Annotated in this window: 54 protein-coding genes, 1 tRNA gene and 1 pseudogene; 36 read left to right on the top strand and 20 right to left on the bottom strand. The window is 62.9% G+C overall.

Translation table 11 applies throughout. From position 1 onward, the window contains the following. Positions 1 to 89: 89 nt before the first annotated feature. The 25 genes and pseudogenes from fabD (at position 90) to cysE (ending at position 20936) form a co-directional block, all read left to right on the top strand. Positions 90 to 1019 (top strand): ACP S-malonyltransferase, encoded by a 930-nt coding sequence (gene fabD / locus CRO18_RS05275; protein ID WP_097081314.1) that lies wholly within the window; start codon positions 90 to 92, stop codon positions 1017 to 1019. An 81-nt stretch (positions 1020 to 1100) separates the two neighbouring features. Then, positions 1101 to 1838, top strand: coding sequence for a 3-oxoacyl-[acyl-carrier-protein] reductase (gene fabG / locus CRO18_RS05270; protein WP_097081313.1), 738 nt, complete (start codon positions 1101 to 1103; stop codon positions 1836 to 1838). A 192-nt stretch (positions 1839 to 2030) separates the two neighbouring features. Beyond that, on the top strand, positions 2031 to 2264 hold the full coding sequence (locus CRO18_RS05265) for an acyl carrier protein (protein ID WP_013067402.1): 234 nt from the start codon (positions 2031 to 2033) through the stop codon (positions 2262 to 2264). A 102-nt stretch (positions 2265 to 2366) separates the two neighbouring features. Beyond that, positions 2367 to 2906 carry a DNA starvation/stationary phase protection protein Dps gene (gene dps, locus CRO18_RS05260; protein WP_245826407.1) on the top strand — a complete coding sequence of 180 codons (540 nt, stop codon included), beginning with the start codon at positions 2367 to 2369 and terminating at the stop codon, positions 2904 to 2906. Positions 2907 to 2985: 79 nt separating this feature from the next. Beyond that, entirely contained in the window at positions 2986 to 3531 is a 546-nt protein-coding gene (thpR, locus tag CRO18_RS05255) for an RNA 2',3'-cyclic phosphodiesterase (protein ID WP_097081312.1), read from the top strand. A 119-nt stretch (positions 3532 to 3650) separates the two neighbouring features. Further along, positions 3651 to 4913, top strand: coding sequence for a beta-ketoacyl-ACP synthase II (gene fabF / locus CRO18_RS05250; protein WP_097081311.1), 1263 nt, complete (start codon positions 3651 to 3653; stop codon positions 4911 to 4913). 2 nt (positions 4914 to 4915) lie between these two features. Continuing rightward, entirely contained in the window at positions 4916 to 6064 is a 1149-nt protein-coding gene (gene mltG, locus CRO18_RS05245) for an endolytic transglycosylase MltG (RefSeq protein ID WP_170952584.1), read from the top strand. A 196-nt stretch (positions 6065 to 6260) separates the two neighbouring features. Further along, positions 6261 to 6617 carry a hypothetical protein gene (locus CRO18_RS05240; RefSeq protein ID WP_249275993.1) on the top strand — a complete coding sequence of 119 codons (357 nt, stop codon included), beginning with the start codon at positions 6261 to 6263 and terminating at the stop codon, positions 6615 to 6617. Continuing rightward, positions 6568 to 7914 carry a DNA-packaging protein gene (locus CRO18_RS05235; RefSeq protein WP_097081308.1) on the top strand — a complete coding sequence of 449 codons (1347 nt, stop codon included), beginning with the start codon at positions 6568 to 6570 and terminating at the stop codon, positions 7912 to 7914. The genes CRO18_RS05240 and CRO18_RS05235 overlap by 50 nt, the downstream gene beginning before the upstream one ends. Positions 7915 to 8056: 142 nt before the next feature. Next, a pseudogene (locus tag CRO18_RS05230) lies at positions 8057 to 8773 on the top strand (phage portal protein); the annotation flags it as partial. A gap of 39 nt (positions 8774 to 8812) precedes the next feature. Continuing rightward, entirely contained in the window at positions 8813 to 9046 is a 234-nt protein-coding gene (locus CRO18_RS05225; RefSeq protein ID WP_097081307.1) for a hypothetical protein, read from the top strand. A gap of 10 nt (positions 9047 to 9056) precedes the next feature. Beyond that, on the top strand, positions 9057 to 9617 hold the full coding sequence (locus CRO18_RS05220; protein WP_394341442.1) for an HK97 family phage prohead protease: 561 nt from the start codon (positions 9057 to 9059) through the stop codon (positions 9615 to 9617). Positions 9618 to 9644: 27 nt separating this feature from the next. Further along, positions 9645 to 10835 carry a phage major capsid protein gene (locus CRO18_RS05215; RefSeq protein ID WP_097081559.1) on the top strand — a complete coding sequence of 397 codons (1191 nt, stop codon included), beginning with the start codon at positions 9645 to 9647 and terminating at the stop codon, positions 10833 to 10835. A gap of 62 nt (positions 10836 to 10897) precedes the next feature. After that, complete coding sequence (locus CRO18_RS05210) at positions 10898 to 11494, top strand: hypothetical protein (RefSeq protein ID WP_097081306.1); 597 nt, start codon at positions 10898 to 10900, stop codon at positions 11492 to 11494. Next, positions 11491 to 11829 carry a head-tail adaptor protein gene (locus CRO18_RS05205; protein ID WP_097081305.1) on the top strand — a complete coding sequence of 113 codons (339 nt, stop codon included), beginning with the start codon at positions 11491 to 11493 and terminating at the stop codon, positions 11827 to 11829. Before CRO18_RS05210 ends, CRO18_RS05205 begins: the two co-directional genes overlap by 4 nt. Further along, positions 11826 to 12233: a DUF3168 domain-containing protein gene (locus CRO18_RS05200; RefSeq protein WP_097081304.1), complete on the top strand. Its 408-nt coding sequence runs from the start codon at positions 11826 to 11828 to the stop codon at positions 12231 to 12233. Before CRO18_RS05205 ends, CRO18_RS05200 begins: the two co-directional genes overlap by 4 nt. 27 nt (positions 12234 to 12260) lie before the next feature. Continuing rightward, complete coding sequence (locus CRO18_RS05195; RefSeq protein WP_097081303.1) at positions 12261 to 12674, top strand: phage major tail protein, TP901-1 family; 414 nt, start codon at positions 12261 to 12263, stop codon at positions 12672 to 12674. A gap of 1 nt (position 12675) precedes the next feature. Next, positions 12676 to 12999 carry a gene transfer agent family protein gene (locus CRO18_RS05190; RefSeq protein ID WP_097081302.1) on the top strand — a complete coding sequence of 108 codons (324 nt, stop codon included), beginning with the start codon at positions 12676 to 12678 and terminating at the stop codon, positions 12997 to 12999. 1 nt (position 13000) lies between these two features. Further along, positions 13001 to 13216 carry a rcc01693 family protein gene (locus tag CRO18_RS05185; protein ID WP_097081301.1) on the top strand — a complete coding sequence of 72 codons (216 nt, stop codon included), beginning with the start codon at positions 13001 to 13003 and terminating at the stop codon, positions 13214 to 13216. Next, positions 13212 to 13862, top strand: a complete 651-nt coding sequence (locus tag CRO18_RS05180) for a phage tail tape measure protein (protein WP_394341443.1) — start codon at positions 13212 to 13214, stop codon at positions 13860 to 13862. Before CRO18_RS05185 ends, CRO18_RS05180 begins: the two co-directional genes overlap by 5 nt. A gap of 9 nt (positions 13863 to 13871) precedes the next feature. Then, positions 13872 to 14504 carry a DUF2460 domain-containing protein gene (locus tag CRO18_RS05175; protein WP_097081299.1) on the top strand — a complete coding sequence of 211 codons (633 nt, stop codon included), beginning with the start codon at positions 13872 to 13874 and terminating at the stop codon, positions 14502 to 14504. After that, positions 14504 to 15391: a DUF2163 domain-containing protein gene (locus CRO18_RS05170; RefSeq protein WP_097081298.1), complete on the top strand. Its 888-nt coding sequence runs from the start codon at positions 14504 to 14506 to the stop codon at positions 15389 to 15391. The genes CRO18_RS05175 and CRO18_RS05170 overlap by 1 nt, the downstream gene beginning before the upstream one ends. Beyond that, complete coding sequence (locus CRO18_RS05165) at positions 15388 to 15834, top strand: peptidase (protein WP_097081297.1); 447 nt, start codon at positions 15388 to 15390, stop codon at positions 15832 to 15834. Before CRO18_RS05170 ends, CRO18_RS05165 begins: the two co-directional genes overlap by 4 nt. Before the next feature lie 3 nt (positions 15835 to 15837). Continuing rightward, on the top strand, positions 15838 to 19761 hold the full coding sequence (locus CRO18_RS05160; protein WP_097081296.1) for a glycoside hydrolase TIM-barrel-like domain-containing protein: 3924 nt from the start codon (positions 15838 to 15840) through the stop codon (positions 19759 to 19761). Between the two features lie 356 nt (positions 19762 to 20117). Beyond that, a complete protein-coding gene (gene cysE, locus CRO18_RS05155; protein ID WP_076483583.1) occupies positions 20118 to 20936 on the top strand; it encodes a serine O-acetyltransferase in 819 nt (272 codons plus the stop codon). Positions 20937 to 20998: 62 nt separating this feature from the next. Here the strand turns inward: cysE and CRO18_RS05150 are convergent, their stop codons facing one another. The 6 genes from CRO18_RS05150 to speB all read right to left on the bottom strand — a co-directional run bounded on the left by CRO18_RS05150 (position 20999) and on the right by speB (position 26772). Next, complete coding sequence (locus tag CRO18_RS05150) at positions 20999 to 21334, bottom strand: carboxymuconolactone decarboxylase family protein (RefSeq protein ID WP_076483344.1); 336 nt, start codon at positions 21332 to 21334, stop codon at positions 20999 to 21001. Between the two features lie 137 nt (positions 21335 to 21471). Then, positions 21472 to 22779 (bottom strand): pyruvate dehydrogenase complex dihydrolipoamide acetyltransferase, encoded by a 1308-nt coding sequence (locus tag CRO18_RS05145; RefSeq protein WP_097081295.1) that lies wholly within the window; start codon positions 22777 to 22779, stop codon positions 21472 to 21474. 11 nt (positions 22780 to 22790) lie between these two features. Then, positions 22791 to 24164: a pyruvate dehydrogenase complex E1 component subunit beta gene (locus CRO18_RS05140; protein WP_097081294.1), complete on the bottom strand. Its 1374-nt coding sequence runs from the start codon at positions 24162 to 24164 to the stop codon at positions 22791 to 22793. 10 nt (positions 24165 to 24174) lie between these two features. Beyond that, positions 24175 to 25179, bottom strand: coding sequence for a pyruvate dehydrogenase (acetyl-transferring) E1 component subunit alpha (gene pdhA / locus CRO18_RS05135; RefSeq protein WP_076483347.1), 1005 nt, complete (start codon positions 25177 to 25179; stop codon positions 24175 to 24177). Between the two features lie 131 nt (positions 25180 to 25310). Further along, a complete protein-coding gene (locus tag CRO18_RS05130; RefSeq protein WP_076483348.1) occupies positions 25311 to 25607 on the bottom strand; it encodes a septum formation initiator family protein in 297 nt (98 codons plus the stop codon). Between the two features lie 199 nt (positions 25608 to 25806). Beyond that, on the bottom strand, positions 25807 to 26772 hold the full coding sequence (gene speB / locus CRO18_RS05125; protein ID WP_097081293.1) for an agmatinase: 966 nt from the start codon (positions 26770 to 26772) through the stop codon (positions 25807 to 25809). Positions 26773 to 26866: 94 nt separating this feature from the next. On the opposite strand from speB, the gene CRO18_RS05120 reads away from it, so the two are divergent. Further along, complete coding sequence (locus CRO18_RS05120) at positions 26867 to 27847, top strand: tellurium resistance protein (RefSeq protein ID WP_249275992.1); 981 nt, start codon at positions 26867 to 26869, stop codon at positions 27845 to 27847. Positions 27848 to 27915: 68 nt separating this feature from the next. Continuing rightward, entirely contained in the window at positions 27916 to 29364 is a 1449-nt protein-coding gene (gene guaB, locus CRO18_RS05115) for an IMP dehydrogenase (protein ID WP_097081557.1), read from the top strand. A 60-nt stretch (positions 29365 to 29424) separates the two neighbouring features. Here guaB and CRO18_RS05110 read toward each other — a convergent pair whose 3' ends face one another. The 9 genes from CRO18_RS05110 to CRO18_RS05070 all read right to left on the bottom strand — a co-directional run bounded on the left by CRO18_RS05110 (position 29425) and on the right by CRO18_RS05070 (position 38637). Further along, positions 29425 to 29982: an ester cyclase gene (locus tag CRO18_RS05110; RefSeq protein ID WP_097081292.1), complete on the bottom strand. Its 558-nt coding sequence runs from the start codon at positions 29980 to 29982 to the stop codon at positions 29425 to 29427. Between the two features lie 362 nt (positions 29983 to 30344). After that, positions 30345 to 31421 carry a 2'-deoxycytidine 5'-triphosphate deaminase gene (locus CRO18_RS05105; RefSeq protein WP_097081291.1) on the bottom strand — a complete coding sequence of 359 codons (1077 nt, stop codon included), beginning with the start codon at positions 31419 to 31421 and terminating at the stop codon, positions 30345 to 30347. Between the two features lie 71 nt (positions 31422 to 31492). Continuing rightward, positions 31493 to 31570, bottom strand: a tRNA-Pro gene (locus CRO18_RS05100). Positions 31571 to 31661: 91 nt separating this feature from the next. Continuing rightward, a complete protein-coding gene (locus CRO18_RS19070) occupies positions 31662 to 34949 on the bottom strand; it encodes a MerR family transcriptional regulator (protein WP_097081290.1) in 3288 nt (1095 codons plus the stop codon). A gap of 74 nt (positions 34950 to 35023) precedes the next feature. Then, positions 35024 to 35326, bottom strand: coding sequence for an integration host factor subunit alpha (gene ihfA, locus CRO18_RS05090; RefSeq protein ID WP_076483354.1), 303 nt, complete (start codon positions 35324 to 35326; stop codon positions 35024 to 35026). 159 nt (positions 35327 to 35485) lie between these two features. Beyond that, positions 35486 to 36460, bottom strand: a complete 975-nt coding sequence (locus CRO18_RS05085; protein WP_097081289.1) for a beta-ketoacyl-ACP synthase III — start codon at positions 36458 to 36460, stop codon at positions 35486 to 35488. Next, the gene (gene plsX / locus CRO18_RS05080; protein WP_349290217.1) at positions 36457 to 37515 is read right to left on the bottom strand and encodes a phosphate acyltransferase PlsX; all 1059 of its coding nucleotides are present in this window, start codon (positions 37513 to 37515) and stop codon (positions 36457 to 36459) included. Before plsX ends, CRO18_RS05085 begins: the two co-directional genes overlap by 4 nt. Before the next feature lie 149 nt (positions 37516 to 37664). Further along, a complete protein-coding gene (gene rpmF, locus CRO18_RS05075; protein ID WP_076483356.1) occupies positions 37665 to 37871 on the bottom strand; it encodes a 50S ribosomal protein L32 in 207 nt (68 codons plus the stop codon). Between the two features lie 187 nt (positions 37872 to 38058). Next, a complete protein-coding gene (locus tag CRO18_RS05070) occupies positions 38059 to 38637 on the bottom strand; it encodes a DUF177 domain-containing protein (RefSeq protein WP_097081288.1) in 579 nt (192 codons plus the stop codon). Between the two features lie 143 nt (positions 38638 to 38780). Between CRO18_RS05070 and CRO18_RS05065 the strand changes: the two genes are divergently transcribed. From CRO18_RS05065 to CRO18_RS05055, 3 genes are all read left to right on the top strand, one after another. Further along, positions 38781 to 39257, top strand: a complete 477-nt coding sequence (locus CRO18_RS05065; protein WP_245826409.1) for an outer membrane protein assembly factor BamE — start codon at positions 38781 to 38783, stop codon at positions 39255 to 39257. A 118-nt stretch (positions 39258 to 39375) separates the two neighbouring features. Beyond that, positions 39376 to 40149 (top strand): GNAT family N-acetyltransferase, encoded by a 774-nt coding sequence (locus CRO18_RS05060; RefSeq protein ID WP_076483359.1) that lies wholly within the window; start codon positions 39376 to 39378, stop codon positions 40147 to 40149. Positions 40150 to 40208: 59 nt separating this feature from the next. Then, entirely contained in the window at positions 40209 to 42029 is a 1821-nt protein-coding gene (locus tag CRO18_RS05055) for an ABC-F family ATP-binding cassette domain-containing protein (protein WP_097081287.1), read from the top strand. A gap of 107 nt (positions 42030 to 42136) precedes the next feature. On the opposite strand, the gene CRO18_RS05050 is transcribed toward CRO18_RS05055, so the two are convergent. The 5 genes from CRO18_RS05050 to CRO18_RS05030 form a co-directional block, all read right to left on the bottom strand. Continuing rightward, the gene (locus CRO18_RS05050) at positions 42137 to 42535 is read right to left on the bottom strand and encodes a hypothetical protein (protein WP_097081286.1); all 399 of its coding nucleotides are present in this window, start codon (positions 42533 to 42535) and stop codon (positions 42137 to 42139) included. A gap of 185 nt (positions 42536 to 42720) precedes the next feature. Then, positions 42721 to 44079 (bottom strand): sodium:alanine symporter family protein, encoded by a 1359-nt coding sequence (locus CRO18_RS05045; protein ID WP_076483362.1) that lies wholly within the window; start codon positions 44077 to 44079, stop codon positions 42721 to 42723. 278 nt (positions 44080 to 44357) lie between these two features. Beyond that, positions 44358 to 44885 carry a polymer-forming cytoskeletal protein gene (locus tag CRO18_RS05040; RefSeq protein WP_076483363.1) on the bottom strand — a complete coding sequence of 176 codons (528 nt, stop codon included), beginning with the start codon at positions 44883 to 44885 and terminating at the stop codon, positions 44358 to 44360. Continuing rightward, entirely contained in the window at positions 44875 to 46191 is a 1317-nt protein-coding gene (locus CRO18_RS05035; protein WP_083951854.1) for a M23 family metallopeptidase, read from the bottom strand. The genes CRO18_RS05040 and CRO18_RS05035 overlap by 11 nt, the downstream gene beginning before the upstream one ends. A gap of 259 nt (positions 46192 to 46450) precedes the next feature. Further along, on the bottom strand, positions 46451 to 46927 hold the full coding sequence (locus CRO18_RS05030) for a peroxiredoxin (protein ID WP_097081285.1): 477 nt from the start codon (positions 46925 to 46927) through the stop codon (positions 46451 to 46453). A 90-nt stretch (positions 46928 to 47017) separates the two neighbouring features. On the opposite strand from CRO18_RS05030, the gene CRO18_RS05025 reads away from it, so the two are divergent. The 6 genes from CRO18_RS05025 (at position 47018) to CRO18_RS05000 (ending at position 56092) form a co-directional block, all read left to right on the top strand. Then, positions 47018 to 50347: an AsmA-like C-terminal region-containing protein gene (locus tag CRO18_RS05025; protein ID WP_097081284.1), complete on the top strand. Its 3330-nt coding sequence runs from the start codon at positions 47018 to 47020 to the stop codon at positions 50345 to 50347. A 5-nt stretch (positions 50348 to 50352) separates the two neighbouring features. Then, positions 50353 to 51420, top strand: coding sequence for a tRNA preQ1(34) S-adenosylmethionine ribosyltransferase-isomerase QueA (gene queA / locus CRO18_RS05020; RefSeq protein WP_097081283.1), 1068 nt, complete (start codon positions 50353 to 50355; stop codon positions 51418 to 51420). 61 nt (positions 51421 to 51481) lie between these two features. Next, the gene (locus CRO18_RS05015) at positions 51482 to 52843 is read left to right on the top strand and encodes an MFS transporter (protein ID WP_097081282.1); all 1362 of its coding nucleotides are present in this window, start codon (positions 51482 to 51484) and stop codon (positions 52841 to 52843) included. 145 nt (positions 52844 to 52988) lie between these two features. Continuing rightward, on the top strand, positions 52989 to 53555 hold the full coding sequence (locus CRO18_RS05010) for a DUF924 family protein (RefSeq protein ID WP_097081281.1): 567 nt from the start codon (positions 52989 to 52991) through the stop codon (positions 53553 to 53555). Positions 53556 to 53673: 118 nt separating this feature from the next. Next, on the top strand, positions 53674 to 55068 hold the full coding sequence (gene lpdA / locus CRO18_RS05005; RefSeq protein WP_097081280.1) for a dihydrolipoyl dehydrogenase: 1395 nt from the start codon (positions 53674 to 53676) through the stop codon (positions 55066 to 55068). A gap of 295 nt (positions 55069 to 55363) precedes the next feature. Beyond that, positions 55364 to 56092, top strand: coding sequence for a Hint domain-containing protein (locus CRO18_RS05000; protein WP_097081279.1), 729 nt, complete (start codon positions 55364 to 55366; stop codon positions 56090 to 56092). The last annotated feature ends 57 nt before the right edge of the window (positions 56093 to 56149 follow it).

The raw sequence follows: 56149 nt of genomic DNA, 5'->3' as shown, positions 1-56149 counted from the left end.
TTGCTTTGGCGCTTTATGCCGCTGAGCGCGGCTGTTGAACCGAACGCTACGTCAGGCTAGGAAAGCGCAGGTTTACCAAGGAGACAGGCATGAGCGTGGCATGGGTGTTCCCCGGTCAGGGGGCGCAAATGATCGGGATGGGCAAGGCATTGGCCGAGGCATACCCGGCAGCGAAAGCGGTCTTTGATGAGGTTGATGCGGCACTGGGCGAAAAGCTGAGCGCGCTCATTTGGGAGGGCGATATTGCCGATCTGACGCTGACCGCCAATGCCCAGCCCGCGCTGATGGCGACCTCGCTTGCCGCCGTGAAGGCGCTGGGAGCCGAGGGCTTCAAGATCACCGACGCGGCTTATGTGGCGGGCCATTCGCTTGGCGAATATTCCGCGCTTTGTGCGGCGGGGGCGTTGAGCCTTTCGGATACCGCGAAGCTTTTGCGCATCCGGGGCGAGGCGATGCAATCGGCGGTGCCGGTGGGCGTGGGCGCGATGGCCGCGCTTCTGGGCCTTGATTTCGCGACCGCGACGGAAGTGGCGCAAGAGGCCGCCGAGGGCGAGATTTGCCAAGCCGCGAATGACAATGATCCGGGGCAGGTGGTTGTTTCGGGCCACAAAGCCGCCGTGGAACGCGCGGTGGAGATCGCCAAGGGCAAGGGCGCGAAACGCGCGGTGATGCTGCCGGTCTCCGCCCCCTTCCACTGCGCGCTGATGCAACCCGCCGCCGACCGCATGGCCGAGGCGCTGGCTGGGGTGGCGATTTCGGCCCCCGTGGTGCCGGTGGTGGCGAACGTGCGCGCCGAAGCGGTCAGTAGCCCCGATCTGATCCGCGATCTGCTGGTACAGCAGGTCACGGGGTCGGTGCGCTGGCGCGAGTCGGTGGAATGGATGGTGGCGCAAGGTGTCACCGAGGCGTGGGAAATCGGTGCGGGCAAGGCGCTCTCGGGCATGATCAAGCGCATCGCGAAAGAAACCGCGCTCAAAAACGTGGGCACGCCCGAAGATCTGGCGAAGCTCAAGGGCTGATCTGGGGGCGCCGGGGGCCCTGCCTCCGGTCCCTCCATAGGTATTTACGCCAGTAAGAATTGGCGAAGGAAAGGCTTGCAGATGTTTGATCTGACTGGGAAATGCGCGCTGGTGACCGGCGCTTCGGGTGGCATTGGCGGCGAGATTGCCAAAGCCCTTCATGCGGCGGGCGCGAAAGTGGCGCTGTCGGGCACGCGGGTCGAACCGCTTGAGACGTTGGCCGCAGAACTGGGCGAGGGCGCGTTTGTTTGCCCCGCGAACCTGTCGGACCCGGATTCGGTTGAAGCGCTGCCGAAAGCGGCTGCGGCGGCGATGGGCTCGGTCGATATTTTGGTCAACAATGCGGGCATCACCCGCGACAACCTTTTTATGCGCATGTCAGATGACGAATGGCAGGCGGTGATGGATGTGAACCTCACCTCCTCCTTCCGTCTGATGCGCGGCGTGCTGCGCGGCATGATGAAGGCGCGCTGGGGCCGGATTGTGACCATCACCTCGGTCGTCGGCCAAACCGGCAACCCGGGGCAGGGCAACTATGCCGCCGCCAAAGCGGGGCTCGTCGGCATGTCGAAATCGCTCGCTTACGAAGTGGCGAGCCGTGGCATCACCGTGAACTGTGTCGCGCCGGGCTTCATTGCCACCGCAATGACCGACAAGCTCAATGATGAGCAGAAGGGCAAGATTTTGTCGCAGATCCCGTCGGGCCGCATGGGCGCGCCCGAAGAAATCGCGGCGGCGGTGCTGTATTTGTCCAGCCCCGAAGCAGGTTACGTCACCGGCGCCACGCTCAGCGTGAACGGCGGCATGGCGATGGTGTGACGCATTGCCCCTGCCGTTGGGGCAAGCGCGGTCTTTTAACGACTTGCCTTGCGTGGGGACTGTGCTATAGGCGGCGAAGACGGGACGGGGGTGTGCCCCCGTTTCGCGGCGGCCCTGCGTGACGGGGCGAAGAAGCCGCTCGCACGAGCACGGAAGGGATGGGCCAACGCGCCCCCGAACTGAGGAAAAGACATGAGCGACATCGCGGATCGCGTGAAAAAGATCGTCGTGGAACATCTGGGTGTGGAAGAAGACAAGGTCACCGAGACCGCGTCCTTCATCGACGATCTGGGCGCCGACAGCCTTGACACCGTGGAACTGGTGATGGCTTTCGAAGAAGAATTCGGCATCGAGATCCCGGATGATGCGGCCGAAACCATCCAAACCTTCGGCGACGCGGTGAAGTTCATCACCGAAGCCGCCTAATCGGTTTTTTTGAGAATTCATGGAACGGCGCCCCCTTGGGCGCCGTTTTCCTTTGCACAAGCGGCCTACGGGCCATGACTTGAAACTGCGAAGGAGATGACGATGACCGTCGATATTCAGGGCCTTGAAGACCTTAGCAAGAAAATGGACTTTGCCGGCGAGGTGGAAAATTCCATCGGCTTGATGGGGCTTGAGGGGAATGCACGCAAAGTTTCGGTCGAGGTGCTCAATGCCTGCCTTGTCGATGAGATCGCTTTGGGTCTGGCGCTGAAACAGGCGCATTGGAATGTGAAGGGGCCGAATTTCATTGCCGTGCACGAGCTGCTCGACAATGTACACGCCCGGGTGCAAGAGCAGGTCGATACGATCGCCGAGAGGGTGCAGATTTTGGATGGTACGGCGGTTGGCACGCTCGAAGCCGTGCAAAAGTTCACCGAGCTTGAACCCTATCCGATTGGCCTGACCGGGATTGAGGCGCATCTGGCAGAGCTATGCGCGCGGATGCTGAAGCTTGGCGCGAAGCTGCGCAAAGGCATTGAAGAGACTGAGGGCGCGGGCGATGCCGATACCGCCGATGTGCTCACCGCTGCCTCGCGGCAGATGGACAAGGATGTTTGGTTCCTGCACTCTCACCTTGAATGAGGGAGCGCCTCGCGTGATCGAGGTCTAGCTTAGCGAAGCTGCGGCACCCTGCGGGGTGCCGTTTGCGTTTGGGGGGAAGATGCGGGTCTTTGTGGGGGTGATGCTGGCGGAGGCGCTTTGGGAGCCTGTCGCGCAGTTGCAAAGCGCGCTTGGCTGTGGCCGCGCAGTGGCGGAAGAGAACCTGCATTTGACGCTCGCCTTTCTAGGCGACGTGGACGTGCCCGATCTGGAAGCGGTGCACGACGAGCTTGCCGCTTTGCCTGTGACGCCCTTCACCGTGGAGCTGGCCGGGCTCGACCCGATGGGCGGCGCGGATCGGGTGGAAACCTTGGTCTTGAACGCGCGGCCGAACCCGGCGCTGGAGGCGCTGCACTCTAAGGTCGCGCAAGCGGCACGACGCGCGGGCGTGGTGCTGGAGCGGCGCCGCTTTCGCCCGCATGTGACGATTGCGCGGTTTGGCAAAGGCTTTGGCCCCGGCGCGGCGGCAAAGCTTGGTGCGTTGTTGCAAGCGCGCGGCGATGTGGTTTTGCCCGAATGGCGGGTGACAGGCTTTGCGCTGATCCGCTCGCATCTGGGGCGTGAGGGCGCGAGCTACGAGGTGTTGGCGGAGTATCCCGAGGCGTGAAGGCGCGCGTTCCCAGCCTTTTGCGTGGCGCGAATGCCCGCCTGCGGCGGCGCTGGACGTTGCACGGCCCAAAGTGCGCGTGTAGAAGGCCTTAACGAAATTTTGCAAAGGGGGCGCGCATGCGTCGGGTTGTCGTCACGGGTCTTGGTATGGTCACGCCGCTGGCTTGCGGGGTTGAGGAAACCTGGTCGCGTCTCTTGGCCGGGCAATCGGGGGCGGGGTTGATCACCCGGTTTGACGCCTCGGCTGTGACGACGAAATACGCTTGTGAAGTGCCGCGCGGTGATGGCTCGGAGGGCACCTTCAACCCCAATGACTGGATGGAGCCGAAAGAGGCCCGCAAGGTCGATGAGTTCATCCTTTACGGGGTGGCGGCTGCCGACCAAGCCGTGCGGGACTCGGGCTGGATGCCCGAAGACGATGAGAGCCGCGAACGCACCGGCGTGATGATTGGTTCGGGCATTGGCGGGCTGCAAACGATTGCCGAAAACGCGGTGCTGATCAAAGAAAAGGGCCCGCGTCGGGTGAGCCCGTTCTTTATTCCGGCGGCGCTGATCAACCTTGTTTCGGGCCAAGTGTCGATCCGCTTTGGTTTCAAAGGGCCGAACCACGCGGTGGTGACGGCTTGCGCGACCGGCGCCCATGCGATTGGCGATGCGGCGCGGCTGATCATGCTCGGCGATGCCGATGTGATGGTGGCGGGCGGGGCCGAAAACCCGATTTCCGAGATCGGGATTGCTGGCTTCAACGCCTGTAAGGCGCTCTCGACCAAGCGCGCGGATGACCCGCAAGCGGCGAGCCGCCCGTGGGATGAAGACCGTGATGGCTTTGTCATGGGCGAAGGCGCGGGCTGTGTGGTGCTGGAAGAATACGAGCACGCCAAAGCGCGCGGCGCGAAGATTTACGCCGAAGTGCTGGGCTACGGCCTTTCGGGCGATGCGTACCACATTACCGCGCCCTCGGAAGATGGCGATGGTGGCTTCCGCGCGATGACGGCGGCGTTGAAGAACGCGGGGCTGACGCCTGCCGATATTGATTACATCAACGCGCATGGCACCTCGACCATGGCCGATACGATTGAGCTTGGCGCGGTGGAGCGGCTGCTCGGCGATGCGGCGGCCAACGCCACCATGTCTTCGACCAAATCGGCGACGGGCCACCTTTTGGGGGCTGCGGGCGCGATTGAAGCGATCTTCTGCATTCTGGCGATCCGCGATCAGGTCGCGCCGCCGACGCTGAACCTTGATAACCCGGCGGGCAATCCGGTGATTGACCTCGCCGCGAAAGAGGCCCGCAAGCGCAAGATTGATATCGCCATGTCGAACAGCTTTGGCTTTGGTGGCACCAATGCCAGCGTGATCGTGGGCAAGGTGCGCGACTGATGATCTGGCGGCATATCGTCTCCAATTTCCTGACGCTGGCCATCGTGATCATGGTGGTGCTGGGCGGGCTCGTGACATGGGCGAAGACCCAATATGAGGAGCCCGGCCCCCTGACCGAGGGGATTTGTCTGCGCGTCGAATCGGGGGCGAAATTCCGCGATATTTCCGAGACATTGGCCGCACAGGGAGCGGTGTCTTCGGCGTATATTTTGCGCGCGGGCGCCGATTATTCGGACAAGGACGGCAAGCTGAAGATCGGCTCTTACCTGATTGAGCCCTATAGCTCGATGGCGGGGATTGTCGATCAGATCACCGCAGGCGGGCCCTCTACCTGTGGGACGGAGCTGAATTTCCGCATTGGTGTAAACGGGCAGCAGATGATTTTGCGCACGCTCGACCCGGCGACGGGGCGCTATGTGGAAACGGCGAAGTTTGACCCGAAGGCCGAGGATGTGCCCGAGGGTTTCACGGAGGAGGCGCAAAAGGCCGACACCCGGCTGCGCGTAACCTTGGCCGAGGGTGTGACCAGCTGGCAGGTGGTTGAGGCGCTTAAAGCCGCCGATTTCCTCAGCGGCGATGTGGCCGAGGTTCCGGCCGAAGGCACGCTTTCGCCCGACAGCTATGAGGTGACGCGCGGCGCGAACCGGGCCGATCTTTTGGCGCAAATGAAAGCGCGGCAGGAAACGGCCTTGGCTTTGGCGTGGGAGACCCGTTCGGAGGGGCTTCCCTATGCGAGCCCGGAAGAGGCTTTGGTGATGGCCTCGATCGTCGAAAAGGAAACCGGGGTTGCCTCGGAACGCGCGCAGGTGGCGAGTGTTTTCGTCAACCGGCTTGAGCGCGGGATGAAGCTGCAAACGGACCCGACGGTGATTTACGGCGTGACCAAAGGGCAGGGTGCGCTGGGGCGGGGCTTGCGCCAAAGCGAGTTGCGTCGCGAGACGCCCTACAACACCTATGTGATCGACGGGCTGCCGCCGACGCCGATTTGTAACCCGGGCACCGCGGCGATTGATGCCGCGCTGCATCCGGCAGACACGCCCTATATCTACTTTGTGGCCGATGGCACGGGCGGGCATGCTTTTGCGCAAACGCTTGATGAGCATAACGCCAATGTGGCGCGCTGGCGGGCGATCGAGGCGCAGCAGGAATAGGCTGCAAGGCACTGAAAAGATACAAGAAACCCCGGCATTGCTCGGGGTTTCTTAATGCAGCGCACGCTACCGCCTAGGCGTTAAAGCTTGACTCAGCGCACGCCTTAAGGTAGAAATTTTGCATGCTAGGAGAAGTGGGCAAGCGCCGCGGGGACCCCCCGTTGGCGCTTTTTCATTTTGCCCTGCCGGGGGGCGGGTGCGGGCAGCATGGGGGCAGGCGAACGATCAGATGAATGGTGAGGTAACAGGTGGGACCGATCCGCCGGCAGATTTGCTGGCGGAAACGGAGGAGTTGTATCGCGCGGTTGCGGGGGAGTTGGCCGTGGCGATGCGGGGGCTGCGTCAGGGCGAAAAGGCCGATGTGAAGGCGGCTGTGCAGTCAGTCAAAGATCTGCGCGCAGCGTTGCAGATGGTGATGGAGGAACGGGGTCGTGTCGAAAAATTGCGCAAGCAAGTTGCCGCAGCCGTGCCAGCAAACGGGCTCGACCTTGCGGCGGCCCGAGATGAGATCGGGCGCCGCTTGGCTTGCCTGCGCGACGCCGCGCGACGTTGATGCGTTTTTGGGCGGGCTGGGCGAAAACGCACTTTTGGCGCTGCCGTGGCTGTTTGAGTTTTGGGCGCTGCCGCATCAACTGCCGCCAGTGGGAAGCTGGAAAAGCTGGGTGATCATGGGTGGGCGAGGTGCGGGCAAGACCCGCGCCGGGGCGGAATGGGTGCGTGCGCAGGTGGAAGGCGCGGGGCCGAAGGATGCCGGGCAGGCGCGGCGTGTGGCGCTGGTGGGGGAGACCTTTGATCAAGTCCGCGAGGTGATGATCTTTGGCGAGAGCGGGATCTTGGCCTGTTCGCCGCCCGACCGCCGCCCGGTGTGGGAGGCCACGCGGCGGCGTTTGGTGTGGGAAAATGGTGCGACCGCGCAGGCTTTTTCGGCGCAAGAGCCCGAGGCGTTGCGCGGGCCGCAATTTGATGCCGCTTGGGTGGATGAACTCGCCAAATGGAAGAAGGCCGAAGAGGTTTGGGACATGCTGCAATTTGCGTTGCGGCTGGGGGCGCATCCGCAGCAGGTGATCACCACGACGCCGCGCAATTTGGGGGTCTTGAAGGCGATCTTGGAGAACCCCTCCACCGTGGTGACCCATGCGCCGACCGAGGCGAACCGGGCCTATTTGGCGCAAAGCTTCTTGGACGAGGTGCAGGCGCGTTATGCGGGCACGCGGCTGGGGCGGCAGGAGTTGGAGGGCGTGTTGCTTGACGATGTGGAGGGCGCGCTTTGGACCACGGCGATGCTGGAGGCGGCGCGGGTTGCGCGGGCGCCGGAATTGGACCGCGTTGTAGTGGCGCTGGACCCGGCGGTGACGGGTGGTGCGGGCGCGGATGAATGCGGGATTGTGGTGGCGGGCGCAGTGATGCGCGGCCCGGTCTCTGAGTGGCGGGCCTATGTTTTGGAGGATGCGAGCGTGCGCGGGCGGCCCACGGATTGGGCGCGCGCGGCGATTGCGGCGATGGAGCGTTGGGGGGCCGAAAAACTGGTGGCGGAGGTCAACCAAGGCGGTGATCTGATTGAAAGCGTGCTTCGCCAGATTGACCCTTTGGTGCCGTTCAAAGCGTTGCGCGCGGCGCGGGGCAAGGCGGCACGGGCGGAGCCTGTCGCGGCGCTATACGAGCAAGGCCGGGTGAAACATTGCCGTGCGGGCGCGCTTGGCACGCTTGAGGACCAGATGTGCCGCATGACGGTGCAAGGCTACACCGGGCGGGGCTCGCCCGACCGGGTGGATGCGCTGGTGTGGGCGATGACCGAGCTCATTTTGACCCCCGCCGCGCATTGGCGCCGCCCGCAGGTGCGCGGGCTTTAGGCGCTTTGCCTTTCATCTTGCCGCAAATATCCCACGGGGGCGCGGGGGTGTGAAACCCCCGCAGCCTTTGCGGAAATGCGGAAATTCATCTCAAAGGCCGGGGTTTGCCCGGCCTTTTTTATGCGGGCCTAAGGGGATGCTGATGGCGTTCAATCTTTTCCAAAAACCGCGCGTGGCGGCGCCGCCGGAGCGCAAAGCCTCTGTCACCGGGCGGATTGTGGCGCTGGCGGCGGGGGCGGGGCGGCCTGTCTGGGGGCCGCGCGATAGCGCCAGCCTGACGCGCGCGGGGTTCACCGCCAATCCGGTGGGGTTTCGCGCGGTGAAGCTGATTGCGGAGGCGGGCGCGGCGGTGCCTTTGATTTGTGCCGATGCGACGCGTCGCTATGAGGTGCATCCGCTGTTGGATTTGATCGCGCGGCCCAACCCGGGCCAAGGGCGGGCGGAATTGTTTGAGGCGCTGCTGGGGCAGATTTTGCTTTCCGGCAATGGCTATGTGGAGGCCGTGGCGCAAGAACCCGGCCTGCCGCGCGAATTGCATGTACTCCGCGCGGATCGCATGCAGGTGGTGCCGGGGCCGGATGGTTGGCCCGTGGCCTATGATTATGCGGTGGGCGGGCGCAAGCATCGCTTTGAAATGACCGGCGCGCCCGATCCGATTTGCCATATCAAAAGCTTCCACCCTTCTGATGACCATTACGGGCTTTCGCCGATGCAGGCGGCGGCGGTGGCGGTCGAGGTGCATAACGCGGCAAGCGGTTGGTCCAAGGCGCTTTTGGACAATGCCGCGCGGCCCTCGGGCGCGATTGTCTATACGGGCGCGGATGGGCAAGGCACGTTTTTGAGCGATGCCGAAAAGCGCCGCCTCTTGGGGTTGCCGCCCGCGCCGGAGGGATAGGGCATGGCGACCGGAGGCTCGCGTTACCTCAAGGAGCCCTTCGCCGCGCATGAGGAGCGGTTGCAGGCGACCGACCGGATTATGGAGCTGCAATTCGCGCATCTGGAGCGGCGGCTGGAGAAGATCGAGGGGCTGATTGAGCGGCTCGAAAAGCGGCTGTGGCTCAGCGTTTACGGCGTGGTGGCGGTGATCGTGACGCAGGCGGTGCTGGGCATTCTCGACACGGCCCCAACGTAAGGAAAACGATATGGATCAGATGGAGAGCGGGCTTTTGGAAACGGGGCTCGAACATAAGTTTTGCCGCGCCGATGGGCCGATGCAGGTGGAGGGCGGCACCCAGATCGAGGGCTATGCGAGCCTTTTTGGCACGCCCGACCAAGGCGGCGATGTGGTGCAGCCCGGCGCTTATGCCCGCGCGCTGGAGCGGCTTGCGGCGCAGGGCGGGCGGGTGAAGATGCTTTGGCAGCATGACCCCGCGCAGCCGATTGGCGTGTGGGACAGCGTCACTGAGGATGCACGCGGCCTTTACGTTAAGGGGCGGCTTTTGCCCGAGGTGGCGCGGGCGCGCGAGGCGGCGGCGCTGGTTGCGGCGGGGGCGATTGACGGGCTGTCGATCGGCTATCGCACCTTGCGCGCGCATCGCAACGAAAAGGGCGCGCGGCTTTTGGCCGAATTGGAGCTTTGGGAAGTGTCGCTTGTGACCTTTCCGATGTTGCGCGCGGCCAAGGTGGCGGCAAAGACCCGCGCGCCCTTGCAAGAGCTGGCGGCGGCGTTGCGCGTGGCCACGGCAGAACTGGCGGCGCGCTAGGCCCGCCAAACCCAAGGAGAGATGGAAATGAGTGATCAGACACGGGCCGGGGCGGGGCTGCCCCCGGGCCCCGATCCGGCATGGGAAATGCAAGCCGCGCTCGCGGGTTTTGTGAAGGAAGTCAAAGGCTTTCACGAGGAACTTCGGGCCAAGGTGCAACAGCAAGAAGAGCGTGTGACGATGCTGCAAACGAAAACTCTCACCGGGCGTCCCGCCCTTGCGCAGGCGGCCAGCGAAGAGGCGCCGCACCTGAAAGCCTTTGGGGCCTATGTGCGCCACGGCGATGACGATGGGCTGCGGGCCTTGGCGCTGGAGGGCAAGGCGCTCAATACCGCTGTTTCCGCCGAGGGGGGCTATTTGGTCGATCCGCAAACGGCGGAGACCATTCGCGGGGTGCTGATGGCGACCGCCTCGATCCGGCAGATTGCGAGCGTGGTGCATGTGGAGGCGAGTTCTTTCGATGTGCTGGTGGATCATTCCGAAATGGGCTCGGGTTGGGCCACGGAAACGGCGAGCCTGACCGAGACGGCGATGCCGCAGATCGACCGGATCACGATCCCGCTGCATGAGCTTTCGGCGCTGCCCAAGGCGAGCCAACGGCTGCTCGATGACAGCGCGTTCGACATTGAAACTTGGCTGGCGAACCGGATTGCCGACAAGTTTGCCCGGGCCGAGGCTTCGGCTTTTATTGCGGGCGATGGGGTCGATAAGCCGACCGGGTTTTTGACCCATCCGAAAGTGGCCAACAGCGGCTGGAGTTGGGGCAGTCTTGGCTACATTGCGACCGGGGCGGATGGCGATTTTGCGGCGGTGAATGCCTCGGATGCTGTGGTCGATTTGGTCTATGCTTTGGGGGCCGAATATCGCGCCCATGCAAGCTTTGTGATGAATTCAAAAACCGCGGGCGCGGTGCGCAAAATGAAAGACGCCGATGGGCGGTTTTTGTGGTCCGACGGTTTGGCGGCGGGCGAGCCTGCGCGGCTGATGGGCTATCCGGTGCTGATTGCCGAAGATATGCCCGATATTGCCTCGGGCACCTATGCGCTGGCCTTTGGCGATTTTGCCAATGGTTACACGATTGCCGAGCGGCCGGAATTGCGGGTGCTGCGCGATCCGTTCTCGGCCAAGCCGCATGTGCTCTTTTACGCCTCCAAACGTGTGGGCGGCGATGTGAGCGATTTTGCGGCGATCAAGCTGTTGAAATTTTCTACCGCCTAAGGGCGGCGCGGGGTCGGGCCTGGCCCGGCCCCCATGTTTGGGTGTGGTGCGGAGGGTGTTTCATGGTGTTGACCGAAGGGGCGCCGGTGGCCGAGGCGGTGCTGCCGGTGGCGGAATTTCGCGATCATTTGCGGCTGGGGCGCGGCTTTGCCGATGTGGGGGCGGAAGATGCGGCGCTGGTGGGCTATTTGCGCGCGGCTTTGGCGGCGATTGAGGGGCGCACGGCGAAAGCCTTGTTGGCGCGGGATTTCACGCTGAGCCTGCCGCGCTGGCGCTGGGGGGATATGCAAACGCTGCCGATTGCGCCGGTTTCTGCTGTGGCAGAGCTGCGGTTGATCGACAGCGCTGGGGCGGAGAGCGTGGCGGACCCGGCCAGTTGGCGGCTGGTGCAGGATATGGCGCGGCCCCGGCTGGTCGCGGTGGGGGCTTTGCTGCCACGCATCCCGACAGATGGCCGCGTTGAGGTGGCCTTCACGGCAGGCTTTGGCCCGGCTTGGGCGGATCTGCCGGTGGACCTTGCGCAAGCGGTCTTTTTGCTGGCCGCGCAATATTTTGAGTTTCGTCATGACAGCGCGGGCGAAGGTGCGGGGATGCCCTTTGGCGTGAGTGCCTTGATTGAGCGCTGGCGCACGGTGCGCGTTTTGGGGGGCGGTGCATGAGCTTGCCCGATTTCAACCGTGAATTGGTGCTGGAGGAGGCGGTGCGCCTGCCCGATGGCGCGGGGGGCTATGCGCTTAGCTGGCAGCCCTTGGGCACGCTTTGGGCGGCGCTGCGGGCGGGCACCGGGGCGGCGCGCGGTGGCGAGGCTGTGACGCTGGCCTCGGTGCCCTACAGGGTCGTGGTGCGGGCCGCGCCTGTGGGCAGCCCGCGCCGCCCAATGCCCGCGCAACGGTTTCGCGATGGTTCCCGTATCTTTGCCATTTTGGCGGTGGCCGATGATGACCCGCAGGGCCGCACGCTGACCTGTTTCGTGCGCGAGGAGGTGGCGGCATGAGCTATGCGATTGCGGCTGCGTTGCAGGCGGCGGTCTATTCGCGGCTCACCGAGGATGCGGCGCTGACCGCGCTGGTGGGCGGGGCGATTTATGATGCGGTGCCGCCCGGTCCGGTGTCGGGGCCCTATGTGAGCCTTGGGCCGGAAAGCGTGCGCGATGCCTCGGACGCGACGGGCGCGGGGGCGGCGCATGATTTCACACTCTCGGTCATTTCCGATGCAGCTGGCTTTGCGGGCCTCAAAGCCGTGGCGGGTGCGGTGTCTGACGCGCTTTTGGGCACCGATCTGGTGCTGGCCCAAGGGCATCTGGTTGGGCTGTGGTTTTTGCGCGCCCGCGCGCGGCGGGTCGAGAAAGCGCAGACCCGGCGCATTGATTTGACCTTTCGCGCCCGCGTGGCGGGCTGAGGTCGTTTTCACCCAAAGGAGAGAAAGATGGCGGCGCAAAATGGCAAGGATCTGTTGATCAAGCTCGATCTGAGCGGGGCGGGGCAGTTTGAAACCATTGCGGGGCTGCGCGCGACGCGGATCAGCTTCAACGCGGAAACGGTGGATGTGACCTCGCTTGAAAGCCAAGGCGGTTGGCGGGAGTTGCTGGCAGGGGCGGGGGTGCGCTCGGCCAGCCTGTCGGGGGCGGGGGTGTTCAAGGATGCGGGCACCGATGAGCGCGCACGGCAGGTGTTTTTTGACGGCGAGAAGCCCGATTTTCAGGTGATTATCCCGGATTTTGGCGTGGTCGAGGGGCCGTTCATGATCACCGCAATTGAATATGCGGGCAGCCATAATGGCGAGGCGCGTTTTGAATTGGCGATGGCCTCGGCGGGCGCGCTGCGGTTCACGGCGCTTTGACATGGCGAACCCTTGGGCTGGTGAGGTGGAGGTGGTTCTGGGCGGCAAGCCGTGGGCGGCAAAGCTGACGCTTGGGGCTTTGGCGGAACTGGAGGCGGAGCTTGGCGAGGCGAGCCTTTTGGATTTGGTCGCGCGGTTTGAAAGCGGGGCGTTTTCGGCGCGCGATGTTTTGGCGCTTTTGGTGGCGGGGTTGCGCGGCGGCGGCTGGGAGGGACGGGCCGAGGATTTGCGCAAGGTGGAGATTGCGGGCGGTCCGTTGGTGGCGGCGCGGCTTGCGGCGCAGTTGCTTGCACGCGCCTTCACCCTGCCTGAGCCGCCGCGTTGAGATGGCAGAGAAGTTGGATTGGCCTGGGCTTTTACGGGCGGGGCTGCAGGGGTTGCGGCTGCGGCCTGCGGAGTTTTGGGCGCTGAGCCCGGCGGAACTGGCCTTGATGCTGGGCGCGAAGGGGCAAGGCGGGGCGCTGAGCCGCGCGGGGTTGGCGGCTTTGGTCAAACGCTGGCCCGATATCCCGGCGAAAGGAGAGCAAAAGGATGGAGATTGAGGGCTTTGAGAGCCTGAGCACCGAGGCGGGGGAGCTGGAACGCGCCTTGGGCGGGGCCGAGGGGATGGCGGCGAGTTTTAGCGGCGAGCTTGCCCGGATGCGCGAAAGCCTGACCTACACCGGGCGTGAGGTGGGCACGCTGTCCCATAGCCTTGGGCGCAGCTTGAAGCGCGCCTTTGATGGTGTGGTTTTTGAGGGGGGGACGCTCTCGGACGCTTTGGGGCAGGTGGCCGAGAGCCTGTCGCGCACGGCCTATGCGGTGGCGATGCGCCCGGTGCAAGAGGCTTTGGGCGGGGCGCTGGCCACTGGGGTGAACGGGCTCTTGGGCGGCGTGTTCCCGTTTGAAAAAGGTGGGGCCTTTAGCGCGGGGCAGGTTTTGCCCTTTGCCAAAGGCGGCGTGGTGAGTGCGGCCACGGCCTTTCCTTTACGGGGCGCCACGGGGCTGATGGGCGAGGCGGGGCCGGAGGCGATTTTGCCGCTGGCGCGTGGCACCGACGGGCGGCTTGGGGTGCAGGCCGGGGGCGGGCGCGCGGTCAATGTGGTGATGCATGTTTCCACGCCCGATGCAGCGGGCTTTGCGCGGTCTTCAAGCCAGATCGCGCAGCAGATCAACCGCGCTTTGGCGCGTGGGCAACGCAATGCGTAAGGGGGCGAGATGGCTTTTCACGAGGTGAGATTTCCCGCCAATTTAAGCTTTGGCTCGGTGGGCGGGCCGGAGCGGCGCACCGAGATTGTGACGCTGGCAAGCGGGTTTGAAGAGCGCAATAGCCCCTGGGCCCATGCGCGGCGGCGCTATGATGCGGGGGTGGGGCTGCGGTCTTTGGATGATGTGGAGCGCTTGATTGCGTTTTTTGAGGCGAGGGGCGGGCAGCTGCACGGCTTTCGCTGGAAGGATTGGGCCGATTACAAAAGCTGCGCCGCTTCGGTGCAGCCGGGCTATGAAGACCAGTTTTTGGGCTTGGGCGATGGGGTGAGCCGCCGGTTTCAGTTGCGCAAGCTTTATAGCTCGGGCGGTGTGGAGTATTGGCGCCCGATCACCAAGCCCGTGGCGGGGACGGTGCTGGCCGGTGTGCAGGGCGACCACCAAGCCGAAGAGGCGCAATTTACGCTGGAGTTGGAAAGCGGCGGGGTGGTGTTTCACACCGCGCCGGGGGCGGGTGCGCGGATCACGGCGGGGTTTGAGTTTGACGTGCCGGTGCGGTTTGACACGGACCGGATCGCGGTTTCTGTGCAGTCGTTCCAAGCGGGGGATGTGCCGCAGGTGCCGGTGGTGGAGCTGCGGGTCTGATGGCGTTTTCAGAGGAATTTCAGGCGCATCTGGCAAGCGGCAATACCACGGTGGCGCGGGCTTGGGCGGTGGTGCGGCGCGATGGGATGGTGTTGGGCTTTACCGACCATGACCAAGGCCTGGCCTTTGAAGGGGTCCGCTTTGCGCCCGAGAGTGGCTTGAGTGCGCGGGCCTTGGTGCAGGGCACGGGGCTGTCGATTGATAATAGCGAAAGTTATGGCGCGCTGCGCTCAGAGGCGATCACCGAGGCCGATCTTTTGGCGGGGCGCTATGACGGGGCGGAGGTGCGGATTTGGCTGGTGAATTGGGCCGATGTTGCGCAGCGCGCTTTGATCTTTCGTGGCCATATTGGCGAGGTTACGCGCGGGGCCGGGGCCTTTGCGGCGGAGTTGCGCGGGCTGACCGAGGCTTTGGGGCAGGAACAGGGGCGGATCTATCATCCGCGCTGTGCTGCCGTGCTGGGCGATGCGCGCTGCGGCTTTGATGTGGGCACCAATGGCTATGCGCTGAGCGCTGCGGTGGCGCAGGTGAACACGGGCGGGTTCGTGGTGGCCGAGGGCGCGGGGTTTGAAGACCGCTGGTTTGAAAAGGGCCGGATGGTGGTGCAATCGGGCGTGGCGGCGGGGCTGGTGGGTCTTGTGAAAACCGATCGGCTTATGGCCGATGGCACGCGGCAGGTGGCGCTGTGGCACGCGTTGGGGGCACCGCTTGCTGTGGGGGATGTGCTTCAGCTTGAGCCGGGCTGTGACAAGCGGGCCGAGACGTGCCGGCTCAAATTCGACAATTTCGCGAATTTCCGGGGCTTTCCGCACATTCCGGGTGAGGATTGGCTGATGTCCTACCCTGTGCCCTCGGGCGCGAATGACGGGGGGAGCCTGTTCAGATGAGCGAGATCGGAGCACGGGCGGTGGCGGAGGCACGGCAGTGGCTTGGCACGCCCTATCTGCATCAGGCGAGTGTGCGGGGCGCGGGGGCGGATTGTCTGGGGCTGTTGCGTGGGGTTTGGCGCGCGCTGTACGGGGGCGAGCCGGAGCCGGTGCCTGCCTATCGCGCGGATTGGTCTGAGCCGAGCGGGCAAGAGGCGTTATGGGCGGCCGCGCAAAGGCATTTGCGGCCCTTGCCGGGGCTTTGGGTGCAAGCGCCCGGAGAGGTGCTCTTGTTTCGGATGCGCGCGGGATCGGTGGCGAAACATTTGGGCATTGTCTCGGCAACTGGGGCGCAGGCGCGGTTTGTGCATGCCTATAGCGGGCATGGGGTGGTGGAAAGCCCGCTCGCGGCGCCTTGGGCGCGGCGGATTGTGGCGCGGTTTGCCTTTCCGGAAAGGGCGTGAGCGATGGCGACATTGGTTTTGGGCGCGGCGGGGGCGGCGCTGGGGGCGGGCTTTGGCGGTTCTGTGCTGGGGCTTTCGGGCGCGGTGATTGGGCGTGCCGTGGGGGCGACGCTGGGGCGGGTGATTGACCAGCGCTTGCTGGGGGCGGGGTCGCAAGCGGTCGAGACGGGTCGGGTGGAGCGGTTGCGGCTGACGAGCGCGAGCGAGGGCGCGCCGGTGGGGCGGCTTTGGGGCCGGATGCGGGTGGCGGGGCAGGTGATTTGGGCAACGCGGTTTTTTGAAACCGCGACGGTGCAGAAATCCGGCAAGGGCAGTCCGCGCAGCACCACGACCGGTTACAGCTATTCGGTGAGTCTTGCGCTGGCACTATGCGAGGGGGAGATTTTGCGCGTCGGCCGGGTTTGGGCCGATGGCAGCGAGATCGCGCGCGATAGCCTGAACCTGCGCATCTATACCGGGGGGGAGGATCAACTGCCCGACCCGAAGATTGCCGCCGTCGAGGGGGCAGAGAGGGCGCCGGCCTATCGGGGCATTGCTTATGTGGTGATCGAGGATCTGGCGCTTGGCCCCTATGGCAACCGGGTGCCGCAATTCACCTTTGAGGTGGTGCGCGCCGCGCAAGGGTCGGCGTTGGGGGATGTGCCGGATTTGACGCGCGGCGTGCAGGCGGTCGCGTTGATCCCGGGCACCGGGGAATATGCGCTGGCGACGGAGCCCGTTTACCTGAGTTCTGGGGCGTCTTTTGTGGATGGTGTGGCACACGAGGTGGCGAACCAAAGCGCGCCGGGGGGCGGGAGTGATTTTAGCCAATCTTTAGAGCGGCTGGGGGAGGAGCTTCCGGCCTGTCAGGCGGTGTCTTTGGTGGTGAGTTGGTTTGGCTCTGACCTGCGCTGTGGGGCGTGCAGGCTGCGCCCCAAGGTAACGGCGGCGGAGCGTGATGGCACCAATATGCCGTGGCGCGTGGCGGGGGAGACGCGCACGACTGCCGCGCTGGTGCCACGCGATGAGGCGGGCAACTCGGTCTATGGCGGCACGCCTGCCGATGCCTCGGTCTTGCAAGCGATTGCGGCGCTGAAGGCGGCGGGGCAGGCGGTGACGTTTTACCCGTTTATTTTGATGGATCAGTTGGCGGGGAACCGTTTGCCCAACCCCTATACGGGCACGCTTGGCCAGCCGGTTTTGCCGTGGCGCGGGAGGATCACGCTGAACGTGGCGCCCGAACGCGATGGCTCGCCCGATGGCAGCGAAGACGCGACGGCGCAGGTGGCGGCGTTTTTTGGCGCGGCGCGGGCGGGTGATTTTGCGGTGACTGGCGGGGAGGTGGTTTATACGGGCCCCGAGGATTGGGGCCTGCGCCGCTTTGTGCTGCATTACGCGCATTTATGCGCCTTGGCGGGCGGGGTAGAGGCGTTTTGCATTGGCTCTGAACTGGTTGCGCTGACGCGGGTGCGGGGGGAGGCAAACAGCTTCCCGGCGGTGGAGCAGCTTATTGCGCTGGCCGCTGAGGTGCGCGCGGTTTTGGGGCCTGATTGCAAGATCAGCTATGCGGCGGATTGGTCGGAATATGCGGGCTATGCGCCGGGCAATGGGGATCGGTTCTTTCAGCTTGATGCGCTGTGGGCGGACGAGAACATCGATTTCATCGGGATCGACAATTACCTGCCGCTGTCGGATTGGCGGGATGGTGAAGAGCATGCCGATGCCGATTGGGGGGCGATTTACAATCTGGATTACTTGCGCGCCAATATCGAAGGCGGGGAGCTTTATGATTGGTATTACGCAGGGGAGGCGCATCGTGCGGCGCAGATCCGCACGCCGATCACCGATGGTGCGCAGGAGGAGCCGTGGATTTGGCGGGCGAAAGACATCCGCAGCTTTTGGGACAAGGCGCATTTTGAGCGGGTGGGGGGTGTAAGGGCTGCGACGCCCACCGCTTGGGTGCCGCGTTCCAAGCCGATTTGGTTCACCGAATTTGGGTGTGCCGCCGTGGATAAGGGCACGAACCAGCCCAATGTGTTTTTGGACCCGAAAAGTTCGGAAAGTGCGGTGCCTTACTTTTCGGATGGGCGGCGGGATGAGTTGATCCAGATGCAATATCTGCGCGCGATCTTGGGCTATTGGGGGGATGCCGCGCGCAACCCGGTGTCAGAGCTTTATGGCGGGCCGATGGTGGATATGGCGCGCGCCCATGTTTGGGCGTGGGATGCGCGGCCTTGGCCGCAGTTTCCGGCGCGCAGTGATTTGTGGGCGGATGGGGAGAACTACGCGCGCGGGCATTGGATTTCGGGGCGGGCCGTTTCTCAGCCTTTGGCGGCGGTGGTGGGGGAGATTTGCGCCACAGCCGGGATCGAGGCCGTAGATGTGGCCAAGCTTTACGGGCTGGTGCGCGGTTTCACGATGGGAGAGGGCGAGACCGGGCGTGCGGGGCTGCAAGCGCTGATGCTGGGCTATGGGGCGGAAGCGGTGGAGCGCGATGGCCAGTTGGTGTTTGCGATGCGCGATGGCAAGAGCGTTGCGACATTGACCCCTGATCATTTGGCGCTGGGCGAGAGTGATACCAGCGTGGAAACCATCCGCGCGGCACAGGCGGAAATCGCGGGGCGGGTACGGCTGGCCTATGTGGAGGCCGATGGTGATTTTGAGGCCCGCGCGGTGGAGGCAATTTTCCCTGATGAAGCGGGCGGCGCGGCCACGGGCTCTGAATTGCCGCTCGCGCTGACGCGGGCGGAGGCGCAGGGGCTGGCGCAGCGGTGGCTGTCTGAGGCGCGAGTGGCGCGTGATACGGCGCGGTTTGCCTTGCCGCTGTCGCTGGCACATCTGGGGCCGGGGGATGTGGTGACGCTCGATCTGCCCGAAGGGGCGCGGCGCTATCGGCTGGATCGGGTGGAACGCGCGGGGGCGCTGGAGGTGGAGGCGGTGCGGGTGGAGCCAAGCGTTTACACCCCCGGCGATGAGGCGGAGGAGGGGGCCGTGCTGTCCCCCTTTGCCGCGCCGGTGCCGGTGGGGGCGGTGTTTCTGGACCTGCCTTTGATGCGCGGGGATGAAGACCCGATCGCCCCGCATTTGGCCGTGTCTGCGGTACCTTGGCCCGGTGCTGTGGCGGTTTATGCCGCGCAAGAGGATGCGGGCTACACGCTCAACACCACGCTTTCGGCCCGCGCGGTGTTGGGGCAGAGCGTTTCGCCGCTGCATCGCGCCGCGCCGGGGCTTTGGGATCGGGGCGCGCCTTTGCGGGTGAAGTTGGCGACGGGGGCACTCGAAAATGCTGCGCTGGAAGGCGTGCTCAATGGTGCGAACCTGATGGCGATTGGCGATGGTACGTCTGACAATTGGGAGTTGTTGCAATTTGCCGAGGCCGTGCCGGTGGCCGAAGGCGTGTGGGAGATTTCGCAGCGCTTACGTGGGCAGTTGGGCACCGATGCGCTGATGCCCGAGGTCTGGCCCGAGGGGAGCGTTGTGGTGCTGCTGGATGGAGCGCCGGAACAGATTAGCCTTGCGCCCTCGGTCCGGGGTTTGGCGCGGCACTACCGGATTGGATCGGCTGCGCGGCCCTATGATGACCCGTCTTACACCCACCGAGTGGAGGCCTTTGCGGGCGCTGGGCTGCGGCCCCTCAGCCCGTGCCATTTACGTGCTGAGGCGACGGCCGCGGGCTGGGGCTTCACTTGGGTGCGCCGCACCCGCGTCGATGGCGATAGCTGGGCGGGCTATGAGGTGCCCTTGGGCGAGGCGCAGGAGTTGTATTTGCTGCGCGTGGTGCACGATGGGGCGATCAAGCGGGAGGTGACCTTGGGGGAGGCCGCTTGGACCTATCCGAGCGCGCTTCAGGTAGCGGATGGGGTTGCGGGCGCGTTTGCGGTTTCGGTCGCGCAAATTTCGGACAGTTTCGGGCCGGGGCTGGCGGCGCAGATCACCGTGGGCGGGTGATGCGCGCGATTTTGATCGATGATCTGATGGCTGCGGCGCGGGCCGTGGTACTGGTGGCGTCCGCGCGACAAAGCGAGACTTTGGCGCGCTGGTTGGAGCAGGCGCATGCCGCGGATTTATATCGTAAGCGCTTGGGAAAGCTGCATCCCGCTTGGGGCAACGGCGCGCTGGGCGGGCGGGCGCGATGTGAGCCGCTTTACCATCCGCGCTATCAGGACGGGTGGCGGCTTGAAGCGCTTGGTATGGTGCTTGCTGCAATACAGCTATGGCGTCGGCGGGGGTTTAACCTGCCGCGCCCTTCCCCTATCTGGGGCGAGACCTATGTGATAGGATCGTCCGAAGCGAAGGAGCCGCCTATGGCCAAGACCCATGCCAAAGTTGCCGCCGTTGACCCGGTTTGGACGCAGATCTGTGAAGAGGCAGAGGATGCGGTGCGCAATGAACCGCTGTTGGGCGCGCTGATCCATGCTGGGCTGTTGCACCATCCCAGCTTTGAGCGCGCCTTGGCGTTTCGGTTTTCGCTCAAGCTTGCCTCGGGTGAGATGAGCGAGCAGATTTTGCGCGAGATCGCCGATGAGGCCTATAGCTCTGACCCAACGCTGGGGCAGGCGGCGCGGGCGGATTTGGTCGCCGTGTATGACCGAGACCCGGCCTGCCATCGCTTCATCCAGCCGATCTTGTTCTTCAAGGGCTATCAGGCGCTGCAAAGCTACCGGATTGCGCATTGGCTGTGGCGTTCGGGGCGCACGGATATGGCGTTTTTCGTGCAGATGCGTACCTCGGAAATGTTTGGGGTGGATATTCACCCCGCCGCGCGGATTGGGCGGGGCGTGATGATTGACCATGCCCATTCGATTGTGATCGGGGAAACCGCCGTTGTGGGCGATGATGTCTCAATGCTGCATTCGGTGACTTTGGGCGGCACGGGTAAGGAAGACCAAGACCGCCACCCGAAAATTGGCAATGGCGTGCTGATTGGCGCGGGTGCGAAGGTGCTGGGCAATATTCGCGTGGGCGACAATTCGCGGATCGCGGCGGGCTCGGTGGTGCTGGCCGATGTGCCGTGCTGCAAGACTGTGGCGGGCGTGCCTGCGAAGATCGTGGGCGAGGCGGGCTGCGAGCATCCGTCGGTTGAGATGGACCAACGTCTGCGCGGCTGCGATTGCGAGGGATAAGGGCGGTCGCCCCGGCGGGGCCGGGGCGAGGTGCTTAGGGTTTTGAAGGCAGGGTAGGGTGTTTAGCCCTTAAGCTGGTCATAGGCTTCAAGCGCCTTGAGCCCATACATGAGCGACGGGCCGCCGCCCATCAGCACCGAGACATTGACGGTTTCTTCGACCTCTTCGCGGGTGGCGCCTGCGGCGATGCAGGCTTGGGCATGCAGCCCGATGCAATATGAGCATTGCCGGGCGATGCCGATGGCGAGCGAGATCAGTTCTTTTTGCTTGGTGGAAAGCGCGCCTTCGGCCAGCGCTTCGTGATGTAAGATGCCAAAGCCCTTTTGCGAGGCGGGTTGTTTGGCGTTGTAGTCGGCCATCTCGGCGCGGATGGTGTCGAGCTCGTTATGCCAGTCCATGATCTGTCCTTTGCATGTCAGAACCGGGGTTTTCCCCCGCCTTTGGGCTAGCGCGCGGCACAGGTTTTTGCCTTGACCTGACGCAAAAAGCCCCCGCTTGGGGGGCTTTTCTGATCGTTTTTGGTGGGTTTGCCGCGTTAGGCCAGCATCGCCATCGGATGTTCGAGATTGCTGACAATCGCGGCCAGAAGTTCGGCCCCAAGCGCGCCATCAATCACCCGGTGATCGACCGAAAGCGTGAGCGACATCATCGTCGCCACTTCGATCTGACCATCTTTGCCGACCACCGGCTTTTTCACGCCCGCGCCCACGGCCAAGATCGCGCCATGCGGCGGGTTGATGACGGCGTCAAAATTCTCGATCCCCATCATGCCGAGGTTGGAAATGGCGAAGCTGCCGCCTTGATATTCCTGCGGCGCAAGCTTGCGGTCACGCGCACGTTTGGCGAGGTCTTTCATCTCGTTGGACAATTGGCTGAGCGGTTTCATCTCGGCGTCTTTGAACACCGGGGTGAAAAGACCGCCCTCGATAGCCACGGCCACGGCCACGTCAGACGCCTTCATCTGCAAGACCCGGTCACCGGCCCAAACGGCATTGGCGGCGGGCACGGTTTGCAGCGCAAGCGCGCAGGCTTTGATGATGAAATCATTGACCGAAAGCTTCACGCCACGGGGGCTGAGTTGGTCGTTGATTTGGCCACGGAAGGCGAGCAGCGCATCCAGTTTCACCTCGCGGCGGAGGTAGAAATGCGGGATCGTTTGCTTGGCTTCGGTGAGCCGTGCGGCGATGGTTTTGCGCATCCCATCGAGCGGGATTTCGGTGAATTCCCGGCCTTCGTAGAGCTTCGCCACGGCGCTGGCGGAGACCGGCGCGGGGGCGGGGGCTGCTGCCGGGGCTGCGGGGGCGGCAGCGGTGCTTTGGGCCACCGGGGCGGCGGCTTTGGGCGCAGCGCTGGCGGCCTCGACATCGGCTTTCACGATCCGGCCATGCGGGCCGGAGCCGGTGAGGCTGGCAAGATCCAAGCCTTTGTCGGCGGCAATGCGGCGGGCGAGCGGCGAGGCAAAGATGCGTGCACCGCTGGCGGCTTTAGGGGCTGCCGGGGCTTCTGCCTTGGCGGGCGTGGGTTCGTCAAGGAACGCGGGCATCGGTTCGGCTTCTGCCGGGGTGGCGCTGGCCGCAGCGGGCACCGCATCGGCGCTGTCGCCCTCTTCCAAAAGCACGGCGATTGGGGCGTTCACTTTCACGCCCGCCGTGCCCTCGGCCACCAGCAATTTGCCGATTGTGCCTTCATCCACCGCTTCAAATTCCATCGTCGCCTTATCGGTTTCGATTTCGGCGATGATTTGGCCCGAGGTGACCTCGTCGCCCTCTTTCACCAGCCATTTGGCGAGCGTGCCTTCCTCCATCGTGGGGGACAGCGCGGGCATTAGGATTTCAATGGCCATTTTGCCCTCCCTTAGCGGTAGCAGACGCGTTTGGCGGCGGCGACAACCTCATCGGAGGTGACGAGCGCCAGTTTTTCGAGGTTTGCCGCATAGGGCATCGGCACGTCTTTCCCGGTGCAGTTGATCACTGGCGCGTCGAGATAATCAAACGCGCGTTCCATGATCACGGCGCTGAGGTGGTTGCCGATGCTGGCGACGGGCCAGCCTTCTTCCACGGTGACGCAGCGATTGGTTTTCATCACCGAAGCGAGGACCGTGTCGTAATCAATCGGGCGCAGGGTGCGCAGGTCGATCACCTCGGCGGAGATGCCTTCCTCGGCCAGTTTGTCGGCGGCGGCGAGCGCATGGGCCATGCCGATGCCGAAGCTGACGAGCGTCACGTCTGTGCCTTCGCGCCAGATCCGGGCTTTGCCGAAGGGGATGGTGAAATCATCCAGCACCGGCACTTCAAACGAGCGGCCATAGAGGATTTCGTTTTCAAGGAAGATGACCGGGTTCGGGTCGCGGATCGCGGTTTTCAACAGGCCCTTCGCATCGGCGGCGGAATAGGGCATCACCACCCGCATCCCCGGAATTTGCGCAAACCACGCGGCATAATCTTGGCTGTGCTGGGCGGCAACGCGCGCGGCGGCGCCGTTGGCACCCCGGAACACGATCGGGCAGCCCATTTGCCCGCCCGACATGTAAAGCGTTTTTGCGGCGGAGTTGATGATCTGGTCCATCGCCTGCATGGCGAAGTTGAAGGTCATGAACTCGACAATCGGGCGTAGGCCGCCAAAGGCCGCGCCGACGCCAATGCCGGTGAAGCCATGTTCGGTGATCGGCGTATCGAGCACGCGTTTCGCGCCGAATTCATCAAGCAGCCCTTGGCTGACTTTGTAAGCGCCTTGGTATTCGCCCACCTCTTCGCCCATCAAGAAGACGGTCTCATCGGCGCGCATTTCCTCGGCCATCGCTTCGCGGAGCGCTTCGCGAACCGACATGGTTTTCATCTCGGTGCCTTCGGGCCAGTCGGCGCTGGCCTTGGAGACGATTTCCACCGGCGCGGCGGCTTGCGCGGGGGCGCTGGCCGGGGCAGGGGCATCGGCTTGCGGGGCGGGCGCGGCTTCGGCTTTGGCGGTGGGCAGCGCATCGGCGCTTTCGCCCTCTTCCACCAGCACCATGATCGGCGTGTTCACCTTCACACCCGAGGCGCCTTCGGCCACGAGCAGTTTACCTACGGTGCCCTCGTCCACCGCTTCAAATTCCATCGTCGCCTTATCGGTCTCGATCTCGGCGATGATCTGGCCAGAGGTGACGGTATCGCCCTCTTTCACCAGCCATTTGGCGAGCGTGCCTTCTTCCATCGTCGGCGAAAGGGCGGGCATCAAAACTTCGGTTGCCATAAGTCGTTCCTCACGCGGTGATGTCAGTCCAGAGCTCGTCAAGCGCGGGCTCGGGGCTCGTTTTGGCGAATTCGGCGGAATCGTTCACCACCGCTTTGATCTCCCGGTCGATCGACTTGAGATCATCATCGGTGGCATGACCGCCCGAAAGCAGCAATTCGCGCACGTTTTCAATGGCATCGCGCTCGTCGCGCATTTTTTGCACTTCTTCGCGGCTCCGGTATTTCGCCGGGTCAGACATGGAGTGGCCACGGTAGCGGTAGGTTTTGACTTCCAAAATATAGGGGCCATCGCCCGCGCGGCAGTGCGCCACGGCTTTTTCGCTGGCCGCTTTCACGGCAAGCACATCCATCCCGTCAACCACCTCGCCCGGAATGCCGAAAGCGGCGCCGCGGGTGTAGATATCCGGCGTTGAGGTGGAGCGTTTTTGCGCCGTGCCCATCGCATATTGGTTGTTTTCGATGACGAAAATCACCGGAAGCTTCCACAAAGCGGCCATGTTGAAGGTTTCATACACTTGGCCCTGGTTCGCCGCACCATCGCCGAAATAGGCGAAGGTGACATTGTCATTGCCAAGGTATTTATCGGCAAAGGCGAGGCCCGCGCCAAGCGGCACTTGCGCGCCGACAATGCCGTGACCGCCGTAGAAATGCTTTTCTTTCGAGAACATATGCATCGAGCCGCCCTTACCTTTGGACAGCCCGCCCTCGCGGCCGGTGAGTTCGGCCATCACGCCTTTGGGGTCCATGCCGCAAGCGAGCATATGGCCGTGGTCGCGGTAAGAGGTGATGCGCTTATCCCCCTCTTTCGCGGCGGCTTCGAGGCCGACAACGACCGCCTCTTGCCCGATGTAAAGGTGGCAAAAGCCGCCGATGAGCCCCATGCCATAAAGCTGACCGGCCTTTTCTTCGAACCGGCGGATCAGCAGCATGTCACGGTAATATTGCAGCAATTCTTCCTTCGAGACATTCGGGCGCTTGGGCGCCGGGGTCTCGGGGGTCTTGCGTGTCGCCATCGGACAGCCTCCCGTTTTCGTGATAGTTCAACGTTAAACCATCACATACTCCAAAGCGGACGCAGATGCAATGACGCATGCGACAAAGGCCCGCAGTGCGAGAGTTAAGGCGCGGGAAGCGTTGGGAAAGCTTAGCGGATCACGATCTCATCAGCGCGCAGCGTGCCCAGAATTTCGCGGGCGCGCTCGTCGAGCAGATCGAGATCAAGGTAATCGTCGGACAGGCGACGGGTCAGATTGGCCATGCGGGCGTGCTCTTCCAGCAGCGCGTCGCGTTCGGCCTCGGCCTTGGTGATATCGGCATCCAGCTGCACGCGGCGGAAAATGCCGTTCGGCCCCTGCGTTGCGGCAAAGGCAAAGTTGATCGCCAAGAAGGCGGCCAAAGAATAATAGACGAAAGGGAAAACCTTCGGACCTTTAGGAAACATACTCTGCCTCGTGCGTTCACCTCTGCCGGGTGTTGCGGTGCAGAATGCCACAAACGAATCGCGGTGTGAATCCCCATTAAGGATATGACGCGTTTTTGTGCGCGCGCGAAGCGTCGCGGCTGCGTGTGGTTACCCATCAGAGCAAGAGGGGGGCAGCGCCCCCCACCCGGTTCGCTTTGGCAAAGCCGAAGCGCTCCGCTTACCCGGCGCGTTGCTCCCGCGCGTGGAAGATGAAGCCCAAGAAATTCAAAAGCACCTGCGCGGCCAAGATTTGTGTGCCGCCAGAGGGGTCATAGTCGGGCGCGACCTCGACCAGATCGATCCCCACCACCTCGTGATTTTTGGCGACGCCTTGCAAGATTTCGAGCACTTCGTAGTAGAGGAACCCGCCATGCGAGGGCGTGCCCGTGCCCGGCGCGATGGAGGGGCAGAAGCCATCAATGTCGATGGTGACGTAAATCCGTGCGCCTTTCGGCAGCCGCTCAAGCACGCCTTCGGTGCCGAGCTTGCGGACCTGCCGCACGCTCAAGATATCATCGCCCATCTCGCGCGCGGCGTCATAGCCGTCTTTCGCGGTGGAAGACACATTGCGGATGCCAAGCGCGGTGATACCGGTGACATAGCCCTTTTCCGCCGCGCGGCGCATCGGGTTGCCGTGGCCGTGGCGGACGCCGTGGCGCACATCGACAAAATCCAGATGCGCATCAATCTGCAAAATGTGGATCGGCTCTTGGTCGTCAAAGGCGCGGATGCAGGGGATGTTGACCGAGTGATCTCCACCAATCACCACCGGAAGCGCGCCCGCTTTGAGCATTGCGCGCACGCCCGCCTCAATATTCGCATGGCTCGCCTCGGTGTCGGTGTGGACGATATCGGCATCGCCAATATCGACGATCCGAACGCTTTCGGGCAGGTAGGTCGCATCATCTTCATGGTCATAGGCGCCCGCATGCCCAAAGGAAAAGAGCGTCGAGGCCTCGCGCACCGCGCGCGGGCCGAAGCGGGCGCCTGCGCGAAACTGGGTGCCGAAGTCAAAGGGGGCGCCCATCACCGCGACATCGGCCTCGATCTTCGACCAATCTTCAACGTAAGGGCGTTTGCCAAAGGTCGAAATGCCGACAAAGGGCAGGTTGAGCCGCCCCGTTTCATAGCCATGTTTTGTCATTTTTTTGCTCCGTTCCCTGTGGTGGTGGGACGAGCTTTTCCTTTGTTGCGAAATAATGCAAGTTGCTGCGGTGGAGTGAGGAGAAGGAAAGACAATGGCCCCGGTTCCGCCCAATTTGATGCCCCCCAATGCCGCGCCCAAAGGGCTGTGGCGGCGCACGCCCCCGGCGATTTTCCCGCCCACTTTGGGGCTTTTGGGGCTCGCGCTGGCCTGGCGCAAAGGGGCGGTGGCTTTTGATCTGCCCGCCGCTGTGCCGGATGTTTTGATTGGTGCGGTGACGCTTTTTTCCCTTTTCTCTTTGCTGACTTACGGCGCAAAGCTCGCGCAGCGCCCCGGCGCGGCGATGGAGGATTTGAAAATCCTGCCGGGCCGTGCGGGGCTTTCGGCCGCGGTGCTGTGCCTGTATCTGCTGGCCGCCGCCACCGCGCCTTATGCGCTGCTCTTTGGGCAGGGGTTGTTTTTCTTGGGCGTGCTGGTGCATGTCGTGCTGACGGTGGCGCTGATCATCACGCTGATCAAAGGCCCGCCAGAGCAGCGCCGGGTGACGCCGGCTTGGCACCTGAGCTTCTCAGGCTGGATCGTGGCGGCCATGGCTGCGGCGGGGCTGGGCTACACCTTGCTCGCCACCGGGCTTTTCTGGCTGGCGTTGGTCATCGCCGTGGTGATTTGGACGATTTCTTTGCAGCAATTCGCGCGCGAAAGCGTGCCCGCGCCTTTGCGCCCGCTTTTGGCCATTCATTTTGCCCCGGCGGCGGTGATTGGCACCACGGCGGCAAGTCTTGGCGGCACAGCGCTGGCGCAGGTGTTTGGGATCATTACGGGGGCGCTGCTCGTTATCTTCCTTGCGCGCGCGCTTTGGCTTTTGAAAGCGGGGTTCTCGCCGTTCTGGGGGGCGCTGACCTTCCCGATGGCGGCCACCGCCAGCCTCTGGCTTAGCCTTGGCGGGCCGTGGCGTTTGGCGGGGGCGGCGATGCTGGTGGCGGCGACGCTGGCGATCTTGCCGATCGCCTACCGCATCTTCCAAATGTGGGCGAAGGGGCAACTTGCGGCGAAAACCGGCGCGTCTGTCGCCTGAGGGGTTGCATCGGGGCGCACTCCATGAAACAGGGACGTGCCAACCGTTCCCTGCCGATGGAGACCCCCATGCAGATTCGCGAGGCCCTCACCTTCGATGACGTGCTTCTTGTTCCGGCCGCTTCCAGCGTGCTGCCTTCGGAGGCTGATGTCTCCACGCAGGTGACCAAGTCGATCCGCCTAAACATTCCGCTTCTGTCCTCTGCGATGGATACGGTGACGGAATCGAATATGGCGATTGCGCTCGCGCAGGCGGGCGGCATGGGTGTGATTCACCGCAACCTGAATGTTGAACAGCAATCCGACGAAGTGCGCCGGGTGAAGCGGTTTGAATCGGGGATCGTATACAACCCGATCACGCTCACGCCCGAACAAACGCTCGCCGATGCGATGGCGCTGCGCGAGCGGTTCAAAGTGTCGGGCTTCCCGGTGGTGGATGCGGCGGGCAAGGTGGTGGGCATTGTCACCAACCGTGACATGCGCTTTGCCACCGATGCGGCGACCCCGGTGCATGCAATGATGACGGCGGATAACCTCGCCATGCTGCACGAACCTGCCGACCGCGACGAGGCGATGAGCCTGATGAAAGCGCGCCGGATCGAGAAGCTTTTGGTCGTCAATGCCGAAGGCAAGCTGACCGGGCTTTTGACCCTCAAAGACAGCGAGCAATCGGTGCTGCACCCGCTGGCGTGCAAGGACGAAAAAGGCCGTTTGCGCGTGGCGGCAGCCTCGACCGTGGGGGATGCGGGCTACGAACGCTCCTGTGCGCTGATTGATGCGGGCTGTGACCTGATCGTGATCGACACCGCGCATGGCCACTCCGAAGGCGTGGCGAAAGCGGTGGAGCGGGTCAAAGCCTATAACGCTGCCGTGCAAGTGGTGGCCGGCAACGTCGCCACCGCCGAGGCCACCAAGGCGCTGATCGGCGCGGGCGCGGATGCGGTGAAAGTGGGCATTGGCCCCGGCTCGATCTGCACCACGCGGATCGTGGCGGGTGTGGGTGTGCCGCAGCTCACCGCGATCATGGATGCTTGCTCGGGCGCGGGCGATATTCCGATCATCGCCGATGGCGGGATCAAATATTCGGGCGATTTCGCCAAAGCGATTGCGGCGGGGGCCAGCTGCGCAATGGTCGGCTCCGCCATTGCGGGCACCGATGAAAGCCCGGGCGAGGTGATCTTGTATCAAGGCCGCTCGTATAAATCCTACCGTGGCATGGGCTCGCTTGGCGCGATGGCGCGCGGCTCGGCGGATCGCTATTTCCAAAAAGACGCGGCCTCGGACAAGCTTGTTCCCGAGGGGATCGAGGGGCAGGTGCCCTACAAAGGCCCGGTCGCGGCGGTGCTGCACCAAATGGTCGGCGGTCTGCGCGCGGCGATGGGCTACACCGGGCACGCCACTGTGGCCTCGATGCGCGGCAATTGCGAATTCGTGCGTATCACCGGCGCGGGCCTGAAAGAAAGCCACGTCCATGACGTGCAGATCACCCGCGAAAGCCCGAACTACCGGATCGGCTGATCGGGGTTGAGAGTTGTGAAAAGGCCGGGGTGTTCCCCGGCCTTTTTGTTTGGCGCGTGCTTATTGGCCAAGCCCGATTTGGCGGTAGAATTCGGCATTGTCCCAAAACAGATATTCTTCATCCATCACGCCCGCTTCGGTCCAGTGACCGACCGTCGCCATCGTCAGCTTATAGGCTTTGCCCGTGGGCTCGATCACGCTGCCATCGGCAAGCTGCATCGGTGCGGAGAAGGTGCCTTCAATCACGCCCACAACGCCCGTCCATTCGCCTTGGCCGATCTTCACCGGGTGCTGTTCAATCCGGGTGTCGGGGGCGAAGGTGAAGAAATATTTCAGGTAGTCGATATGGGGTTCGATGCCTTCGGTCACCGTGCCATCGGGCAGGTGCACTTTGATGTCTTCGGCATGGCTTTCATGCAGGCGGTCCCATTTTTGCCCGGTGAAAACGTCAAAATCGAGCGTGTCGAACGTATCAAGGTTGTGGGCGATCCGTGCATCATCGGCTTGGCGGGCGGCCAGTTCGGCGAAAGCTGCGGTGGCGGCGGCATTGTCTTGCGCAGCGGCGGCGGTGGTGATGAGAGCCGCGGCGGTGGCTGCGAGAATGGCTTTGAGTTTCATGGTCTTATCTCCTGTAAGGCGTCTTGCCTTATGTCTGTGCAGCCTCAGATAGCGGGAGATTTTAACGCAGAAAATGACGAAGACCGGGAATGACTTCGCCGAGTTCGTTCTTAATGGGGGCAAGCCACATCCGCAGCGCAAGAGATCTTAGCCCCTTCGACTTTGTACAAATATCCTGGGGGATGAATGGCCCGTCAGGGCAAGAGGGGGGCAACGCCCCCTTGCGCGCTTTGATCTCGGCGAGCGTTCCGCGAGACGCGCATCCAGCCCTCGCAGGCGTGCTCGGGCGCATCCGGCCCTCGCAAGTTTGCTCGGGCGTTCGCCGCTAAAAACGCTCCACTGGAGCGTTTTTCGAGCGCGGCTCACCCATTCCGAAAATGTTTGGCGAGTTTGAGCCCTTGGCCTTGGTAGTTCGAGGCAATGCCTGCACCGTAAAGGCGTTCGGGGCGGTCGGCCATGCGCTCATAGACCAGTCGCCCGACGACTTGGCCGTGTTCCAGCACAAAAGGCGCCTCGTGGCAGCGCACTTCCAGCACGCCGCGCGCGCCTTCGCCGCCTGCTGCGCCGTGGCCAAAGCCGGGGTCAAAGAAGCCGGCGTAATGGACGCGGAACTCGCCGACCATTGCGAGGTAAGGCGCCATTTCCGCGGCGAAATCGGGCGGGATTACTACCGCCTCGCGGCTGACCAAAATGTAGAACGCGCCGGGGTCGAGGATGATCCGCCCATCGCGCGAGCGGATTTCTTCCCAAAAATCCGAGGCCGGGTAATGCGCGATCCGATCCAGATCAATCACCCCGGTGTGGGGCTTGGCGCGGTAGCCCACCAGATCGCCTGTCTCGGGCCGCAGATCGACCGAGAAGCCCAAGCCGTGGTCAATCACCGCCTCACCACTCACCAATGGCTCAGCGCTATGGAGCGCCTTCAATTCGGCATCTGTGAGCGCGGCTTGGCCCGCGCGGAAGCGGATCTGGTTGAGCCGCATGCCGGGCCGCACCAGCACCGAAAACGATCGCGGGCAAATCTCGGCATAAAGCGGGCCGCTATAGCCCTCGGGGATGCGGTCAAATTCGCTGCCGCCATCGGTGATGACGCGCGTAAGCAGATCCAGCCGCCCGGTCGAGCTTTTCGCGTTTGACACCGCCGTGAGGCCCATCGGCAGGTTCAGGCTTTCCATCAAGGGCACCAGATAGACGCAGCCCTTTTCGAGCACAGCGCCGTCTGAAAGCTCCATCCGGTGCATTTCAAAATCTGCCAGTTTCGCCTCGACCCGCTCGCCCTTGCCCGCGAGGAAAGAGGCGCGGATGCGGTAAGCCACGCGGCCCAGCCGCAAATCAAGGCTGGCGGGTTGGATCTGTTCGGGGATCACGGGGGTATCGGCGGCAATTTCGCCGCGCTCAATCATCGCGCGCAATGCGCTATCGGGAAGAACACCCTGCATCTCAATACCCCGTAAAATGGACACGGCGGATATGCGAACGCCCACTCCCGAAGGAGTGGGCGTTGTTCGGTTGGTCGGGCCGGAGAGATTCGAACTCTCGACCTTCCGCCCCCCAGACGGACGCGCTAACCAGGCTGCGCCACGGCCCGACGAGGCGCATATAGAGCCATTGGGCCGCCGGGCGCAAGCGCGAAAACGCAACTTTTTGCGCCAAGTTGGGGCGGAGCGCGGCGGCCATGCTTAGCGGCGCGCCGGGGGCGGGCGGGGCGGCTGCGCCAGCCGCGCTTGCAGCGCCATCAGCCGATCATGCGACGACAAGAGCCGCATCCGTTCGATGGGCGACAGCATCGTCGGTGCAAACTGGCCCAGCCCTTCTTTGAGCGCGCCCAAGGGGTTCACGCTTGGGTCGATTTGCCCTGCGGTGGGAATCGCTTGGTTGAGCGGCGCGGTGCCACTCAGAATCAAGCTCACCACACGCTCAAGCGGGTCGGGCGGGGGCGGCAGCACTTCGGCCGGTTCTGGCGGTTCTTGCGCAGGCGTCAGCGCTTCGATGATCGCCGCGAAGGGCTCGACCGGGGGCAGGGGGCTGGGCGCGTCGTCAAACGCGTCGGGTTGCGGCTCTGCACCCATGTCCTCAAGCGGCTCGGGCTGCGCTTCAAGCGGCGCGTCTTCGGGCTCCGGGTCCGGTTCAGGCAGCACCGCAAAGTCACGCGCATCCACTTTATGCGCGTCTTCGGGTTCTGGCTCGGGTTCGGGGGCTAGGTCTTCCGCGATAAAGCTTTGATCTGGCTCTGGTTCCAGTTCCTCTTCGATCAGAAGTTCTGGCTCGGGCGGTTCTGGCGGGAAATAGTCAAAGAGGGAGGGCTGATGCCATTCCTGCGTCGCCTTGGGGGCGGCTTGCACTTGCTCGGGTTCGGGCGCTTCCACCGGATGATGGCGCGGGCCACGCGGGGCGACAAAGGAATAGGCGCTGTCATCCAGCGCGGGTTCAGGGTCCTCTGCCTCTGCCTCCGGTTCGGGCGGCAAGTCGGCCACGGGTTCTGGCGCGGCGTCGATAAAGGGCGCGGCGTCTGGTTCCGGCGCGCTTAGCTCTTCTACGCTGACCTCGGGCTCGGGCGCCGTGAAAGCCTCTTCCTGCGCATCTAGCGCGGCAAGCTCTGCGATTTCGTCTTCCGCTCCAAGTGCTTCGGGGTCTTCAAACGCGTCCGGTTCGGCAATGGGTTCCGAAACAGGCGCGTCTTCCAGCGCGGCGTCATCGGCTGTGGCTGCGGCTTCAACATCCTCCGCAGGATCTGTCGTTTCCAGCGCTGCGATCAGCTCGGGCAAATGCTCCGCCGGGCGCGGACGGCGAAACACGAAATCGGGGACCGGTTCCGGCTCGGGCGCAGGCTCTGGCACCGGAGTGCGCGCGGCGCGCGAAAAGACAAGCGGCGGCGGGGCCTCGTCTTCCTCGGGGGCCGTTTCTTCCGTGACCGGAGCGAGAGGCTCAACGGGGGCTTCAGCAGCACAGGCTGCATCCTCCGTCGGTGCGTCCTCTTCCTCGGCAACCGGTTCGGCTTCTGGCGCGGCGTCTTGTTCTGCGACTTCCGGCAAAGAGTCGTGTTCGGGCGTGTCTAGGGGCGCGGCACCCGCTTCCGGGGCAAGTCCCTCGTCCGGTGCGGTGCTTTCTTCCGGGGGCGCGATGTCTTCAAGCGGCGGCGCGGTCGCAAAGGCCGCATCGGCCAGCGGCTCCGCTTCTGCGGGCGCTTCTTCTGTGAAAGCGGCTGCTTCCTCGGCCTCCGTAAGCAGCTCCTGCGTCGCAGCGATCTCGACTTCGGTTTCGACTTCGGTTTCGACTTCGGTTTCGACTGTGGTTTCGGCGTCGGTCAGCGCGTCCTGCGCGGCTTCATCCTCTTCCGGTGCCGCCTCTTCCGCGACTTCCTCAGCCTCGGCTTCCAGCGCGGGCATGCGGCCAAAGACCAGATCAAAGGCGGTATCTTGCGGCTCGGGGGAGGCGGCGTCTTCCTCGGTTAGCGCGTCTTCCGCAGGCTCGGGATCGAGATCCATGTCCGCAAGAACAGGGGAGGCTTCGCCATCGGGGGCGTTGAAAGCAATTTCTTGCTCTTCGGGCGCCTCAAGGTGCGAATCTTCAAGCGGCTCAGCCGCCAAATCTTCAGAGTCGACCTCATCCAAGATGGGCGCAATCGGCGTGTCTTCTTCGGGGGGCTCCGTGTCCTCGGCCTGCGTCTCGGGCACCGCCAGAGGCTGCTCAAGGCTCGCTTCCAAAAGCGCCTCGGCCACCGCTTCGGCGACAATCTCGGACAGCACCGCCTCAAAGCCGAACGCATCGGGTTTTGGCGCGGGCGTCACCATCTCGGGCGGATCTTCGGTTTCCGCCTCTATAGGCGCGCCAGTGGTTTCCAGCGCGGGCGCCTCCGCCTCGGCCTCGGGGTCCTCTGTCCGGCCCAATGCCAGTGTCGGGTCCAGAAGCGGCGGGGGCATTTCTGCGGCGGGGGCGTCTTGTGCGGCGCGGGCGGCGGCGCGGATCGCCTCAGCCTCGGCGCGCAGGCGTTTCAGTTCCGCGCGCACAGCGGCGGCTTCTGCCCGTGCCATCTCCAGCGCTGCCTGTGCCTCGGCAATCGCTTGGGCTTCTTCTGGGCTGAGTTCGGGCGCATCTGCCTCGGGTTCGGAGGCATCTTCCGGCGGAAGGACTTCAGCTTCGTCGGTGGTGACAGGGGGCGTTTCCGCATCGAAGGGCGCTGAGTCTTCGATTTCAGAAACCTCAGAAGCCGCACCTTCTACGTCTTCTTCTGGAAGCGATGGGGCCTCATTCACATATTCGACCGCAAGGCTTTCCTCGGCTTCAGCCGTCACATCCTGCGGTGTGAAGGGCGATTCTTCGGCCTCGACAAAAAGGTTCTCAACCGGCGCTTCCAGCGTGTCATCCGCGTCAGGTGCCTGCGCGGGTGCGAAGGCTTCCGCCGCGGCCTCCGCAGTGGTTTCTGCGCCATCATCAAGTGCAAAGCTCTCGGGTGCCGCTTGTGGCCGATCAAGTTCTTGATCTTCGGGCGTTTCAGGCGCAACCGATGCCGTTTCCTGCGCGGGGGCGGCCTCCTCTGCAGGCGAGTCTTCTAGGGGCTCAGGCCCTTCAAGCGGCGCTTCTTCTGCACCCTCTTGCAGAGTTGCGGCGACCGCCTCGGCGACCGTTTCAATCGCGGCGGTGTTGTCAGCCGCCGTTTCCGTCACAGTCTCTTCCGGTGCGGCGGCGCCATCGACCAGTTCATGGCCATGTGCGGTCACCGCTTTCACCCCGCGCTTGCGCAGGGTTGCTTGCGCCTCTTTGATCGCGAGGCCTTCGACTTGCAGCATATGTTTGATGCCCGCGATCAGCGCGACATCATTGGGCCTGTAATAGCGTCGCCCACCAGCGCGCTTGACGGGTTTGATTTGGGAGAATTTGGTTTCCCAAAACCGCAGCACATGGGTGGGCGTGTCTAGAAGTTCGGAAACTTCAGAAATCGTACGGAAGGCCTCGGCAGACTTGGTCATCGGCCGCGTTCATCCCTTTCTGGGGTCCTTGTCGGGGCGGGTTTTTGTTATGCCCCGACCGGGCTCGTGCTCGTTTACCTCGCGTTGCCGTCGGCCACGCGGTCTTTCATCAGATGCGAGGGACGGAACGAAAGCACGCGGCGGGGCGAGATCGGAACCTCTTCGCCGGTTTTCGGGTTGCGCCCCATGCGCGACGCCTTATCGCGCACCGAGAAGGTGCCGAAAGACGAGATTTTCACCGTCTCGCCGCGCACCAGCGCGTCGGACATATGTTGCAGCACGCTTTCCACAAGCTGTGCGGATTCGTTGCGGCTGAGCCCCACTTCACGGAACACAGCTTCACTCAGATCCATGCGCGTAAGAGTCTTTTCCGACATCTCAATCCCCCCGGAGTGATTTTGATCACGATGGGCGCAACCTAATCGCGAGTCAATATCAATGACTTGCGGGACGCTGTTAAGACGGTGTTTTTCTGTGTTCCTAACCTTTTGCACCTGTTGGCGGGTGATTCCCACCCGCCCAGATCGCGCAAATGGTTACCAGCGCAGCGCCACTGCGCCCCAGGCTAGCCCGCCGCCGATCGCTTCGGTCACGATCAGATCGCCGGTTTTGACCTGTCCACGGTCGCGCCCAACAGAAAGCGCAAGCGGGATCGAGGCCGCCGAGGTGTTGCCGTGATCTTGCACCGTGACCACCACACGCTCCATCGGCACGCCCATGCGTTCGGCGGTGGCCGAGATGATGCGCAGGTTCGCCTGATGCGGCACGATCCAATCCACGTCATCGCCGGTCATATCGAGCTTGGCGAGCGCTTTATGGGCGGTGTCGGAAAGCTTCTGCACGGCATGTTTGAAGACTGCATTGCCCTGCATCCGCAGATGCCCGGCTTTGCCATTGGTGGAAACACCACCGTCGACGTAAAGCAGCTCGCGGTGACGGCCATCGGAATGCAGATCGGTCGCGAGAATCCCCCGATCATGCACCGTGCCCGTGCCTTGTGCGGCTTCCAAGATCAGCGCGCCCGCGCCATCGCCAAAAAGCACACATGTGCCGCGATCTTCCCAATCCATGATCCGCGAAAACGTCTCGGCGCCAATCACCAGCACACGCTGCGCTTGGCCCGACACGATCAGCCCATTGGCATTGGCCAGCGCAAAGACAAAGCCGGCACAAACCGCTTGCACATCATAGGCAAAGGCATTGGTGCAGCCGATGCCCGCCTGCACCATCGTCGCGACAGAGGGGAAGGTGAAATCTGGGGTCGAGGTGGCGACGATGATCGCATCCACATCCTCGGGTTTCATTTCCGCATCAATCAGCGCGGCACGGGCGGCATGGATCGCCAGTTGCGAGGTGGTTTCCCCCTCAGCGGCGAAATGGCGCCGCTCGATCCCCGTGCGGGTGCGAATCCAAGCATCCGTGGTCTCAAGGGTGGCTTCAAACTCGGCGTTTTCAACAATGCGTTCGGGCAAATAGTGGCCAACACCCCGGACCACGGCTCTTATCGTCATTTCTTTGTCTCGTCCCCTGCCTCATGCTTGGCGCTATCCTGCCCCGCCGCTGACGCAAGGGCAACCCGCGCCGCCAGCCGATCCACGAAGCCAAGGCCACCAAGACGGGCAGCCAAGTCGATGGCCGCCGCCACGCCGGTGCCATCGGCCCCGCCGTGCGATTTGACCACCGTGCCGTTGAGACCAAGGAACACCCCGCCATTGGCCCGGCGCGGATCGATCTTGGCCTTGAGTTTTTTGAGCGCGCGCATCGCAAGGAAGGCGCCCAGTTTCGCCATGATGCCCGAGGTGAAAGCCTCGCGCATCAATTCGCCAGCAAATTTCGCGGTGCCTTCGCCGGTCTTCAGCGCGATGTTGCCGGTGAACCCATCGGTCACAATCACATCGACGCGGGTGCCGGGCAGGTCATTGCCTTCGACAAAGCCCACAAAAGTGAAATCGCCATTTTGCGCGGCATCGGTGATCAGCTCATGCGCGGCTTTCAGCTCGGCATTGCCTTTGTGTTCCTCGGTGCCGACGTTCAGAAGCCCCACACGCGGACGCGTGAGCCCCAGCGCATTGCGGGCATAGGAGGCCCCCATCAGCGCATAGGTCAGAAGGTCGACCGCATCGGCGCGGACATCCGCCCCCATATCGAGCATGACATTGTAGCCCGACGGGTTCTTGGACGGCCAGAAAGAGGCGATGGCAGGCCGGTCGACGCCGGGCATCTTGCGCAGCCGCAACATCGACACCGCCATCAGCGCGCCGGTATTGCCGCAGGATACGGCGACTTGGGCTTCCTTGTTGCGGACCGCCTCGATGGTGGACCACATCGACGTGCCTTTGCCCGAGCGCATCACCGCCGAGGGCTTGTCGTGCATTGTGACCACATCGTCGGCATGGCGGATCGTCACGCGATCCTTGAGCTTGCGCGCTTTCACCAAAGGCACAAGCTCGGCCTCGCGGCCATGCACAAGGAAATGAAGGCTCGGGTTACCGCGGGCCGCAAGGGCGACACCGTCAAGCACCGCAGCAGGTCCGCGATCTCCGCCCATCGCATCGACGGAGATCACGATGCCGCCAGAAGAAAAAGCGCCGGAAAAATCCGGCGCTGTGGCCGCGGCGGCGCGGCCTTTTTGCTGGGTGCTAGACGCTCTGTCATCCCGCGCGTTGGCCGCGGTTTGCTCCTGTTCGGGCATATTGGCCATGGCGCGGAAGCGGCTTACGCCGCGTCGTCGTCCAGATCGACCTCGGCGGCTTGTGCCACCACTTCGCGGTCATCGTAGTGGCCGCAGGCGCCACAGACGTGGTGCGGGCGTTTCAGCTCGCCACAGTTCGGGCAAGCGGCCGGGTTGGCGGCGGTAAGGGCATCGTGCGCGCGGCGCATGTTACGACGGGAGCGCGTGACTCGGTTCTGCGGGACAGCCATGTGTCTAACCTCGGTTTTGCGGGGCGCATGGCCCTGATTTTCCTTGGGTTTCGTCACGGTTGCTTGTGGCGGACCGGGGGCGAACCCTCAACTCGAATGAGGCCGGGAACATACTGCGTTTCCGGCGCGTTGCAAGCCCTTTTTACAGGCTTTTTTTGAGCGCCTGACAAGGGTGACAAATCGCCTCTTATTCTGGCGTGTTTTCGTCCGATTTTCCGCCCATCAGCGCGCGGAGATTGGCAAAGGGGCGGGTGTCTTCGTCGCGGATCGGGGCCGCACCCGGCGGCGCGGCTTGCATCTCGGTGCCTTCGGCGCCCTCGGCATGGGGGTAAAGCGGCAACGCCAGTTCCAACGCTTCGAGCGCGACAGCGCCAAGGTCGATGCGGTCGGGCAGGGGCTCAGAATCGGTGTCTTCGGGCATTTCGACTTCTTCGCCCGTCGGCTCTTCCATATTCGCCACGTAATGGCGGCGCAGGTCTTCGCTGATGTCGGTCACCACCGGTGCCAGCGTTACCACGCAAGGCTGCACCACCTTGGCCGTGAGCCGTGCCTCCAGCAGCCAATCGTTGCGGCCTTGGGGGGTGAGCGTGCCCTTCAGCTGCAACCCCTCGACGGCGGTGATATCTGCCCATGTGGCAATGGCGGCGAGTGTCTCGCCTTCGGCGGTGACGTTGAACCGGGTCGGTTTGCGTCCGGCCAGATCGGCCACGCGCAAAGGATGCGTGAAGGGCAGCTCATCAAGCGGCTGGGGCGGGGAATGGGTCATCGCAAGCTCCGATCGTTCGCGGTCTGGGGCAGTCGGCCATTTGGGGCCTCGTTTGCGCCATAAGGTGTTACGGCGCTTGAGGGTCGGGCTGTCCTGTTGTAAGCGGGATAAAAGGCCCGAGAAGATGAGGCAAGGGGGATAGGGTGAGCAGCACGGTTGCACCGCAGCGTATGGCGAAGAAGATAGCCCTGTCTATTGCTCTGGTGGGCATGCTGGCGGCCGCAAGCTGCACGGCGATTTACCGCAATCACGGCTATGTGCCGAATGAAGAAGACCTTGCCCAGATCGAGGTCGGCAAAAGCAACCAGCAAGACGTGGCCTATGTGATTGGCCGCCCGGCCTCCAAAGGGCTGCTGCAAGGCGCAGGGTGGTTCTATGTCGGTTCGCGCTGGAAGCATTACGGCGCGCGCGCGCCGCAGGAAGTGGAACGCGAGGTTGTCGCGGTCAGCTTTGACGACAAGGGCGTTGTCTCCAATATCGAGCGCTTCGGTCTGGAAGATGGCGAGGTTGTCGTGCTGTCGCGGCGCGTGACCAAATCCAGCATCAAAGGCATCAGCGTTGTGCGGGAACTGCTCGGATCGCTGGGCCGCGTGTCTGCGGGCCAGATCGTCGGCGACTGATCTGATCTGACAAGCGCGCTGCCGCGTCGCAGCGCGCTGTCTTTTCGCTGTTAAGGAAGTGCCGTAGAGTATCGACGCTGTGGCCAGATCGGGCCCAGGATTCCCTGCCGGAGCACCCATGTTCTCGCTGTCGAAATTCTCTCTTGCCCGGGGCCGATATGCGGCCCGTTTCGCTGTGACCCCCGAAGATGTTCAGGCCGCGCAGGCTTTGCGCTGGCGGGCGTTCATCGCCAATCGGGGTCGCGACGGGGCGGCGCAGGCGGCGCTTGATGTCGATGCCTTTGATGCCGATTGCCGCCATGTGCTGGTGGAGGAAACCGGCTCGGGCCAATTGGTTTGTTGCTTCCGGTTGATGCCCTTGGAAAACGGCGCAGAGCTTGAGCGCAGCTATTCGGCACAGTTTTATGACCTGACGCCTTTGTCGGAATACCCCGGCAAAATGGTCGAGATGGGCCGTTTCTGCATTGATCCTGCGTGCCGCGACCCGGATATTTTGCGCCTCGCTTGGGGGGCGGTGACGCGCTTTGTCGATGCCGAAGGGATCGAAATGCTGTTTGGCTGCTCGTCGTTTCTGAGCACCGATTTTGACAGCTACACCGATACATTCGCGCTGTTGGCCGAGCGTCACCTTGCGCCGCGGCGTTGGCGCGTGCAGGTGAAGGCCCCCAAGGTGATCCGCTATGCGCGCCAGCTTTTGGGCCGCAAGGGCGACCCGAAACTGGCCATGCTGAAAATGCCGCCGCTGTTGCGCAGCTATCTGGGCATGGGCGGTTGGGTCAGCGATCATGCGGTGGTGGATGAAGATCTGGGCACGCTGCATGTGTTCACCGGGCTTGAGATCGGCGCGATCCCGCCCGCACGCGCCCGCGCGTTGCGGCTGGTGGCGGGCTGATACGACACAAGCGCCCCATCCCCGTTGACCTTTGCGCGCGGCCCGGCTAGCGGAAGCACATGGCACGCGCACCTCTTTTACAGCTTTCGTCGATCTCGCTCACCTTTGGCGGCAACCCTGTCTTTGACGGGCTTGACCTCACTGTGCAGGAGGGGGACCGGGTCGCCCTTGTGGGCCGCAATGGCTCGGGCAAATCCACCCTCATGAAGGTGATGGCGGGGCTGATCGAGGCCGATCACGGTGCGCGCGTGGTGCCTACGGGCACGCGCGTGGGCTATATGGAACAAGAGCCGGATCTGAGCGCCTTTGAGACCTTGGGCGATTTTGCGGCCTCTGGACTGCCCGAGGGCGAGCGTTACAAGGTCGAGATGGTGGCCGAGGGGTTGAAGTTCCGCCCCGATGCGCCGGTTTCCACGGCCTCTGGCGGTGAGCGGCGGCGCGCGGCTTTGGCGAAATTGCTCGCTGAAGGCCCGGAATTGATGCTGCTCGACGAGCCCACCAACCACCTTGATATTCAGGCGATTGGCTGGCTGGAGGACTATCTGCGCGACACCCGCACCGCCTATGTGCTGATTTCGCATGACCGCGCCTTTTTGCGCCATCTGACCCGTGCCGTTTTGTGGATCGACCGGGGCGAGGTGCGCCGGATGGAAAAGGGCTTTGAGCATTTTGAGGATTGGCGCGAGGAAACTTGGTCTGCGGAAGATGACGCCCGCCACAAGTTAGACCGCAAGATCAAGGCCGAGGCGCGTTGGGCGGTTGAGGGGATTTCGGCGCGGCGCAAGCGCAACATGGGCCGGGTGCGCGCGCTGCAAGCGCTCCGTGCGGAACGGGCGAGCCAAATCCGCCGCCAAGGCACCGCCGCGATGGAACTCGAAAGCGGCCAGCAATCCGGCAAGCGGGTGATCGAGGCGTTGGGCCTTGCCAAAAGCTTTGCCGAGAAGCCGATTGTGAAAAACTTCGATCTGCGGGTTTTGCGCGGTGACCGGGTGGCTTTTGTGGGGCCGAATGGCGTCGGCAAAACCACGCTTTTGAAAATGCTGACGGGCGAGTTGGACCCTGATGCGGGCACGGTGAAACACGGCACCAATCTGGAAATGGCGGTCTTTGATCAGACCCGCTCGGCGCTCGATTTTGAGATGACGCTGTGGGACGGGCTGGTGAACGACCCGGAGATGCGCGTCTCGGGCCGCTCTGACCAAGTGATGGTGCGCGGCACGCCCAAACATGTGGTGGGCTATCTCAAGGACTTTCTCTTTGACGAGGCGCAGGCGCGCGCGCCGATTGGCTCGCTGTCTGGTGGCGAACGCGCGCGGCTCTTGCTCGCCCGGATCATGGCGAAACCGTCGAACCTTTTGGTGCTCGACGAGCCAACGAACGATCTCGATGTGGAAACGCTCGACCTTTTGCAAGACATCTTGGGCGAATATGACGGCACCGTGCTTTTGGTGAGCCACGACCGCGATTTTATCGACCGGGTGGCCTCCACCACCATCGCGATGGAAGGCGATGGCCGCGCCACGGTTTATGCGGGCGGCTGGTCCGATTATCAGGCGCAAAAGGCGCTCACCGCCCCCGCAGCCGAAGCCGCGAAACCCGCGCCGAAAAAGGCGGAGGCAGTGAAAGAGGCGCCGAAGGACACGCCCAAGAAAGCGGGCCTGACCTTCACCGAAAAGCACCGTCTGGAAGAACTGCCCGGCGTGATGGAGAAACTTGAGCGCGAGATTGCCAAGCTGCACGAGCTGCTCTCTGACGCGAATCTGTTCACCCGCGAGCCGGTGAAATTCGCCAAAGCCTCAGAGATGCTGGTCGAACGCGAAGCCGCACTTAGCGCCGCCGAGGAAGAATGGCTGACGCTGGAGGAAAAGGCGGGCAGTTGAGCCGTTCAAAGCCGCAGCGATGAAAGATAAAAGCCGCACTCACCAGAGCGCGGCTTTTATGTTTGCTCTCAACGTTCAGGGCGTGCCGAACACCCTCCCGATTGGATTTATTCGAGGTTGGTGCGATAATACATCTCTTCTTCGGTTTGCCCAATCGCCGTCGCCGGCGGGGCTTTGGTGTTCACGTAGCCACCGCTGACCCCGAAGTTGATGCCGCCGCCATTGCCAAGGCCAAAGCCGATATCGGCGCCGATATAGAGGTCATTGTCGATATAGGCGGCCCCGATGCTCGGGCGCCAGCTGCCCGACTGGAACATGTAATCAAGGCCGATGGTGCCGACGGTATCGCCTTCTTCGTCATCCGAGAAAATGCGCGCGCCAATGCCGGTTTGCGGGCCGCCGGAGCCGCCAAAAGCAATTGTCATACCAACACCAATCGTCGGATCCGCAGCAGCGGGGAGCGCAAGCGCCCCAAGGCAGGCGGCCGTCAAGATGATTTTCTTCATGATAATTCCTCGTCTGTCACCGTATCGTTTGAGCCTGTGGCATTCTCAGAAGCCTGTCAATTAAGGTTTTCTATACCACGTTGCGCGGCGCACGGGCTGGTTGCGGGGTCTGGATACGGCACAACTCAAAGCAAAAGGGCGGCCCGAAAGCCGCCCCTCGCAGATTGTGTTTCTAAGCGACAAGCTCAGTTCCCGCCCTCGCCGCCCGGGGCGAAATACTCGCGCGTCAGCGAAACGATGATCGGCGAGAGCAGCAGCAGCGAGATCAGGTTCGGGATCGCCATCAGCGCGTTGAGCGTATCGGCCACCAGCCACGCAAAATCGAGGCTCAGCGTCGCGCCAAAGAAGACCGCGATGGTCCACAGCAGCCGGAACGGTTTTTCGCTCACCGTGCCAAGCAGGTATTCCCAGCATTTCTCGGCGTAATAGGCCCAGCCCAGAATGGTGGTGAAGGCGAAGGGCGCAAGGCAGAGCGTCAGCAGATAGTTGCCAAAGCCCGGGATCGCCGCCTCAAAGGCCGAGGCAGAAAGCAGCGCGCCGGTTTCGCCGTTGGTCCAGACGCCGGTGACCATGATCGCAAGGCCCGTCAGCGTGCATATGATGATCGTGTCGATGAATGTTCCCATCATGCCAACCACGCCCGAAAATACGGGGTTGGAGGTGGAGCCAGACGCCTGCGCGATACCTGCGGTGCCAAGGCCCGCTTCGTTCGAAAAGATGCCGCGCGCCACGCCCTTTTGCATCGCCATGATGATGCTTGAGCCCAAGAACCCGCCAGCGGCTGCCGTGCCGGTAAAGGCATCCGTCACGATGGTGGCAAAGGCCGCCGGAATGTTGCCAGCAAAAGCGATCAAAACGAAGATGACAGAGATCAGATAGACCACCGCCATGAAGGGCACGACCTTTTGCGCCACCGCGCCGATGCGCCGGATCCCACCCAAAACGACGAGCCCCGTGACGCCGGTCAGAACGATCCCGGTGATCCAAGTTTGCACGCCGAAAGAGTTTTGGATCGCGGCGGCGATGCCATTGGCTTGCACCATATTGCCGATGCCAAAGCCCGCAAGCCCGCCAAAAAGCGCAAAGGCGGTGCCGAGCCAATGCCAATGTTTGCCAAGCCCGTTTTTGATCGCGAACATCGGGCCACCGATATGTTCGCCTTTGTCGTCCACCTCGCGATATTTCACCGCGACAACCACCTCGGCATATTTCGTGGCCATGCCGACAAAGGCGGTGACCCACATCCAAAACAGCGCACCGGGGCCGCCCACGGCAATGGCCGTGGCCACACCCGCGATATTGCCGGTGCCGATGGTGCCCGAAAGCGCCGTCATCAGCGCGGCATAGGGGGTGATTTCCCCTTCCGAGTCCGCGCCGGGGGTGCGGCTCTTCCAGATCATCTTGAAGCCGTAAACAAGCTTGAAGATCGGCATGAAGCCAAGACGCAGCTGAAGGAAAAAGCCGGTGCCAATGATCAAGACAATCATTGGAACGCCCCAGACAATACCGTTCAGCCAGTTGAAGAAATTAAGTATCAGTTCCAAACGGTTGTCTCCTCTTTCTCCCTCGCAGCGCCGTTTCCACAAAGAACATGGGCGGATATGCGACGCATCTCGCGTAGCAGGGATTTATGCTGTTGTTCATGGCCCTCCCGTACATGCCCTTCTTCGCGAAGTTCAACCCCACGATTCGCCACATCCTCCCAGAATGCATAGCCGCTAAGCGTTTGATCCGGTGAGAAGGTCTTGGCCGCGCAACGCGCCGGGCGAAATGCAAAAAGGCGGCCCGAAGGCCGCCCTTTGTGTTGGGTGTTTGGGGGCGCTTAGGCGCCCGTCGGCGCTTTCGGCGCGGGGGCGAATTCGGGCGCGTCGGGAGCCATCAGCTTCGGCGCATTGGCGCCTTGCAGCGGGTCGTCTTGACGCTGCACCGAGCCCTCGAAATGAGCGCCGGATTCGATCGCGATGGTTTTGTGGATGATGTCGCCTTCGACCCGCGCGGTCGAGGTCAGGCGCACTTTGAGGCCGCGCACGCGGCCCACAACGCGGCCATGCACCACCACATCATCGGCGACGATTTCGCCTTTGATCGTGGCGCTTTCGCCCACGGTCAGCAGATGCGCGCGGATGTCGCCTTCGACGACGCCTTCCACCTGCACATCGCCGGTGGTTTTGATATTGCCCGTGACCGTGAGGTCTGCCGACAGCACCGAGGCCGCAGGCTTAGCGCGCGGCGTGGAGGAGGGCACGAAATCCCCGAGCGGGCGCGAGGGCGGCATGGTCGCCTCGGACTTCTTCTCGGGATCGGTGGCCGCTTTCGGGCCGGGTTCGTGGATCTTGCTTTTAGAAAACATCCTGAGCCGCCTTGATGAAGGTCATCGGGTTGATGGGGGCGCCACCCACCCGGATTTCATAGTGCAGATGCGGTCCGGTGGACCGTCCGGTATTGCCTGTATCACCGATCACTTCGCCGCGCGACACTTTTTGCCCCACCTTCACGCGGATTTTGGACAGGTGCCCATAGACGGTGGAGACGCCAAATTGGTGGCGCAGTTTGATCACATTGCCATAGCCATTTTCCCAGCCGGCTTCGGTCACCACGCCATCTGCGGGGGCGTGCACATCCATGCCCACCGGGCCCGCCAAATCAATGCCCGCATGCAGCCGCCCCCAACGATAGCCAAAGGGCGAGGTGAAGCGGTAGCCACCGCGCAGCGGCATTGCGAAGGGCAGCTTGTCGATGGCGATCCGGTACAGGTTCATCTCATCGAGGCGCTGCAAAATGCCTTCGGCGCGGGCGGTATCTTCATCGGGGTCGATCATGCCCTTGGTCGAGATCGCCGCCGGGATCAGAGGACCGCCGGTGCCCGAATAGCCGCGGCGGATTTGGGCGATGATGTCATCGGGGTCCATGCCCGCCTTTTTGAACATGCGATCGAGCGGCTCCATCGAGATTTGCACCGCCCCTTCGAGCGTATCGAAAATTTCGTCATTGCGCTCTTCGATCAGGCGGCGTTCAAGCACGGCCTGATCTGCTTCTTCGCGCGCGCTTTCGGCATCGCGCGCGGCGCGGTCGCGTTCGGTTGCTGTGCGGGTCAGCGCGACAGAGAGCAGATCGACCGTGCCGCCCATATCGCCGATTTTCGCGCTGAGCGTGGCGGCGCTTTGCGCGCCAGTGCCTTTGGCGGCGGCCAACTGTGTGCGCGCCTCATCGCGTTCGGACATGGTGCGGCGCAGGGTCGATTGAATCACGTTGATGCCGGTTTCCAATTCGCGGCGGCGTTCTTCGGAGGCGAGCAGTTGCGATTGCATCTGCGAAACTTGCTCCAGCGCCATCTGGAACCGATCTTGCGCGGCCAGTGCCTCTGCCGCGCGCTGGTCGCGCTCGCGCGCCAAAATATCGAGCCGGGTTTCAAACTGCGCCATGGCGATCCGGGCCTGATCGCGCGCCCCGCCCGAGGAAATCCCGTCGATGAACAGAAGTGACGAGGCGATCACCGACCACAGGAACACCATGCCAAGCGCAAACAGCGTCACCGCCTGAGTCAGAGGACGCAGCCGCACGAAACGGGTCGCATCTTCGGATTTCAGAAACAGGCGCTGCTCGGGCAGCCATCTTTCCAGCACCATATTGGCGCGGTCGAGTATCCGTCTGGGCACGGCGGTCTTCCTGTCTTTGGGGCGCAAGAGGAACGCCCGAATTTTGGCCCGGAATGGTTAATATCTCAACAATTCGGGCTTTGCCCGGTTAGCAAGCGGGGCAAGCCCGGTGCAACCACTTTTGCCACAACCATGGGGCGAGTGCTGAAAAACGGGCAGAAAATCGCTCAAAACCAACTGCTTTGGCGGTGTTTTGCCAAGAGCAAAAAGCCCGGGCAATGCGCCCGGGCTCGCTGAAACGACCGATGCCGACAGGCGCTTAGCTCATCGCGCGCACCGCCTCGAGCACCGCCTCGGCATGGCCCTTGACCGAGACTTTCGGCCAGACTTGCGCCACCACGCCTTCTGAATCGATCAAGAAAGTGGCGCGCTGAATCCCCATCGAGGTTTTGCCATACATCTTCTTTTCGACCCAAGTGCCATAGGCCTCACAGGTCGCGCCGGTCTCGTCAGAAACCAGTTTCACCCCAAGGCTATGCTTGGCGCAAAATTTCGCATGGGCCTTTGGGCTGTCTTTCGAAATCCCCACCACAAGCGCGCCTGCGGCATCGAAATCCGCCCCAAGGCGCGTGAAATCCAACGCCTCTGTGGTACAGCCGGGGGTGTCGTCTTTGGGGTAGAAATACAAAACAACCTTGCGCGGGCGCAGCGCCGAAAGCGTCAGTTCGCCGGTTTCTGCCCCGGTTTCGGTGAGCGGCAGGGTGAAATCCGGCGCGTTTTCGCCGATTGCGATCATTTGCGTTCCTCCTTGTCAGATGGCAGGAGTAAGCTAGAGCAGAACGCGGCGCCGTCAAAGGGGCGCAACAGGCAGGCAAACGGCAAACGGATGAACGAGAGCGGCGCGGACCCCGCGAAAACGGTACAGCCTCCGGCGCAGCCCGAGGCGGGCGCGACGATGCGCCCCGCGCGCCGGCGCAAGCGCCGTTTGGTGTCGCTTGTGTTCGGGGTGCCGATCTTGGTGCTGTTGCTCGGCCTTGCTGGTCTGATTGTGACCCATACGCCGGTTCCGGTGCCGCAACTGCTGTTGAGCCGGGTTGAGACGCAGGTGAACACCGCGCTTGCCGGGCGCTTGGGGGTGCGGATTGGGGCTGCGGCGGTGGTGGTGGCCGAGGGGCTGGTGCCCGAGGTCCGGCTTGACGTTGTGCGGGCCAACCAACCCTCTGGCCTGCCCATTGCGGTTTTGCCCGAACTAGCGGTGCGGTTTGATCTGGGCGCGCTTTTGTCGGGCCGTTTGGCGCCTGAAAGCCTGCGCATCGGTGGGGCGCGCGTCGCGCTTTATCGCCGCCCCGATGGCAGCATTGATCTGGCGCTGCCCGAGGGCGAAGAGGGCGCGCTGGCCGGGCTTGATCTGACCGATCCGACCAAAGTGACCGAGGCGATCGAGACCTTTTTTGCGACGCCACTTTTGGCCAGCGTCGATGAGATCACCGCCGAAGACTTGCACATTCGGCTTGTTGACACGCGGCTTGGCCGGGTTTGGGAAGTGTCGCAAGGCCGGTTTCGGTTGCGCCAGACCAATGAAGATATCTCGCTGACGCTTGGTTTTGATGTGGGGGAACGCGACCGCTTGCCCGCACAGGTGGCGCTGACGGCCTCGACCTCGAAATTCTCACCCCGCGCCGCTTTTGGCGCGGCGGTGACAGAGGTGCCCGCCGCCGATCTTGCGGTGCAATCGCCCGCTTTGGCGGTGCTGGGTCTGTTGGATGCGCCGATTTCGGGCACGATCCAATCGGGCATCACCGAGACGGGCGAGTTGGAGCGGCTTGACGCGACCTTGCGCATTGGCGCGGGCGCGCTGCGCCCGGTCGAGGGCGCGCAACCCGTCGCTTTTGATAGTGCCGACCTGCGGCTGCGCTATGATCCGGCGGTGCAGCGGGTGCAGATTGACCGCCTTGATCTGCAAAGCCGGGCTTTGCGGCTTGGGGCCTCGGGGCAGGTGCTTTTGCGGGATGTGGTGAACGGCTTGCCGGGCGCGGCGCTTGCGCAGGTGGCGCTGCATGACATTGCCGCCGACCCTGAGGGGCTGTTTGAAAAGCCCGCGCTGATTTCCGAGGGCGCGCTTGATCTGCGTTTGCAGCTTGATCCGTTCCGCATTGACGTGGGGCAGGTGCAGCTGGTGGAGGGCGCGCGCCGGGTTGCGGGCCGTGGCAAGGTCGCGGCGGGGTCGGAGGGGTGGAGCGTCGCCTTTGATGCCGAAGTGGGCGAGATCGCCTCGGATGATCTTTTGGCGATTTGGCCGAAGGCGCTGGTGCCGCCGACGCGTGATTGGATTGAGAAGAACGTTACCACCGGGCAGTTGCGCAATGTGCGCGCGGCGGTGCGCTTGCAGCCGCAAGCTGAGCCACGGCTGGAACTGGGCTATGAATTCCGCGGTGCGGAGGTGAAGGTGCTCAACACCCTGCCGCCAGTGCGCGAAGGGCGCGGCTTTGCGGGCATCACCGAAAACCAGCATACCTTGATGGTGGAAGAGGGGCGGCTAGAGGCGCCTCAAGGCGGCGGCATCGAAGTGGCGGATTCGGTGATGACAGTGCCGGACATTCGCCAAATTCCTGCGGCGGCCGATGTGCGGCTGGTTACCCGCTCGCCGATCCCGGCGGCGCTGTCGCTTTTGGATGAGGAACCGTTCCGCTTCCTCTCCAAAGCTGGGCGCGACACCGATATTGCCGAGGGGTGGGCCGAGGCGCGCACTGATCTGCATTTCCTTTTGGAAAAGAAGATCTTGGCCGAAGATGTTGAGTTTGATGTCATAGCGCGGCTCACCGATGTGCGCTCCACCACTTTGGTTCCCGGCCATGAGATCACCGCGCCGCTTTTTAAGCTGGTGGCGGATCGGGCGGGGATGACGGTTTCGGGCGCGGGGCATTTTGACGTGGTGCCGTTCCAAGGCCGCTGGACGCAGCGCTTCGGGCCAGAGCATCGCGGCACGTCGCGCGTGGATGGCTTTGTAGAGGTGACGCCGGAGGCGCTTGACCATCTGAAGATCGGCCTACCAGAGGGCGCGGTGAAGGGCGAAGGCTGGGGGCATTTGGACATTGCTTTCACCAAAGACGAAGCGCCGCGCTACAGATTCAAGACCGACCTCAAGGGGCTGCGGCTCTCGATCCCCGAGATCGGCTGGTCAAAAGCGGCCGCGACCGAGGGTCAGTTAGAACTGACCGGCAGTTTGGGCAAAGTGGCGACGGTGGATCGGCTCGTGGCGTCCGCCCCTGGGCTCGCGACGACGGGGAAGGTGGTGCTGACCGCCACTGGGTTTGAGCGCGCGATTTATGACAGTCTCAAGATCGGGCGCTGGTTTGAGGGCGCGGCGGACCTTGTCGCGCGTGGCGCGGGTCGGGCGCCCGATGTGGTGGTGAAATCGGGGCGGTTGGATTTGCGCGCGCTGCCCAATGGTTCGGGCGGTTCGGGCGGCAAAGGCGGCGGGAAGATCACCGCGCAACTTGACCGGGTGACGGTGACCGATGGGATCGCGCTTACGGGCCTTGCGGGCAATTTCACCACGCGGGGCGGCTTTGCTGGCGATTTTACCGCGCGGGTGAATGGCGCGGCTGCGGTGCGCGGCGCGGTCATTCCGCAAGCGGGCCGCGCGGCGATCCGGCTTACGGCACAAGACGGTGGTGCGGTGCTGGATGCGGCGGGGATCTTTTCCAAAGCGCGCGGCGGGGCGATGGATCTGACGCTGCGCCCGGTTGGCGATAAAAGCTATGATGGCGCGTTGAAGATTGCCGATCTGAAAGTGCGCGATGCCCCGGTGCTGGCCTCGATGCTTTCTGCCGCTTCGGTGATTGGGCTGTTGGAGCAACTCAACGGCGACGGGATCACCTTTAATGAAGTGACCGGTGATTTCCGCATTGCGCCGAATGGTGTCACCGTGCGCGCGGGCGAGGCGCTTGGCGCCTCGATGGGGGTGACGATGACGGGCGTCTACTACCCCGAAACCAAAGCTTTCAACATGGAAGGGGTTGTCTCGCCCTTCTATATCGTCAATGCCATCGGCCAGATCTTCGCGCGCAAGGGCGAGGGGCTGTTTGGCTTTACCTATCGGCTGGGGGGCACCGCCGAGGCACCCAAGATTTCGATCAACCCGCTGTCGATCCTGACACCGGGGATGTTCCGCGAAATCTTCCGCCGCTCGCCGCCCCCCATTGTGACGGAATAACTTCGATGAAACTGGATGACTTCGATTTCGATCTGCCCGAAGGGTTGATCGCCACCCGGCCCGCGCGGCCGCGCACGGCTGCCAAGCTTTTGGTGGCCGAGGGAGAGGGCATCCGCGATCTGACGGTGGCCGATTTGCCCGATCTTTTGGGGCCGGGTGATCGGCTGGTGCTCAACAACACCAAGGTGATCCCGGCGCGGCTGACGGGGAGCCGTGCGCGCGATACGGGGCAGGGCACCGTTGTCGCGAAGATCGAGGTCACACTGCTCGAACCCGCGCCGGGAGGGGCATGGAGCGCGCTTGCGAAACCCTTGCGCAAGGTGAAAGAGGGCGAAGAGATCACCTTTTCGGATCGGCTTTCGGCCAAGGTTTTGACGATTGCCGAAGGGCAGATGCAGATCGCCTTCAACTGCACCAGGGCCGATTTTGACGCCGCGCTGGCCGAGGCGGGGGCGATGCCCTTGCCGCCCTATATCGCCGCTTTGCGCGCGCCCGACGAGGCCGACAAAAGCGATTATCAAACCGTCTTCGCGCGCCATTCGGGGGCGGTGGCCGCGCCCACGGCAAGCCTGCACTTCACCCCGGAACTGCTTGAAACGCTTCGGCAAAAGGGTGTCACGTTCACCGAGGTGACGCTTCACGTCGGCGCGGGGACGTTTTTGCCGGTGAAGGTGGAAGATGTCACCACCCACAAGATGCATGCCGAATGGGGCGAGGTCTCCGCGCAAGCGGCGGCAGAGATCAACGCGACCAAAGCGGCCGGGGGGCGCGTGATCCCGGTGGGAACGACTGCGCTGCGGTTGATTGAAAGTGCCGCCGTGGCCGAGGGCGAGATTGCGCCCTTTTGCGACACGACCGAGATTTTCATCTATCCGGGCTATCGCTTCCGCATTGCCGATGCGCTGATGACCAATTTCCACCTGCCCAAATCCACCCTTTTGATGCTGGTTTCCGCGCTGATGGGGCAGGAACGTATTCGTGAAATTTACGCTCATGCGGTTGCAAAGGGCTATCGGTTCTTTTCTTATGGAGATGCGTCCCTTCTGCTGCCAAAAGCCCGCAACGGGGGGTGACGCTTGTCGCCCCGCGCCCTATCCTGAGCGCAGTCCCTTCTTTTCCGGATAGGTTTGACCAATGCTGACCGTTTTGCGCACCACTTGGCCTTTGCTCTTGGGCATCATGCTGCTGATGGTGGGCAACGGGATGCAGGGCACGCTGCTGGGGATCCGGGGCGCGATTGAGCAAATCGGCACCTATCAAATGTCGATCGTCATGTCGGCCTATTTTGCGGGTTTCTTGCTCGGTTCGCAATTGACCCCGCTGATGATCCGGCGCGTGGGCCATGTGCGGGTCTTTGCGGCGCTCGGTTCGCTGATCTCTGCGCTGCTGATCCTTTATGCGGCCTATCCGAACTGGATCGCTTGGGCCTTGATGCGGGTGCTGATCGGCTTTTGCTTTTCGGGCGTTTATATCACCGCCGAAAGCTGGCTTAACGCCTCCACCGCAAACGAGCAGCGCGGCCAAGCGCTTTCGGCCTATATGATTGTGCAGATGGTCGGCATCATCTCCGGCCAAGGTCTGATGAACGTCGCCGACCCGGCGGGCTATCTGCTTTTCGTCATTCCCTCGGTGCTGGTGTCGCTGGCCTTTACGCCGATTTTGCTTTCGGCCAGCCCCGCGCCGGCCTTTGCCGAGGTGCGACGGCTCACCCTACGTGACCTTTACAAAATCTCGCCTTTGGGGGTGGTCGGCATTTTCTTGATGGGCGGCACCTTTGCGGCTTTGTTCTCGATGGTCTCTGTCTGGGGCACGCAGGTGGGGCTGTCGGTCACGCAAATCTCGATGTTTGTCGCGGCGATCTATTTTGGCGGGCTCGTGGCGCAATATCCGATTGGCTGGGCCTCGGACCGCATGGATCGGCGTCAGTTGATCTTGCAAGTCGCCGTGGTGGGGGCGTTCGCAATGCTGGCGGCCTTTTTGCTGGCGCCGGGGTTTTGGACCCTGCTCGCCCTTTTCGCGGTGATCGGCGGCGTGGCGAACCCGCTTTACGCGCTGCTTCTGGCTTACACGAACGACTATCTTGAAGCGTCAGATATGGCGGCGGCTTCGGCAGGGCTTTTGTTTGTGAACGGGGTCGGGGCGATCACGGGCCCGCCCGTCACCGGTTGGCTGATGGAAAGCCTCGGCCCGGAAGGGTTTTTCCTTTACGTCGGGCTGTTGATGGCGGGCATCGCGCTTTATGCGCTGTGGCGGATTGTGCGTGCGCCCGACCGTCAGGGGGAATTCACCTCGGCCTATGCGGTCGTTTCGCCCGGTGCGACGGCCTTCGCGGTTGAGGCCGTTTTGGAGGCGGGCACCGACAGCGAGGAGTCGGCGAACGAATCCACCCCAGAGGGGGAGGCCGCGCCTTTGGATGAGCACGTCCCCCCCAAAGATGCCGCAACGGCACCCATAGACCCGGGGTCGGAAAACGATCAGGAAGGTTCGGAAAAATAGCCGCGGAACTTTCTGCCTTTGCACAAAGTTTACACAGCATTTGAATTTTCTTGTCACAGCGCGCCGGGAATCCCCCGCAAGACTTGCGCTTTGACTTAACTCGGGCAGGCTGAAGCTGTGCTCAACCCAAAATGGGGGTCCACCTATGGAAGCGATCAAGGATCTGATCGCGTTCTGGCACGACGATGTGGGTGCGGAACGCTGGTACAACTCGACGCCGGAACTGGATGAAGAGATTTTGTCGCGCTACTCGGCTTTGTGGCAAAAAGCGCAAGCTGGAGGATGTGATGATTGGGCGGAAACGCCCGTGGGCGCTTTGGCGCTGGTGATTTTGTTCGATCAACTGCCGCGCAACATGTTCCGCGGTTCGCGCCAAGCCTTTGCGACCGATGCCCAGGCGCTCAAAGTGGCAACGATGGCGGTGGAGAAAGGCTTCGATATGCAGATCGAAGACCCGCTGCGGCAGTTCTTCTATGTGCCCTTCATGCATTCGGAAAAAATCGCCGATCAGGAAAAGGGCGTGCTTTTGGCCGAAGAACGGATGCCCGACGAACACCTGCAGCACGCCAAGGCGCATCACGCAATCATCGCCCGCTTTGGCCGCTTTCCGTGGCGCAACGAATTGGTGGGCCGCTATTCCTCGGATGAGGAGGCCGCCTTCCTTTGGGCGGGGGGCTATGAGCGGATGCTAACCTCGGTTGGCGGGCGCTAAGACCCGGTTTTGATCACAAGCGCGCGCCTTTGGGCGCGCGTTTTGCTTTTTGACCTGCGACTTCTTGAAGCGGGCGGCAAAATAGTTTAATGCCAAACCATCTGAGATGGAGGGTTGCATGGCCGCGAAAAGCTTCGACATGATTGTGATCGGCGCCGGTCCGGGCGGTTACGTGGCCGCGATCCGGGGCGCGCAGCTGGGGCTCAATGTGGCCGTGGTGGAGCGTGAACACCTTGGCGGCATCTGCCTGAACTGGGGCTGTATCCCGACAAAAGCGCTGTTGCGCAGCGCCGAAGTGTTCCACCTGATGCACCGCGCCAAAGAATTTGGGCTGAGCGCCGACAAGATCGGCTTTGACCTTGCTGCCGTGGTGGTGCGGAGTCGCGCGGTTGCCAAGCAGCTTTCGGGCGGCATCGGCCATCTGATGAAGAAAAACAAAATCACCGTGCTGATGGGCGAGGCGAGCGTGCCGCGCAAAGGCGTGGTCTCGGTCAAGACCGACAAGGGCACCGAGGAAATCACCGCGAAGAACATCGTCCTTGCCACCGGGGCCCGCGCGCGGCAATTGCCGGGGCTGGAGGCCGATGGCGATCTGGTTTGGTCTTACAAACATGCGCTGGTCGCCAAACGGATGCCGAAGAAACTGCTCGTCATCGGCTCGGGCGCGATTGGCATTGAATTCGCCAGCTTCTTCAACACGCTTGGCGCCGATACCACGGTGGTGGAGGTGATGGACCGCGTGCTTCCGGTGGAAGATGCCGAAATCTCTGCCTTTGCGAAAAAGCAATTCGTCAAGCAAGGTATGAAGATCCTTGAAAAAACCACGGTCAAACAGCTTGATCGCGGCAACGGCAAAGTCACCGCGCATCTGGAAGATGCCAAGGGCGTGACCACGGCGGAATTTGACACGGTGATCTCGGCTGTCGGGATCGTCGGCAATGTCGAAGGGCTGGGGCTTGAGGCGCTTGGCGTGAAGATCGACCGCACCCATGTGGTGGTGGATGAATTCTGCCGCACGGGCGTGGAGGGCCTTTACGCGATTGGCGATATCGCCGGTGCGCCGTGGTTGGCGCATAAGGCCAGCCATGAAGGCGTGATGGTGGCCGAACTGATCGCGGGCAAACATGCCCATCCGATCAAGCCGGGCTCGATTGCGGGCTGCACCTATTGCCACCCGCAGGTGGCGAGCGTTGGCATGACCGAAGCCAAGGCGAAAGAGGCGGGCTATGAGGTCAAAGTGGGCCGCTTCCCCTTCATCGGTAATGGCAAGGCGATTGCTTTGGGCGAGGCGGAGGGGATGGTGAAAACCGTCTTTGACGCGAAAACGGGTGAGCTTTTGGGCGCGCATATGGTGGGCGCGGAAGTGACCGAGATGATCCAAGGCTATGTGATCGGCCGCACTCTGGAGACCACCGAAGAAGATCTGATGAACACCGTCTTCCCGCATCCGACGCTGAGCGAAATGATGCATGAATCGGTGCTCGACGCCTACGGCCGCGCGCTGCACATGTAAGTCGCTCGGCCACGGGCCAAGAATTCCCCCCAGCGGGCGCGACCAAAGCGATGCACGAAAGTGGGCCAACATCGTGAGGGCGCGCGCCTGCCGGGGGGATGCATATAGCGGTTGCACCTGACCGCGCGAGCCATCGCCTCTGGCGCCACCCCGCTGCCGGGTGTGCACGGGTCAGGAGAGAAATTCCATTATCTGCATGTGTTTCCAGCGTTTTTTTGCTGAATGCGCCTGTCAGCATCTTTTGTGAAAGCTTTGTTTACCTCTGGTTGTGTACCGATTGGTGCAGAAGTGCGCTATGGGTGTAGAAAGCATGTTAGAGCGATTAACGAGGCATAATAGCTTTTTTGATTTTGTAGGAGTTCGGAAGGCAGATCGCCGAGAAAACAGAAAGATGCGAGAGGCATGTTTGACATGCCGATCAGGTCTTTATAGCGGTGTCGAAATTTTAACACCTAAGGGGAAGGTCGCCGTTGAATTTTTACGCGTGGGCGATTTTGTAAAAACCTTTGATCATGGCTTTCAGCGAATAACGCGGATAGAGCAATACGCGCCCGCAAGCTTAAAGGTCGACTTGCCGGAGAAATTTTGGCCCGTGTGCCTACCGCAAGGTTTCTTTGACAATCGGCACGATGTACTGGTCGCGTCAGATCAATATGTGCAAATCGAATCCAGTGCGGCAGAGATCGCTTACGGCGACCCTCACGTCTCTATCCCTGCGCGGGCCGGGTTGATCTTTCCCGAAATCACGCAGGTTGCACCACCAGAAGACAAACAGTTGTTTCGTATCCTTTGCGAGCGTGATGAATTGCTCGAAACAGGCTATGGCTGGCAATATCTTGCGCGTGGTTCGATTTATTTGGGCAATAGCTTTATCTTCTGCGAAGAAGAAAATAACATGCCGCTTTCCTGTACAAAAATGCCTTATCAAGATGCCGTTGATTTGGTGAAAGCAGATGTTGAAATAATGGGTGGGTTAGAGCCGTATCGCGAAGCCCTAACCAGATTATGCGTGGCGCATCATTGACGCCTAAATAATGGCGCCGCTTTTCCAAGTGCGCCGTGAGCTTATGCCCATCTCGCA

Origin of the sequence: Rhodobacter sp. JA431 (assembly GCF_900217725.1) — a bacterium.
In the GTDB taxonomy this organism is placed as follows: Bacteria; Pseudomonadota; Alphaproteobacteria; order Rhodobacterales; family Rhodobacteraceae; genus Rhodobacter; species Rhodobacter aestuarii.
Note: the sequence above shows the minus strand (reverse complement) of the source record. Positions and strands in the feature narration are given on the sequence as shown.

Coding starts and splice junctions, on each gene's coding strand:
- thpR (WP_097081312.1), top strand. CDS start 2,986: ATGCGGGTCTTTGTGGGGGTGATGCTGGCGGAGGCGCTTTGGGAGCCT.
- CRO18_RS05060 (WP_076483359.1), top strand. CDS start 39,376: ATGTTCTCGCTGTCGAAATTCTCTCTTGCCCGGGGCCGATATGCGGCC.
- speB (WP_097081293.1), bottom strand. CDS start 26,772: ATGACAAAACATGGCTATGAAACGGGGCGGCTCAACCTGCCCTTTGTC.
- dps (WP_245826407.1), top strand. CDS start 2,367: ATGACCGTCGATATTCAGGGCCTTGAAGACCTTAGCAAGAAAATGGAC.
- CRO18_RS05055 (WP_097081287.1), top strand. CDS start 40,209: ATGGCACGCGCACCTCTTTTACAGCTTTCGTCGATCTCGCTCACCTTT.
- CRO18_RS05170 (WP_097081298.1), top strand. CDS start 14,504: ATGGCGTTTTCAGAGGAATTTCAGGCGCATCTGGCAAGCGGCAATACC.
- CRO18_RS05160 (WP_097081296.1), top strand. CDS start 15,838: ATGGCGACATTGGTTTTGGGCGCGGCGGGGGCGGCGCTGGGGGCGGGC.
- CRO18_RS05195 (WP_097081303.1), top strand. CDS start 12,261: ATGGCGGCGCAAAATGGCAAGGATCTGTTGATCAAGCTCGATCTGAGC.
- CRO18_RS05215 (WP_097081559.1), top strand. CDS start 9,645: ATGAGTGATCAGACACGGGCCGGGGCGGGGCTGCCCCCGGGCCCCGAT.
- CRO18_RS05015 (WP_097081282.1), top strand. CDS start 51,482: ATGCTGACCGTTTTGCGCACCACTTGGCCTTTGCTCTTGGGCATCATG.
- CRO18_RS05185 (WP_097081301.1), top strand. CDS start 13,001: ATGGCAGAGAAGTTGGATTGGCCTGGGCTTTTACGGGCGGGGCTGCAG.
- CRO18_RS05030 (WP_097081285.1), bottom strand. CDS start 46,927: ATGATCGCAATCGGCGAAAACGCGCCGGATTTCACCCTGCCGCTCACC.
- fabF (WP_097081311.1), top strand. CDS start 3,651: ATGCGTCGGGTTGTCGTCACGGGTCTTGGTATGGTCACGCCGCTGGCT.
- guaB (WP_097081557.1), top strand. CDS start 27,916: ATGCAGATTCGCGAGGCCCTCACCTTCGATGACGTGCTTCTTGTTCCG.
- CRO18_RS05165 (WP_097081297.1), top strand. CDS start 15,388: ATGAGCGAGATCGGAGCACGGGCGGTGGCGGAGGCACGGCAGTGGCTT.
- cysE (WP_076483583.1), top strand. CDS start 20,118: ATGGCCAAGACCCATGCCAAAGTTGCCGCCGTTGACCCGGTTTGGACG.
- CRO18_RS05210 (WP_097081306.1), top strand. CDS start 10,898: ATGGTGTTGACCGAAGGGGCGCCGGTGGCCGAGGCGGTGCTGCCGGTG.
- CRO18_RS05205 (WP_097081305.1), top strand. CDS start 11,491: ATGAGCTTGCCCGATTTCAACCGTGAATTGGTGCTGGAGGAGGCGGTG.
- CRO18_RS05265 (WP_013067402.1), top strand. CDS start 2,031: ATGAGCGACATCGCGGATCGCGTGAAAAAGATCGTCGTGGAACATCTG.
- CRO18_RS05085 (WP_097081289.1), bottom strand. CDS start 36,460: ATGACGATAAGAGCCGTGGTCCGGGGTGTTGGCCACTATTTGCCCGAA.
- CRO18_RS05150 (WP_076483344.1), bottom strand. CDS start 21,334: ATGGACTGGCATAACGAGCTCGACACCATCCGCGCCGAGATGGCCGAC.
- rpmF (WP_076483356.1), bottom strand. CDS start 37,871: ATGGCTGTCCCGCAGAACCGAGTCACGCGCTCCCGTCGTAACATGCGC.
- CRO18_RS05040 (WP_076483363.1), bottom strand. CDS start 44,885: ATGTTTTCTAAAAGCAAGATCCACGAACCCGGCCCGAAAGCGGCCACC.
- CRO18_RS05220 (WP_394341442.1), top strand. CDS start 9,057: ATGGATCAGATGGAGAGCGGGCTTTTGGAAACGGGGCTCGAACATAAG.
- ihfA (WP_076483354.1), bottom strand. CDS start 35,326: ATGTCGGAAAAGACTCTTACGCGCATGGATCTGAGTGAAGCTGTGTTC.
- CRO18_RS05130 (WP_076483348.1), bottom strand. CDS start 25,607: ATGTTTCCTAAAGGTCCGAAGGTTTTCCCTTTCGTCTATTATTCTTTG.
- CRO18_RS05105 (WP_097081291.1), bottom strand. CDS start 31,421: ATGCAGGGTGTTCTTCCCGATAGCGCATTGCGCGCGATGATTGAGCGC.
- CRO18_RS05110 (WP_097081292.1), bottom strand. CDS start 29,982: ATGAAACTCAAAGCCATTCTCGCAGCCACCGCCGCGGCTCTCATCACC.
- CRO18_RS05235 (WP_097081308.1), top strand. CDS start 6,568: ATGAGATCGGGCGCCGCTTGGCTTGCCTGCGCGACGCCGCGCGACGTT.
- fabD (WP_097081314.1), top strand. CDS start 90: ATGAGCGTGGCATGGGTGTTCCCCGGTCAGGGGGCGCAAATGATCGGG.
- CRO18_RS19070 (WP_097081290.1), bottom strand. CDS start 34,949: ATGACCAAGTCTGCCGAGGCCTTCCGTACGATTTCTGAAGTTTCCGAA.
- CRO18_RS05010 (WP_097081281.1), top strand. CDS start 52,989: ATGGAAGCGATCAAGGATCTGATCGCGTTCTGGCACGACGATGTGGGT.
- CRO18_RS05000 (WP_097081279.1), top strand. CDS start 55,364: ATGGGTGTAGAAAGCATGTTAGAGCGATTAACGAGGCATAATAGCTTT.
- CRO18_RS05175 (WP_097081299.1), top strand. CDS start 13,872: ATGGCTTTTCACGAGGTGAGATTTCCCGCCAATTTAAGCTTTGGCTCG.
- queA (WP_097081283.1), top strand. CDS start 50,353: ATGAAACTGGATGACTTCGATTTCGATCTGCCCGAAGGGTTGATCGCC.
- CRO18_RS05225 (WP_097081307.1), top strand. CDS start 8,813: ATGGCGACCGGAGGCTCGCGTTACCTCAAGGAGCCCTTCGCCGCGCAT.
- CRO18_RS05050 (WP_097081286.1), bottom strand. CDS start 42,535: ATGAAGAAAATCATCTTGACGGCCGCCTGCCTTGGGGCGCTTGCGCTC.
- CRO18_RS05025 (WP_097081284.1), top strand. CDS start 47,018: ATGAACGAGAGCGGCGCGGACCCCGCGAAAACGGTACAGCCTCCGGCG.
- CRO18_RS05190 (WP_097081302.1), top strand. CDS start 12,676: ATGGCGAACCCTTGGGCTGGTGAGGTGGAGGTGGTTCTGGGCGGCAAG.
- CRO18_RS05200 (WP_097081304.1), top strand. CDS start 11,826: ATGAGCTATGCGATTGCGGCTGCGTTGCAGGCGGCGGTCTATTCGCGG.
- CRO18_RS05145 (WP_097081295.1), bottom strand. CDS start 22,779: ATGGCCATTGAAATCCTAATGCCCGCGCTGTCCCCCACGATGGAGGAA.
- CRO18_RS05140 (WP_097081294.1), bottom strand. CDS start 24,164: ATGGCAACCGAAGTTTTGATGCCCGCCCTTTCGCCGACGATGGAAGAA.
- pdhA (WP_076483347.1), bottom strand. CDS start 25,179: ATGGCGACACGCAAGACCCCCGAGACCCCGGCGCCCAAGCGCCCGAAT.
- fabG (WP_097081313.1), top strand. CDS start 1,101: ATGTTTGATCTGACTGGGAAATGCGCGCTGGTGACCGGCGCTTCGGGT.
- CRO18_RS05070 (WP_097081288.1), bottom strand. CDS start 38,637: ATGACCCATTCCCCGCCCCAGCCGCTTGATGAGCTGCCCTTCACGCAT.
- CRO18_RS05120 (WP_249275992.1), top strand. CDS start 26,867: ATGGCCCCGGTTCCGCCCAATTTGATGCCCCCCAATGCCGCGCCCAAA.
- lpdA (WP_097081280.1), top strand. CDS start 53,674: ATGGCCGCGAAAAGCTTCGACATGATTGTGATCGGCGCCGGTCCGGGC.